The 57,217-nt window shown below is 70.0% G+C and carries 45 protein-coding genes (2 of these 45 running past the window's edge); 14 read left to right on the forward strand and 31 right to left on the reverse strand.

The window, feature by feature from the left end; all coding sequences use genetic code 11:
* Window positions 1-341 carry the 5' portion of a CAP domain-containing protein gene (locus AC07OY_RS10810; RefSeq protein WP_495042574.1) on the reverse strand. The gene continues 157 nt to the left of window position 1, outside the view, so the window shows 341 of its 498 coding nt (coding positions 1-341); the start codon lies at window positions 339-341; the stop codon falls past the left edge of the window.
* Between the two features lie 75 nt (window positions 342-416).
* Here AC07OY_RS10810 and AC07OY_RS10815 point away from each other — a divergent pair, with 75 nt between their 5' ends.
* A complete protein-coding gene (locus AC07OY_RS10815; protein ID WP_495042575.1) occupies window positions 417-839 on the forward strand; it encodes a hypothetical protein in 423 nt (140 codons plus the stop codon).
* A 92-nt stretch (window positions 840-931) separates the two neighbouring features.
* Here AC07OY_RS10815 and AC07OY_RS10820 read toward each other — a convergent pair whose 3' ends face one another.
* From AC07OY_RS10820 to AC07OY_RS10885, 14 genes are all read right to left on the reverse strand, one after another.
* Window positions 932-4,078 (reverse strand): S8 family serine peptidase, encoded by a 3,147-nt coding sequence (locus AC07OY_RS10820; RefSeq protein ID WP_495042576.1) that lies wholly within the window; start codon window positions 4,076-4,078, stop codon window positions 932-934.
* Between the two features lie 65 nt (window positions 4,079-4,143).
* A complete protein-coding gene (locus AC07OY_RS10825) occupies window positions 4,144-4,824 on the reverse strand; it encodes an NF038120 family PEP-CTERM protein (RefSeq protein ID WP_495042577.1) in 681 nt (226 codons plus the stop codon).
* Window positions 4,825-5,063: 239 nt separating this feature from the next.
* Entirely contained in the window at window positions 5,064-5,537 is a 474-nt protein-coding gene (locus AC07OY_RS10830) for a type II secretion system protein (protein WP_495042578.1), read from the reverse strand.
* A 60-nt stretch (window positions 5,538-5,597) separates the two neighbouring features.
* Window positions 5,598-5,999 (reverse strand): type II secretion system protein, encoded by a 402-nt coding sequence (locus tag AC07OY_RS10835; protein WP_495042579.1) that lies wholly within the window; start codon window positions 5,997-5,999, stop codon window positions 5,598-5,600.
* Between the two features lie 11 nt (window positions 6,000-6,010).
* On the reverse strand, window positions 6,011-6,484 hold the full coding sequence (locus AC07OY_RS10840) for a type II secretion system protein (protein ID WP_495042580.1): 474 nt from the start codon (window positions 6,482-6,484) through the stop codon (window positions 6,011-6,013).
* An 8-nt stretch (window positions 6,485-6,492) separates the two neighbouring features.
* Window positions 6,493-8,670, reverse strand: a complete 2,178-nt coding sequence (locus AC07OY_RS10845; RefSeq protein ID WP_495042581.1) for a secretin GspD/PilQ domain-containing protein — start codon at window positions 8,668-8,670, stop codon at window positions 6,493-6,495.
* The gene (locus AC07OY_RS10850; protein WP_495042582.1) at window positions 8,667-9,185 is read right to left on the reverse strand and encodes a hypothetical protein; all 519 of its coding nucleotides are present in this window, start codon (window positions 9,183-9,185) and stop codon (window positions 8,667-8,669) included. The genes AC07OY_RS10845 and AC07OY_RS10850 overlap by 4 nt, the downstream gene beginning before the upstream one ends.
* Window positions 9,182-9,691, reverse strand: coding sequence for a GspMb/PilO family protein (locus AC07OY_RS10855; RefSeq protein WP_495042583.1), 510 nt, complete (start codon window positions 9,689-9,691; stop codon window positions 9,182-9,184). The genes AC07OY_RS10850 and AC07OY_RS10855 overlap by 4 nt, the downstream gene beginning before the upstream one ends.
* A complete protein-coding gene (locus AC07OY_RS10860) occupies window positions 9,688-10,815 on the reverse strand; it encodes a hypothetical protein (RefSeq protein ID WP_495042584.1) in 1,128 nt (375 codons plus the stop codon). Before AC07OY_RS10860 ends, AC07OY_RS10855 begins: the two co-directional genes overlap by 4 nt.
* Window positions 10,808-12,319, reverse strand: coding sequence for a GspE/PulE family protein (locus AC07OY_RS10865; RefSeq protein ID WP_495042585.1), 1,512 nt, complete (start codon window positions 12,317-12,319; stop codon window positions 10,808-10,810). Before AC07OY_RS10865 ends, AC07OY_RS10860 begins: the two co-directional genes overlap by 8 nt.
* A complete protein-coding gene (locus AC07OY_RS10870) occupies window positions 12,316-13,509 on the reverse strand; it encodes a type II secretion system F family protein (protein ID WP_495042586.1) in 1,194 nt (397 codons plus the stop codon). The genes AC07OY_RS10865 and AC07OY_RS10870 overlap by 4 nt, the downstream gene beginning before the upstream one ends.
* A gap of 86 nt (window positions 13,510-13,595) precedes the next feature.
* Complete coding sequence (gene gspG, locus AC07OY_RS10875) at window positions 13,596-14,018, reverse strand: type II secretion system major pseudopilin GspG (RefSeq protein WP_495042587.1); 423 nt, start codon at window positions 14,016-14,018, stop codon at window positions 13,596-13,598.
* 125 nt (window positions 14,019-14,143) lie between these two features.
* Window positions 14,144-17,305, reverse strand: coding sequence for an NHL domain-containing protein (locus AC07OY_RS10880; RefSeq protein WP_495042588.1), 3,162 nt, complete (start codon window positions 17,303-17,305; stop codon window positions 14,144-14,146).
* A gap of 252 nt (window positions 17,306-17,557) precedes the next feature.
* Window positions 17,558-18,940, reverse strand: coding sequence for a TIGR03790 family protein (locus AC07OY_RS10885; RefSeq protein ID WP_495042589.1), 1,383 nt, complete (start codon window positions 18,938-18,940; stop codon window positions 17,558-17,560).
* Window positions 18,941-19,392: 452 nt separating this feature from the next.
* Here AC07OY_RS10885 and AC07OY_RS10890 point away from each other — a divergent pair, with 452 nt between their 5' ends.
* From AC07OY_RS10890 to AC07OY_RS10900, 3 genes are all read left to right on the forward strand, one after another.
* Entirely contained in the window at window positions 19,393-20,154 is a 762-nt protein-coding gene (locus AC07OY_RS10890) for a sulfite exporter TauE/SafE family protein (protein WP_495042590.1), read from the forward strand.
* Between the two features lie 37 nt (window positions 20,155-20,191).
* A complete protein-coding gene (locus AC07OY_RS10895) occupies window positions 20,192-21,010 on the forward strand; it encodes an HDOD domain-containing protein (RefSeq protein WP_495042591.1) in 819 nt (272 codons plus the stop codon).
* Window positions 21,011-21,077: 67 nt separating this feature from the next.
* Window positions 21,078-21,857 (forward strand): substrate-binding periplasmic protein, encoded by a 780-nt coding sequence (locus AC07OY_RS10900; RefSeq protein ID WP_495042592.1) that lies wholly within the window; start codon window positions 21,078-21,080, stop codon window positions 21,855-21,857.
* Here the strand turns inward: AC07OY_RS10900 and AC07OY_RS10905 are convergent, their stop codons facing one another.
* Together AC07OY_RS10905 and AC07OY_RS10910 are read right to left on the reverse strand one after the other, a co-directional pair.
* Complete coding sequence (locus AC07OY_RS10905) at window positions 21,858-22,850, reverse strand: GGDEF domain-containing protein (protein ID WP_495042593.1); 993 nt, start codon at window positions 22,848-22,850, stop codon at window positions 21,858-21,860.
* 177 nt (window positions 22,851-23,027) lie between these two features.
* Window positions 23,028-23,918, reverse strand: coding sequence for an amino acid ABC transporter substrate-binding protein (locus AC07OY_RS10910; RefSeq protein ID WP_495042594.1), 891 nt, complete (start codon window positions 23,916-23,918; stop codon window positions 23,028-23,030).
* A gap of 58 nt (window positions 23,919-23,976) precedes the next feature.
* On the opposite strand from AC07OY_RS10910, the gene AC07OY_RS10915 reads away from it, so the two are divergent.
* Entirely contained in the window at window positions 23,977-24,666 is a 690-nt protein-coding gene (locus AC07OY_RS10915; protein WP_495042595.1) for a hypothetical protein, read from the forward strand.
* On the opposite strand, the gene AC07OY_RS10920 is transcribed toward AC07OY_RS10915, so the two are convergent.
* From AC07OY_RS10920 to trhO, 5 genes are all read right to left on the reverse strand, one after another.
* Complete coding sequence (locus AC07OY_RS10920) at window positions 24,638-25,738, reverse strand: GGDEF domain-containing protein (protein WP_495042596.1); 1,101 nt, start codon at window positions 25,736-25,738, stop codon at window positions 24,638-24,640. The two genes, AC07OY_RS10915 and AC07OY_RS10920, sit on opposite strands and share 29 nt — an antisense overlap.
* Complete coding sequence (locus AC07OY_RS10925) at window positions 25,735-26,643, reverse strand: pseudouridine synthase (protein ID WP_495042597.1); 909 nt, start codon at window positions 26,641-26,643, stop codon at window positions 25,735-25,737. Before AC07OY_RS10925 ends, AC07OY_RS10920 begins: the two co-directional genes overlap by 4 nt.
* Window positions 26,643-27,548, reverse strand: coding sequence for a TIGR02285 family protein (locus AC07OY_RS10930; RefSeq protein ID WP_495042598.1), 906 nt, complete (start codon window positions 27,546-27,548; stop codon window positions 26,643-26,645). Before AC07OY_RS10930 ends, AC07OY_RS10925 begins: the two co-directional genes overlap by 1 nt.
* Window positions 27,548-28,849, reverse strand: coding sequence for a UDP-N-acetylglucosamine 1-carboxyvinyltransferase (locus tag AC07OY_RS10935; RefSeq protein ID WP_495042599.1), 1,302 nt, complete (start codon window positions 28,847-28,849; stop codon window positions 27,548-27,550). Before AC07OY_RS10935 ends, AC07OY_RS10930 begins: the two co-directional genes overlap by 1 nt.
* A 106-nt stretch (window positions 28,850-28,955) precedes the next feature.
* On the reverse strand, window positions 28,956-29,756 hold the full coding sequence (gene trhO, locus AC07OY_RS10940) for an oxygen-dependent tRNA uridine(34) hydroxylase TrhO (protein ID WP_495042600.1): 801 nt from the start codon (window positions 29,754-29,756) through the stop codon (window positions 28,956-28,958).
* Window positions 29,757-29,791: 35 nt separating this feature from the next.
* On the opposite strand from trhO, the gene asd reads away from it, so the two are divergent.
* Window positions 29,792-30,625: an archaetidylserine decarboxylase gene (gene asd / locus AC07OY_RS10945; protein WP_495042601.1), complete on the forward strand. Its 834-nt coding sequence runs from the start codon at window positions 29,792-29,794 to the stop codon at window positions 30,623-30,625.
* Here the strand turns inward: asd and AC07OY_RS10950 are convergent.
* The 9 genes from AC07OY_RS10950 to AC07OY_RS10990 form a co-directional block, all read right to left on the reverse strand.
* Complete coding sequence (locus AC07OY_RS10950) at window positions 30,593-32,875, reverse strand: putative bifunctional diguanylate cyclase/phosphodiesterase (RefSeq protein ID WP_495042602.1); 2,283 nt, start codon at window positions 32,873-32,875, stop codon at window positions 30,593-30,595. The two genes, asd and AC07OY_RS10950, sit on opposite strands and share 33 nt — an antisense overlap.
* A gap of 125 nt (window positions 32,876-33,000) precedes the next feature.
* The gene (locus AC07OY_RS10955) at window positions 33,001-34,386 is read right to left on the reverse strand and encodes a glycoside hydrolase family 30 protein (protein ID WP_495042603.1); all 1,386 of its coding nucleotides are present in this window, start codon (window positions 34,384-34,386) and stop codon (window positions 33,001-33,003) included.
* The gene (locus AC07OY_RS10960; RefSeq protein ID WP_495042604.1) at window positions 34,383-35,897 is read right to left on the reverse strand and encodes a tryptophan halogenase family protein; all 1,515 of its coding nucleotides are present in this window, start codon (window positions 35,895-35,897) and stop codon (window positions 34,383-34,385) included. Before AC07OY_RS10960 ends, AC07OY_RS10955 begins: the two co-directional genes overlap by 4 nt.
* Window positions 35,897-36,952 carry an ABC transporter ATP-binding protein gene (locus AC07OY_RS10965; protein ID WP_495042605.1) on the reverse strand — a complete coding sequence of 352 codons (1,056 nt, stop codon included), beginning with the start codon at window positions 36,950-36,952 and terminating at the stop codon, window positions 35,897-35,899. Before AC07OY_RS10965 ends, AC07OY_RS10960 begins: the two co-directional genes overlap by 1 nt.
* Entirely contained in the window at window positions 36,949-37,815 is an 867-nt protein-coding gene (locus AC07OY_RS10970; RefSeq protein ID WP_495042606.1) for a carbohydrate ABC transporter permease, read from the reverse strand. Before AC07OY_RS10970 ends, AC07OY_RS10965 begins: the two co-directional genes overlap by 4 nt.
* Complete coding sequence (locus AC07OY_RS10975; protein ID WP_495042607.1) at window positions 37,815-38,690, reverse strand: carbohydrate ABC transporter permease; 876 nt, start codon at window positions 38,688-38,690, stop codon at window positions 37,815-37,817. Before AC07OY_RS10975 ends, AC07OY_RS10970 begins: the two co-directional genes overlap by 1 nt.
* Window positions 38,690-39,928 carry an ABC transporter substrate-binding protein gene (locus AC07OY_RS10980; protein WP_495042608.1) on the reverse strand — a complete coding sequence of 413 codons (1,239 nt, stop codon included), beginning with the start codon at window positions 39,926-39,928 and terminating at the stop codon, window positions 38,690-38,692. The genes AC07OY_RS10975 and AC07OY_RS10980 overlap by 1 nt, the downstream gene beginning before the upstream one ends.
* A 132-nt stretch (window positions 39,929-40,060) precedes the next feature.
* Complete coding sequence (locus AC07OY_RS10985; RefSeq protein ID WP_495042609.1) at window positions 40,061-41,416, reverse strand: GH1 family beta-glucosidase; 1,356 nt, start codon at window positions 41,414-41,416, stop codon at window positions 40,061-40,063.
* A gap of 61 nt (window positions 41,417-41,477) precedes the next feature.
* Complete coding sequence (locus AC07OY_RS10990; protein ID WP_495042610.1) at window positions 41,478-44,240, reverse strand: TonB-dependent receptor; 2,763 nt, start codon at window positions 44,238-44,240, stop codon at window positions 41,478-41,480.
* A 216-nt stretch (window positions 44,241-44,456) separates the two neighbouring features.
* On the opposite strand from AC07OY_RS10990, the gene AC07OY_RS10995 reads away from it, so the two are divergent.
* The 8 genes from AC07OY_RS10995 to AC07OY_RS11030 form a co-directional block, all read left to right on the forward strand.
* Entirely contained in the window at window positions 44,457-46,391 is a 1,935-nt protein-coding gene (locus AC07OY_RS10995) for a glycoside hydrolase family 3 protein (protein WP_495042611.1), read from the forward strand.
* Window positions 46,392-46,421: 30 nt separating this feature from the next.
* Window positions 46,422-47,444: a LacI family DNA-binding transcriptional regulator gene (locus tag AC07OY_RS11000; protein ID WP_495042612.1), complete on the forward strand. Its 1,023-nt coding sequence runs from the start codon at window positions 46,422-46,424 to the stop codon at window positions 47,442-47,444.
* A gap of 36 nt (window positions 47,445-47,480) precedes the next feature.
* On the forward strand, window positions 47,481-48,770 hold the full coding sequence (locus AC07OY_RS11005) for a tryptophan--tRNA ligase (protein WP_495042613.1): 1,290 nt from the start codon (window positions 47,481-47,483) through the stop codon (window positions 48,768-48,770).
* A gap of 83 nt (window positions 48,771-48,853) precedes the next feature.
* Window positions 48,854-49,438 (forward strand): ECF-type sigma factor, encoded by a 585-nt coding sequence (locus AC07OY_RS11010; RefSeq protein WP_495042614.1) that lies wholly within the window; start codon window positions 48,854-48,856, stop codon window positions 49,436-49,438.
* Window positions 49,438-52,212 carry a serine/threonine-protein kinase gene (locus AC07OY_RS11015; RefSeq protein ID WP_495042615.1) on the forward strand — a complete coding sequence of 925 codons (2,775 nt, stop codon included), beginning with the start codon at window positions 49,438-49,440 and terminating at the stop codon, window positions 52,210-52,212. Before AC07OY_RS11010 ends, AC07OY_RS11015 begins: the two co-directional genes overlap by 1 nt.
* A 2-nt stretch (window positions 52,213-52,214) precedes the next feature.
* The gene (locus tag AC07OY_RS11020; RefSeq protein ID WP_495042616.1) at window positions 52,215-54,986 is read left to right on the forward strand and encodes a serine/threonine-protein kinase; all 2,772 of its coding nucleotides are present in this window, start codon (window positions 52,215-52,217) and stop codon (window positions 54,984-54,986) included.
* 122 nt (window positions 54,987-55,108) lie between these two features.
* On the forward strand, window positions 55,109-56,809 hold the full coding sequence (locus AC07OY_RS11025; protein WP_495042617.1) for an AMP-binding protein: 1,701 nt from the start codon (window positions 55,109-55,111) through the stop codon (window positions 56,807-56,809).
* On the forward strand, window positions 56,809-57,217 hold the 5' portion of the coding sequence (locus AC07OY_RS11030) for a DUF922 domain-containing protein (protein ID WP_495042618.1). 155 nt of this gene lie beyond the right edge of the window; 409 of the gene's 564 nt are visible here — the first part of the coding sequence; its start codon is at window positions 56,809-56,811; its stop codon lies beyond the right edge, outside the window. The genes AC07OY_RS11025 and AC07OY_RS11030 overlap by 1 nt, the downstream gene beginning before the upstream one ends.

Here is a 57,217-nt window from a genome sequence, read left to right on the forward strand (position 1 = left end):
TCCAGGGTCTCGGGGCCGCCGGCCAGGTTCTCGCCGGCCGAGCGCATCAGGTAGCCGGACTCGCGCAGCCGCGTGCGCAAGGAGGTGCCGGCGGCGCCGACGTGGTCGATGCGGTCGCGGACGGCCAGTTCGCGGGCATAGCGAAGCGCTGAATCGGCCAGCACGGGGTTGGCGCGCAGCGGTGCCACCGCGGGCCAGAGGCGCTCGCCGCAGGCCTGGGGCTGGGCGCGCAGGCTGTTGAGCCGCGCCAGCACCGCTTCACTGGCAGGTTGGCAGCCCTCCTGGGCCACGGCGGGCGGCGGTCCCGCAAGGGCGAGCAACAGAGGCAACAAGGCGCGCATGGCTGCATCCTAGTTGTTGCCAGACGCAGCGGCCGCGCCTTGCCATCCGCAGGCCGAGCGCCCAAGATGCGGCGCATGCGCACCCCATCGCTCCCCCATCGATTCCTCGCCGCCGGCCTGCTGTCCCTGGTGGGCCTGTGCAGTTGCGCGGCCGAGCCGGCCGACAAGGCGGCCACCGCCGCCCAGCTGTCCCAGAAGATCGACGCCCTGGTCGGCGACGCCGCCTGCGACAGCGCCGCGCAATGCCGCAGCATCGCCGTCGGCGCCAAGCCCTGCGGCGGGCCGGAGCGCTATCTGGCCTGGTCCACCGCGCGGACCGACGAGAAGCAGCTCAAGGAGGCCGTGGCCCGGCATGCCCAGCGCCGCCAGGCGGACAACCAGGCCGGCCGCATGTCGTCCAACTGCATGATGGTCACCGACCCCGGCGCCAGCTGCCGCGCCCAGCGTTGCAGCCTGAACGAGCCGGGCTTCGGCCCGGCCGCATCCAGCCCCTACTGAAATCGCGGCGCCAATAAAGAAGGGCCGCGGCGCTTTCGCGCTGCAGCCCTCGGGCTGGCACACCTGGGCAGGCGTGCCTGGTCTCGCGACGATCAGTCGGCCGTCGGGTTGGCCGGCTTGGAGTTGACCGCGACCGGGATGGGGTCGTTGGTCTTGACTTCCAGCAGCGTCATGCCCTGCGGCGTGCCGCCGACCTTGAAGCTCGCGGCACCCAGGTAGCGGGCGCCAGCGGCCAGGCCCGACCAGCTCATGCCGGCCGAGGCGGTGCCACCGACATAGGCGTTCGCGGGTGCCAGCACCTTGAAGTTGCCACCGGTGTCGGTCTTGGTCACGACCCAGCTCGACATCGTGTAGGTCGTCGAGGGACGGCCTTGGGTGTCGTAGGAGATCGCGCAGACACGATAGGTGTCAGCAGCCGGGGCGAGCATGGTGACAGTCTCGTTCGAGCCGCCGTTCAGGCTGCCACCGACGGCCACGCCGGCGGAGTTGAGCACCAGCAGGTCGATGTCGTCCTGCTTGCCAGGCAGCTGGCCGCCAGTGGTTTCGGCATCGAACAGCTGGAAGCGGGCGACCAGCGTGTCCGCCGGAACGACCACGGTGCGCACCTTGACGGCCGGCGAATTGTTGGCCGCGCAGATGGTGGCCGCCGTGCCGGTGTTGTTGCCGGTCAGCGTGTCCGTGTTACGCGTCGCCGCCTTCAGGCCGCCCTTGTCGACGGCCATCGGGCCAGCGAAACCGGTGCCGATCGTGAAGGCCTTGCTGGCGCCGGCAGCTTCGCTGGTGATGACGCTGGGCACGGCCAGGGCCGTGCCGCGCGCCGTCAGCGGGCTGCGCACGTTGTGCACGCCGTCCGACCACAGCAGCGAGCCATAGGCCCAGGTGTCCAGCGGGGCCGTCGTGCGGGTCAGCTTGACGGTGAAGCTGGCCGAGGCACCCGGAGCCAGCGTCAGCTGGGCCGGCGTCACGAGGACGTCGAAGCCATTCATCGCGGCCGACGCGTTGTAGGTGCTGGTGGAGGCACCGACGTTGGTCACCGTGCGGGTCAGCGTCTGCACGCCGAGCACGCTGGCGGCCGTCAGCGAGGGCAGGTTCAGGTTCTGCGGCGTGATGGAGCCGATGGCGGCGCAGGTGGCTGCCGAGTACAGGCCCAGGTTCAGGCCGCAGCTGAAGCGTGCGTAGTCGATGGCACCGGCGTCGTAGACGAGGCCCGGATCGGCGGCCTTCATCGGCACGATCTGGCCCGCGCCCTGGGCCCAGGGCAGGCGGCCGTTGGCGTTGGCGGTGGCGCTCCAGGCCAGCGGCAGGTTGACACCGTCGTCATAGGTGTCGCCGGCGGTTGTCATCAGCGCGGACTTGATGGCGGCGGGCGACCAGGTCGGGTGCAGCTGCTTCAGCAGCAGGCCCAGGCCGGCGATGTGCGGGCTGGCCATGGACGTGCCGGAGATCATGCTGACACCGGTCTTGGTCGTCGTGCCGCCGGCCTTCAGGGCCGTCACTTCGGCAGCGTTCATCGAGGCGCCATAAGCGGCGACGATGTCCACGCCGGGCGCGGCCAGGTCGGGCTTCAGGATGTTGTTGTCGGCCACGTTGGGACCGCGCGACGAGAAGCCGGCGATCTTGGGGGCCAGCACATCGCCGAAGCGGGCCTGGGCGATGCCCAGCGAGGCGGTGGCGGCGGGATTGCCGTTGGCATAGGCCTTGACCGCGGCACCATTGGCCGCATCGATGTGGATGGTCGGCACCGAGTGCACTTCAGCCACCAGACCCACGCCGTTGTCGGCCAGGATCATGCCGATGCCGCCGGCTTGCTGCACGGCCAGGCTCTTGTTGATACGGGCCGACACGCCGCGCGTGCAGACCACGATCTTGCCGGTGACCTTGGCGGGATCCAGCGTCACGGCACCGTCGGCGGCGCCGTAGCAGAGGTCGGCCAGGCTCAGGTCGGCACCGGCCGCGGCGGCATCCGTCGACGTGATCAGCGAGGTGCTGGCAACCGGCGTCTGGTTCACCGAGGCACCGACGTAGTCAGCGCCGGCACCCGTGTGGGCCACGGCACCGACGGTGCGGTCATGGGTGGACGCGGCAACCGTCGCGTTCCAGGGGCCGAGGTTGGCCGTCGGGTAGGTGTTCGGGCCGGAGTTGCCGGCCGATGCGGCGACGAAGACGCCGGCATTGGTCGCATTCAGGAAGGCGACCGCGGTGGCATCGGTGAAGGTGCCGCCGCCGGTGTTCGGGCCGATGGAGTAGTTGAGGGCGTCGACGCCGTCCTTGACGGCCTGGTTGATGGCCGAGACGCTGTTGCTGTTCGGGCAGCTGCTCGAACCGGGAGCGATGGCCCAGCAGACCTTGTAGGCGGCGATGCGGGCACGCGGTGCGACGCCGGACATATTGCCCATACCGATGCCATTGATGGCGGCGGGAACGCCGGCATTGCCACCCACCGTCGAGGCGGTGTGCGAGCCGTGGCCGCCACCGGCCTGCTGCACGCCGTCACGGCCGGAGTTGAATTCCAGCGCGTTGGGAGCGGCGATCTGCGTGTAGGAGCGGATGCCGATCAGCTTGTTGTTGCAGTTGGAGGCCAGGATGCCGGGCTTGATCTGGCAGCCGATGCCCTTCCACTTGGCGGGCGCCGGGCCGTAGACCAGCGTGCCGGCCGGGTCATGCGTCGGCACGCCATTGGCATCGACCTTGTCGGCGAAGCTGAGGTCTTCCGGCCAGACGCCGCTGTCGATCATGCCGATGATCATGTTCTCGCCGGCGGCACCCATGCCGCCGAGCTGGCTCCACAGGCCGCCAGGCGCGTCCAGGCCGATGAAGTGGGGCGTGTAGCCGGTGTGCAGGACCTGCACGGCGTCAGCCTCGATGTTCAGCACGCCGCTGTTCTTCTTCAGCGAACGCACTTCGGCGTCGGTCAGGTTGGCGGCGAAGCCGTTCAGGACGACGTCATAGCGGGCCGTGATGTTGGCCGGGTCGATGCCGACCAGGGCGTCGGACTGCTTCTTGTCCAGGTAGCTCAGATAGGCCTGGACATGCTGGGCGTTGATGTCCAGACGCTGGCCCTGGGCGGGCTTGGTGGCCGCGTAGCCGGAGACCTCGCCACCGTAGGCGGCGGCCGGCGCGTTGACGAGCTGGACGATGTAGGGGCGGCGGACTTCCTGCGCGCTGGCGGCGGTAGCCATGCCAGCCAACAGCATCATGGCGGCCAGCGATGCGGGCCGAAGCGTTCTCTTGGACTTCATTGGGGGGTTCCTCTGACTTGCTTGTGGCAATAGGACGGATGGAAGAAAAAGGCGGCGGCGACGAATCAGGCCGCGCGGCGACGCTTGGCGGCCAGCATGCCGGCCAGGCTCAGGCCGACGAGGGCCAGCGTGGCGGGCTCGGGCACATAGCCGATGTTGTCGACGGCGAACTGGGCCTGGTTTTCGGCCGGGTTCACGCAGTTGTTGTTGCCGTCATAGAGGCAGCTGGAGATCGTGACCGACTTGAACCAGGTGCTGGCGAAGCCGGCGTCGAAATCCCAGTGGCTGAAGTTGAAGTTGCCCTGGGGATCCTGCAGGGAGAAGTCCTGCGAGATGATCGTCTCGACGCCCAGGCCGTCGATGCCGGTCACGACCAGCTTGCCGACGCTGAAGTTCAGCGCCATGCCCACCGGCAGCATGAAGCCGAAATCCAGGCCGGTCATGCTGAGGCCGCCGCCGCCGGCGAGGGTGACGTTCAGGCCGCCATCGTTGAAGGCGGAGTAGAACTGCGAGCCGTTGCCACCGGGGCAGACGGCGATGAAGCAGCTGTTGTAGTCGCCGATGGAGCCGTCGAAACCGCCCTGGCCCAGGGTGGTGATCACGCCGGCGTCATCCGTCGTCACATCACCGTTGGTCATGATGTTCGGGATGGCCGAATTGAAGGTGATGGTGCCAGCGCCGGCCATGGCGACCGAACATGCCAGGCTTGCTGCGAGGCCCAACGCCGAATGGAAGATCTTTTTCATGGTGTGCTGCTCGTGTTCCAAGGGTTTTCGGATCAATACGCCGAAGCGATTCGGGCGCTATGCGGTGACGGAACAGGCCTTGCGATGCGGAAAAAGACCGATATCCAGCGCCGAGATAGCGTGAGCGATCGATTCTCGTGATGGCACCCTTGACGAACATCCACAGTTGCCCGCCCTCTAGGCATGGGGGGACAGGGTTTGTCCGGCTTTTCGCGATTGCCGTCGGCGCTCTTGACGTGCTAGTGCACAGCGCTGGCGGGCTGGGGTGCGGACGCGGGCGCGGCCGGCACCGCGCCATCGGCATAGGCGCTCGCCGCGAAGATGCGCTCCGAGGCCTTGCGGGCGGTGCTGCCGTCCTGCTGGATTTCCCGCAGCAAGGCCTGCTCGGCACGGCTGCGCACCGCGTTGAAGCGGCCCGGCTGTGAGGGCTCGGGGATCAGGACCCAGTCGGCCTGCAGGGTGAAGGGGTCGACATAGGCGCGCCGCAGGTGGTGGCGGGGGTTGACGCTGCGGCGATCGACCAGCAGGTCGTCCAGGCTGCGCGGGTACTGGCTGGCCGGCGTCGAGCCGACCTTGGCATAGCTCGCGATCGCGCGGGCGATCTCGGCGCCGCGCCACTCCAGTTCACGCTCCTTCTCGCGCTGGGCGGCGGTGGCCCAGGCCTGGCCCAGGGCCGCCAGGGCGGCGGCGGTCAGGGCCACGAAGAAGAGCATGCCGAGATAGGTGAAACCCCGTCCCTGGTTCTGACGTGCTCTCCTGCCTGCGCGCATGGCTCACCAGTCCGCGTAGAGCCGGCCGTCGCTGGCGCGGCCGGCCGCGCCGCTGCGGACATCCCACACCTGCCCGGTCGCCAGGGCATCCGAGGGCGGCGCGACCGTCACCCAGGCGTCGCGGCTGCCGCTGATGGGGTCCTCCGGAATCTCGCGGATGTAGCGGGCGGCCGCCAGGTCCCCCAGCGCATCCGGATAGCGGCCCTTGTCGGCGGCGTACTGGTCGATGGCGTCGCGCATGACGGTCAGGGAGGCGCGCAGCGCCGTCTCGCGCGATTTCTGCAGGCTGTTGAAATAGCGCGGCGCCGCGATGGAGGCCAGCAGGCCCACGATGGCCATCACGACGATCAGCTCGATCAGCGTGAAGCCTCGCGGCCTGCGGGGGGCGGGGCGGGCATGCATCATCGTGCCGCTCCTCACCAGTCGCCCAGCTTCGATCCGTCGAGGGCGCGGCGTTCGGAGCGCGAATACACGTCGAACACGTCGCGCCCCGAGCGAGGCTCATCGGGCGGGCTGTCGGCCGAGCGCAGACCCCAGGTCAGCTCTGGCGGCTGCGCCGGATCGGCAAACGGGTCGCGCGGCAGGCGGCGCAGGAAATAGAGCTTGCGCCCCTCCACCGACTTGGCGTCGCGCACGCCGTCGACCAGCGCGCGCAGATGGGGCGGATAGCCGCTGTCATCGGGGGCGCGGGCGATGCTGCCGGATTCGGCCGCGCGCTTGTAGGCATCGATGGCCGTGCGCAGGCTGCGCAGCGCGGACCGAAGCTCATGCTCGCGGGCGCGCTGGACCGAGACCTCCAGCAGCGGACGCGCCGCCGCCGCCAGCACGCCCATCATGGCCAGCACCACCAGCATCTCGATGAGGGTGAAGCCCCGCATGCGCATCGTCATGACGTCGCTCAGCGCGCCGCCTCCACGCTGACCAGGCCGCTGCCTTCCAGGCGCACGGCCGGGGATTCACCGTTGAGGCCGCTGGCGCTCAGGCCGGACACCGACACCGACGTCACCTGCCCACTGGCGGTGGGCAGGGCGCGGAAGACCACGATGCGCTCGCCGCGCGGCACCAGCTCCATCGGCACGCGGCCGGGCGTCGCCCCGGGCTGGTTCTGCGCCAGCTGCAGGCGGCTGGCGTCGTACTCCAGTTCGCCCTTGACGGAGAAACCGCTCTCGTTCTTCATGGCCACCGACACCGTACCGCCGGCGGGAATCTGCGGCGTGACGTCCAGCTTCAGCAAGGCCTCGGCGGGGGCGGCCGCGGGCTGGGTCGGGGCGGCGGGCGCGGGCCCTGCACCGCCACCGCTGCTCGGCCCCACGCCCACCCTGGCCTCGCGGCGCAGCAGGCTGGAGAAGGCGCCGGGGCTGGCGTCGGTGCCGCTGGCCAGGCGCGTGAGGGACGCATCGGGCACGGCCAGGTTGCGCACCACGCGCGGCGTGATCAGCAGCACCACCTCGGTCTTGTTGCGCGTGTCCGTCGTCGTGCCGAACAGGCGGCCCAGCACGGGAATGCTGGACAGGCCCGGGATGCCGGTCGCGGCCTTGCGGTCCTCGTCGTTGATGAGGCCGGCCAGCACCTGGGTCTCGCCGTCGGCCAGGCGCAGCACGGTGGAGGTGTTGCGCGTGCCGATCTCGTAGGCCGTCGTGCCGCCGGGGCCGGTGACCTGGCGGATCAGGTTGCTGACCTCCAGGCCGACCTTGATGACGACGTCGTTGTCGAGCTGGATGGTGGGCTCGACGTCGAGCTTGAGGCCGATGTCCAGGTAGCTGACCGAGGCGGCCACCGAGGTCGAGCCGGTGAAGTTGGTCGTCGTCGTGAACACCGGCAGCTTCTGGCCGATGTGGACCTTGGCCTTGTCACGGTTGCGCACGCGGATCTTGGGATTGGCCAGGATGTTGGAGTTGCCGGCCGTGCCGCGCAGCGTGGCGACGACGACGGGATTGGCGATGCTGGCGCGGAAGTTGATCGGGTTCTTGCCGCCGACGAAGACCGTCGGCGGGATGTTGCCCAGCGCATCGCTGATGCCCAGCTGGGCCTGCTCGGGCCACTTCAGCCCCAGCTCGTCGACGCGGTCGGTCGCCAGCTCCATGACCTCGACTTCGAGCATGACCTCGGGCTCGGGCAGGTCGACGGAGGCGATGAGCTTCTCGACCAGGCGCAGCACCTCGGGCGTGTCGCGCACGATGAGCAGGTTCAGGCGCTCGTCGATATGGATGTCGCGCACCTTGGCGATGGTGCGCACCATGGCCTGGACCTGCTTCACGTCGGCATTGGTCAGGTAGAGGGTGCGGGTGATCAGCTCCTGATGCTCGCGCTGCTTGGCGGCGGTGTTGGGGAAGATCAGCACCGAGGTCTCGTTCAGCAGCTTGCGGTCCAGCTGCTGGGTGCCGAGGATGACGCGCATGGCCTCGTCCATGGTGACGCTGCGCAGGAAGACCGTCACGCGGGCATCGGCGCGCACGTCCTTGTCGAAGACGAAGTTGACGCCGCTGCTGCGCGACAGGGCCTCGAAGACCTGGCGCAGCGGCGCCTCGCGGAACTCCAGCGTGACCGGCTTCTGGAAGGCCGCGCCCAGCTCGCCGACCGCCGTCTCCAGCGGCCGCGCCTGCGCGATCTGGCTGGCCAGCAGGCGGGCGCCCGGATGCTGGGGCGACTCGGCCAGGATCTCGCGGGCCACCGCTTCGGCACGCTCCAGGCGGCCTTCCTTCAACGCGACGCGGCCCGTCGCCAGCTGGGCGTCCTGGCGGCGGCTGCGCTCGACCTCGGTCGTCAGCGCGGCCAGGCGCGGGTGCTTGCTGTCTGCCAGGGCCAGTTGGCTCAGCAGGGCCGAAGCCTCGTCCCAGCGGCCGGCACCGCGCAGGGCCTCGATCTGCAGGATGAGGCGGGCCGAGGCCTGCTCGCGGGCGCGCACCTGGGCGGCGCGCAGCTGCGGGTTGGTGGGGTCCTTGGCGAGGGCGTCGTCCAGCACGCGCAGGGCCGCCGGCCACTGGTTGCCGCGGCCGAGGTCTTCGGCCTGGCGCAGCGCGGGGTTGGCGCAGGCCGCAAGCAGGACGACGCTGAAAAGAATGAGGAGCTGCTTCATGGGACTGGCCTGAAGACGATGTTCTGGGGAAGCTGGCCGGGCAGCCAGGTCAGGCGCACGCCGCTGTCGGAGACCTGCTCGACGCGCCACTGGCCGTCGATGACGTCGCCGCGCCTGGCGCTCAGGGCCTTGTTCGGGCCGCTCAGCAGCGCCACCTCGACGGGCTTGCCAGCCTCGGTTTCGACGACGCGGCCGATCATCTGGTAGGGCGCCGGCGGTGCGACGGGCGGCGGAGGCGGTGGCGCCGCAACGGGCGGCGGCGCGGGGGGTGGAGGCGGTGGCGGCGGGGGCTGCCAGGCCGACAGCTGGGCGTCGGGCGCCTCGGCCCAGGGCTGGCGGCCGGCCACGGTCGGCGCGGATGCGGCGGCCACGGCCGATGCCGCCGAGGCGGGCCGACGCGCCGGCGCCGCCACGGCGGTCACGGCCTCGTCCTCGGGACGCGTAGCCACCCAGGCGGTCGCGGCCAGCGTCGCCACCAGGGCACCACCGAGCAGGAGCTGGCGCCGTTGGATCATGGCGCGGACCTCCCGTGCAGCGACCACTGCAGCTCGGCATCGACCTCAGCGCTCATCGGGCTGGTGCGGCGCAGCTTGACGGCATCCAGGCTCAGGGCCGGGTCATGCGCCAGCGCCGCCGAAATGAAGCGGCGCAGCTGGGCATAGCTGCCCGTCACCGGCATGGTCACGCGCAGCCGCTCCAGGCCCTCGCTGCTGGACAGGCGATGCTCGGTGCGCGCGCCGTTGAGGTCGAGGCGGATGCTGAGTTCCAGCAGGTCGGCCAGGCGCTGCTGGCGGCTGCTGGCTGCGGGCAGCGTGGCCTGCCATTGCTGCACATTGAGCGGTGCGGCGGCGGCCACGGCCGGCCGCGCCTTGCTGCGCAGCTCGCGGGCCTCGGCCTGCAGCTTCGCGGCCTGCGCGTCCCAGCGCTGGCTCAGCACGACGGCACCGACGGCCAGCGCCAGCGCGGCGAGGCCGGCCAGGCCGGGCCAGCCCAGGGACCTGATCAGGGCGGCGCGGTTCAAGAGCCGCCTCCGGTCGCCACGCGGGCATTGATCTCGAAGCGCTGGCCGGTGAGGCCGGTCTCGGCCGCCGAGAAGCGCGACAGCACGACCTGGCGCCAGCCCGGCGTCGTGCCGAGCTGCTCGGCCAGCTGCAAGGCCAGCAGCTTGTCGGGTGTCAGGCCTTCGAGGCGCAGCTCGCCGCGGCCGGCGCTGGCGTCCAGGCCCAGCCAGGCAATGCTCTTGGCCTCGGCGCCGCTGGTTTCGACGCGGGTCAGCAGCGGCTCCCAGGGCATGGCCAGCAGCGCGCGGGCTTCAAGGGCCGAGCGGTTCTCGGCCGGCTCTGCGCGGGCGCTGCGCGCGGCAGGCTTGGCCACAGGCGCCGGGCGCAGCGTCGTCACGCGGTCACGCGCGGCCTGGGCGATGCCGAGGGCGCGATGGCTGTCGACAGCGCTCCAGGCGGCCGTGGCCAGCACCAGGGCGCCGGTGGCAGCCAGCGGCCAGGCCAGGGGCGAGCGCCCGCTGCGCGGCAGGAAGTCGGGCTGCGGCGTGGCGGGGCCGGCCTGGGGCAGCAGATCGCTGTCGGGTGTGCCGACGGCCAGCGGCGCATCGCCGCCGAGGTCGGCGAGCTGCTGCACGCGGCGCGACTGCAGGCCGACGACGCGGCCGCGGTCGAGCTGGATGACGACGGCGACTTCGCCCTCATGCCAGACCACGCGGCCCGTGCCGGCGCGCGTGGCCGCAGGCAGGGAGGCCAGCCAGGCGGCCCAGGCGGGACGCACGGCGGCGAGACGCACATTGGCCGCATCGGCCTGGCTGCGCAGCGCCGCCAGGTCCAGCCCATGCAGGGCCGAGGCGCCGGCCGCGTCGCCGAGCTTCCACGGCGCGATGGCATAGCGCTGCGCGGCGGCGCCGAAGTAATGGGCGAACTGCTGCTGGGCATAGGCCTGCACGGCGTCCAGGTCGGCCAGAGGCAGGCCAGGTTCGACGACCAGCTCGTGCAGCGCGCGGGCGCTGACCACCAGCTCGACGGCCGTGCCGGGCATGTCGCGGCACCAGGCCACGAACTCGTCGCCGCCGGGCGTGACGAAGACGCGCCGCGGCTTGGCGAGGCGTGCGCTCAATTGCTGGCGAAGGCGCTCACTCATCGAGGGTGACACGTTCCAGCTCCTCGAAGGTGGTCTCGCCGCGGCAGACGGCGCCCAAGGCCATCTCGCGCAGCGACTTCATGCCGCGCGCCTTGGCCGCGGCCTTGATCTCGGACATGGGCGCGCGCGCCGCGATCAGGTCGCGCAGGCCGTCGTCGAGCTTGAGCAGCTCGGCCACGGCGCGCCGGCCCTTGTAGCCGGTGCCGCGGCAGTGGCCGCAGCCCTCGCCCTTCAGGAAGTTGCCGTTGATGACGCCGTGCCTTGCGAGCGTGGCGGCATCGGGCGTGAAAGGCCGGGCGCAGTGCTTGCACGTCAGCCGCACCAGGCGCTGGGCCAGCACGGCGTTCAGGGCCGAGACGACGTTGTAGAGGTCCAGGCCCATGTGCATGAAGCGGCCGATGACATCAAACGCGTTGTTCGCGTGCACGGTGCTGAAGACCAGGTGGCCGGTCAGCGCGGCCTGCACGGCGATCTGGGCGGTCTCGGCGTCGCGGATCTCGCCGACCATGACGCGGTCGGGGTCGTGACGCAGGATGGAGCGCAGGCCGCGCGAGAAGGTCAGGCCCTTCTTCTCGTTGACGGGGATCTGCACGACGCCGCTGAGCTGGTACTCGACCGGGTCTTCGATGGTGATGATCTTGTCGGCGCCGGTGTGGATCTCGGCCAGCGTCGCGTACAGCGTGGTCGTCTTGCCGGAGCCGGTCGGGCCGGTCACCAGCAGCATGCCGTGGGGCTGGCGGGCCTGGTGGCGGATGGCGGCCCGCTCGTCGTCGTCGAAGCCGAGGGAGTCCAGCGTCAGCGAACCGGCACGCGCGATGGCCGCGCGGTCCAGGATGCGGATGACGGCGTCCTCGCCGAAGACGCTGGGCATGACGGAGAGGCGGAAGTCGATCTCGCGGCCCTGCACGCGCAGCTTGAAGCGGCCGTCCTGGGGCAGGCGGCGCTCGCCGATGTCCAGCTCGGCCATGACCTTGAGGCGCGACACCAGCTGCTCGGCCACCTGCGGGCTCTCGACCTGGCGCACCACGGCCATGACGCCGTCGACGCGGAAGCGGATCACCGCGCCGCGCGCCGTGCATTCGATGTGGATGTCGGACGCGGTGTCCTGCAGCGCGTCGTAGATGGTGGCGTTGAGCAGGCGCACCACCGGGCTGGCCTGTTCGCTCAGGGCCAGGGCCGACAGCTCCTCGGTGTGATCCTCGACCGCGGTCAGTGCATCCTCGACGTCAGACAGGGCACGGAAGTCCGCCTCGCCGGCGCCCAGGAAATGCGTCACCGCCTCGGCCGAGGCACGCTGCCAGCCCACCGGCGCGTTCAGGCGCACCTCGACGCTCTGCAGCAGCATGGCGTCTTCGTCGCGCTCGGCGAGCAGCACGCGCCTGTCGTTGGCGCCCACGGCCAGCACGGCGCGCCAGCGCTGGGCCTGGGCCTGGGGCCACTGCTCGAAGTCGAGGTGCCAGGGGCCCTGCTCGGCCGGCAGCCAGTCCGCCAGGGTGGTCGTCATTGGACCTGCTCCACCAGCTGAAAAATGGGCAGATACATCAGCACGATGATCCCGCCGATCAACACCCCCATGATCAGCATCAGCGCCGGGTTGACCAGGCGCGACAGCAGGTCGGTCAGGCGCGCGGCTTCTTCATCATGGAAGGCGGCGGCGCGCTCCAACATGGCCGCGACCTCGCCGCTGCGCTCGCCCACGCGCAGCATGCGGCGCGCGACCGGCGTGGCCAGGTCCTGGGCATCGAAGGCGGCGGAGAGGCGCTCGCCACGCTCGATCTGGGCGGCGGCGGCCTGCACGGCGGCCCGCCAGGGCGCGGCCACGACGTCGACGACGATCTTCAAGGCCGACAGGGCCGGCACGCCCGAGGCCAGCAGCATGGCGAGCGAGCGGTAGAGCCGCGCCAGGGCCAGCACGCGCAGCCGCGGGCCCAGGCCCGGCAGGGTCCACATGGCCGCCTGGGCGCGCTGGCGCACGACGGGCTGACGCAGCAACGCGTAGACCGCAAAGCCGACGCCCGCGATGCCGGCGATGACCAGGCCCGGATGGGCGCCGGCCGTCTGGCCGAATTCGATCAGCACGCGGGAGGCCCAGGGCAGGTCGGCGCTGGTGGCCTCCAGGATGCCGGCGAAACGCGGCAGCACATAGAGCAGCAGGAAGAGGATGACGGCGCCGCCGACGCCCAGCAGCATCAGCGGATAGACCAGGGCGGCGACCAGGCGCGAGCGCAGCGCGTCGACCCAGGCCAGATAGCGCGCATGCTGGGCCAGGGCCGTGGACAGCTGGCCGGTCTTCTCGTTGGCGGCGACGATGGCGCAGATCAGTTCATCGAAAGCCTGGGGCTGCTGGCGCAGCGCGACCGAGAGCGGCTGGCCCTGCTCGATCTGGCCGATGACGGCGTCCAGGGCCGCGCGCACGCCGGGCTGGCCTTCCTTCTCGCGCAGCGTATTCAGGGCTTCCAGCAGGGCGATGCCGGCGTCCAGCAGCACGGCCAGCTCCTGGCTGAACAGCTGCAGCGGGAACTTGCTGCTGCGCCGCCAGGGGCGCGGGCTCTCGGTGTTCGCGATCTCGCGCACTTCCAGCACATGCTGGGGCGCGACGCCCAGCACGGCGGCCACGGCGGCACGGTCGGGCGCCTCGACCCGCTCGGTGCTGACGGCACCCGCGCGCAAAACGCGAGTCTGGAACTGGGGCATGGTCGTCAGTCCCGCCCGGCCGTGCGAAGGGACTGACACGCCCCCGCGGGGGGCAGGGCGCGAAGCGAACGTGGGGGCTTCATCGCTTACCAGGATGTGAGGTCGGCGTCCTCACCCTCGCCGCCGGGGCGGCCGTCCTTGCCCAGGCTCAGCAGGTCGTACTCGCCATGCTCGCCGGGGCTGCGGTACTGGTAGTCGTTGCCCCAGGGATCCTTGGGCACGGCCTTGCTCAGGTAGGGGCCGGCCCACTTGGGCTCGTCGGCCGGCTTGGTGACCAGCACGGCCAGGCCCTGCTCGGTGCCGGGGTAGCGGCCGACGTCCAGGCGGTATTGGTCCAGGGACTTGGCCAGCGCATCGATCTGGGCGCGGGCCGCCTTGACCTCGCTCTTGCCGATCTGGCCGAAGAACTTCGGGCCGACATAGCCGGCCAGCAGGCCGATGATGACCATGACGACCAGCAGTTCAAGCAGGGTGAAGCCGCGCGGGCGGGCGAGACGGGGTCGGAACATGGGCAGGGAGGGTACAGCGGGAGGGCGACTGTTCAACGGCGGACGCCGTCGGGCAATCGGGATTTGACCGACCCGCATTCTCAGGGGAGGCATGTAAAGCCCTCCCCCCGCAGCACTTCCCGGCCTCAGTCCCCGACGATGGCGCCCTCGCTGAGGAAGACCAGCCGGCCGGCCTTGGTGACGGCGATGGCGGTGGGCTCGTTGATGCGCCCTCCCGGGCCGGGCTGCAGCGCGGACACCGGGCCTCCGGCGCCGATGACGGTGCTGACCTGGCCGCCGGGCGTGATGCGCCGGATGGCGTTGTTGCCACTGTCGGCGACATAGAGGTTGCCGCGCGCATCCAGGGCCAGGCCGGCCGGGTTGTTGAAGCGGGCGAAAGCGCCCAGGTCGTCGATGAAGCCGTTGGCATAGGGCGCGCCCGCCACCGTGCTGACCTCGCCATTGGCGGCCAGCTTGCGGATGGACTGGCTGTAGTCGGTGAAATAGACGTTGTCGGCGGCGTCGATGACCAGATACCTGACCGTCCCCAGGCGAGCCTCGGCGCCCACGCCGTTCACATAGCCGGACTGGCCGACCTTGCCGGCAAGGGTGGTCACCGTGCCGTCGGGTGCGACCCGGCGGAACACATAGTTGTACATGTCGGCGACGATGAGGTTGCCCTTGCTGTCGACCACGATGCCGCCGAGCTGGTTGAAGCGCGCGGCGCCGCCAAAGCCATCGGTGCTGCCGTTCTCGTTGTATTTGCCGGCCACCGTGCTGACCACGCCGCCGCTGCTGACGCGGCGAACGGTGTAGCCGTCGCCAACAAAGAGGTTGCCGGCCGCGTCGTAGGCCAGGCCGACGGGACTGGCAAAACTGGCCGCGGCCGCCATGCCGTCATCATTGCCATAGTTGCCCGTGCCGGCCAGGGTGTCCATCAGATTGCTGCCCAGCGCCAGGCGGCGCAGGCGACGATTCTGGGTGTCCGCCAGACTCACGGAGCCCGTCGGCGACACGACCAGGGTGGACTGGTAGCCGGTGGAGACGGAGAACCGGGCCGCCGAGCCGACGCCATCGGCAAAGCCGCCGCTGCGGCCGCCGCCGGCCAGGGTGGCCACCGTCGCGGCGGGCGTCAAGGTCCGCACCGTGTAGGCCGAACTGTCGAAATAGGCGATGCCGCCGTCGGGCAGGCTGGTCAGCGCCCCGGGGCTGCCGGCCGAGGCCGTACCCGCCGGACCGTCCAGACTGACCCAGCCGCTGTCGGCATAGACGGAGGACACGGCCGCCACGACCGTGCCGATGGTCGAGATGCGCGCGATGCGCTGGTAGTCGCCCACGAAGAGATTGCCGCGGCCGTCGAAGGCAAGGCCGTTGATGTAGCCGAAGCGGGCCGCCGTGCGGTAGCCCTCGGCCTGGCCCCAGGTTTCCGGGATGCCGGCATACAGGCTGACCTCGCCCGCCGGCGTCACCTGGCGGATGGCGGTGCCATCGGCGACGAAGATGTTCCTGCTGGCATCGATGGCCAGCTTGCCGATGTTGGAGAAGCGCGCGGCACTGCCGCTGCCATCGGCCTTGCCCGTCTCGGTGAGGCTGCCCGCCAGCGTGCTGACCACGCCGGCCGGTGTGACCTTGCGCAGCTGCTGGCCATTGCCGCTGGTGCGCTCGGTGAAGTAGAGGCTGCCGTCTGTGTCGACGACCGCGCCCGCGATGGAGCCGAAGCCCGCCTGCTCGCCCGTGCCATCGCGGGTCTGGCAGCTGGCGTCGCCGGCGAAGGTGGACACCATGCCGCCGGCGATGCGGCGCAGCACGCAGCCCTCGAACACATAGACGGCCCCGCTGGCGCGATCGACCGCCAGCTCGGTCGGGTTGGTGAAGCGCGCTTCGGCCAGCGTGCCGTTGACACGGCCGTAGGCCTTGGGCTGGCCGGCGAACAGCTCGACGTTGCCGTCCGGGCTGATGCGCCGGATCACGCTGTTGTAGTTGTCGGCCACATAGACATTGCCGGCCGCATCGGCGCCCAGGCTCCAGGCGTAGACGAAGCGGGCCGCCTTGCCCTTGCCATCGGCATAGCCGAAGCCACCGGTGGTGCCGGCCAGGATGCGCACATTGGCCTGCACCTTCAGCAGCGCGGCGTTGCTGGTCAGGCTCGCGGTCGCGTTGCTGACGACCACGCGCAGCCGCGTGTTGGCATCGGCCAGCGTGGCATTGCTGATGGCATGGCTGGCCGCCGTAGCGCCAGCGATATTCGTCCAGTTCAGGCCCTCGTCCTGGCTCTGCTGCCATTGGTAGCGCAGCGGCGCCGTGCCGGATGCATTGGCCGCGAACGTGACCGAGCCGCCTGTCGCGATGGTGGCGTCGGCGGGATGCTGGCTGATGGACGGGGCGGCGGCATTGACCGTCGCCACGGCCACGTCGCTGAGCACCTGGCCGGAGGCATTGCTGACCTGCACCGTGAAGCGGTCGCCGCTGCCGGCATAGGCCAGCGTGGTGGTGTAGCTGGTGCCGGTGGCGCCGCTGATGGGGCTGCCGTTGCGCAGCCACTGGTAGGCCAGCGGCGCGCTGCCGGCGGCCGTGACCTTGAAGGTGACCGTGCTGCCGTCGCTGGTGGTGACCGACTCGGGCGCCGTGATGATGCGCGGCGCGGCGGCGGTCACGGTCAGCTTGGCCTCCTGGCTGGTGACGGTGCCGGCCGGGTTGGTCATGACGACCTTGAAGACGGCGGCGTTGTCGGCCAAGGCCAGGGCCGAAGTCGTGTAGCTGGCCTTGTCGGCGCCGGCAATGGCGACGCCATTGCGCTGCCACTGGTACTGGATGGGCTCGCTGCCGGTGGCCGTCACATCGAAGGTGACGACCTCGCCATCCTTGGCCGTCTGGGCCTGGGGCTGGGCGGTGAGGTTGAGGGCGATGGGGCTGACCGTCAGCGTGACGGCATTGCTCGTCACCGAGGCATTGGGGCCGCTGACGACGACCAGGTACTTGGCCGCGTTGTCGGCCATGTGCAGCACCGGCGTCGTGTAGCTGGCGCCGGTGGCGCCGGTGATGGCCTTGCCGTCACGCTGCCACTGGTAGCTCAGGCTGGAGCCGCTGGCCGTGACGCTGAAGGTCGCGGTGGCGCCGTCAGTGACCTTGGCGTCCAGCGGCTGGCTGCCGATGCTGGGCGCGACGATGGCCGGGGTGACGGGAGGAGGCGGGGTGGTGTCGCCACCCCCGCCACCGCCGCCGCAGGCGGTCAGCGCCAGGCTGGCACCCAGTCCCAGGATCAGGCCCGCGGCCCGCAGCCGTTGCACCACGCCATCGATTCTTGTCATCACACTCCCCCGCTCTTGCATCCAGCCGGGGGCATGCGTTCAGGCAGCGGGCAGCGTCGGGCCGTCCGTCCTCCTGTTGCGCGCCTCCCCAGCGCCAGCCCACCTTGGGGCCCTGTCGCGATGGCGCTGAAAGACCAGCTGCCTCGCGGGGCGCGACGATAGACGCACCGACCCGCGAGTGTCCACGGCAGAAATCCCCTCCCCGGCCCGAACGCCCCCGCATTCGGGCGAGCGCGAGACCCGGTGCAAACCCTAGGAGGAGGCCGCCAGCGTGCAGCGGGTGGCCGTGCTGTCGGGGCAGGGCCCGACCCAGCGGATGTGGGTCGCGGCCGCCGGCGGCAGGGGCGCGCGGCCGTCCAGCGCCTGGCCGCGCACGCCGGCGAACTCGGCCAGCGAGGTCCAGGCCCCCGTGGCGCCGATGCGGTACTCGAGGGTGTAGCGGGTGCCGGGCCGCAGGCTGCGGCTCTTGATCTGGTACTCGCCGCCGACGATGGCGAAGCTGTTGCTGTCCGGGAAGGGCCGCGCCAGCGGCTCGCCGACGAACAGGCCCTGCCCCGGCCATTGCACGGCCTTCCAGTAGGCCTCGATGGCCGTCGCGCCGCGCCAGTACTGGTCGATGAGGACGGAGGCGCGCGAGAACTTCTGCTGCAGATTACAGGGCTCCTCGACGGTGCCGTAGCTGGCCGTGGCGCCCGCATCCAGCCAGGCGGTGATGGGCATCTGGCCGGCACCCGAGGGCAGCAGGCCGCCGCTGGACGTCAGCGTGTCGGCCAGGGCGCCGGGGCGGAACTGCAGCGTCGACAGGTTGGCGACGCTGCTCAGGCCGGTCAGGTAGAAGAGCACGCCGTTCTTGCCGGACAGCGAATTGGCGCTGGCCGGGCCGGCGCTGTTGTCCACATAGTTCAGCGCCAGCGCCCCGCTCCAGGCCGCCGGCAGACCGTTGAAGTCATTCCAGCGCACGCTGCGCTCTTCATCGGTCGTGCGCACCAGCCAGCCCTCGCCGGCCGGGCGGCTGGCGTCGGCCGCGACACCCCGGGCGATCAGGGCCTGGGCGGCGCTCAGCGTGCGCGCGCCCAGCAGCATCGACGGACGCACGCGCAGCTCCGTCTGGGGCCGGCGCGTCTCGTTGTCGTAGAGCGGCGAGGCGGCGGTGCTGGCGCAGGCGTCGACCGTGGGGGTGGGATTGCAATAGCGGGTGTCGAAGCCCAGGGCCATGGCGCTGGTGATGCCCATGTTGCAGGCCCCCCGGACCCGGCTGGGCGCGGCCCAGGTCAGCAGCGTGGCCTGGACGCCGGCCGGCAATCGGGCGTCGATGTCGGATTTCAGCAACGTGAAGTCGGCGGCGGAGATCGCGTCCTGGCCCGTGTTGACCCGGACCCGGATCAGGTTGGCGGCCGGCACCCCGCGCGCCGCGACATAGGCCGCGCCGACGGCCTCGCTGAGGGCGTCGCCCTCGGCGACGATGACGGCCAGGTCGGCCGCCGCCAGGCCATTGCCGGGCAAGGTCAGCGTCAAGGTCTGCCCCATGCCGCCGCCCCCGTCTCCACCGCCCCCGGTGCTGCCCCCTCCGCCGCCGCCACAGGCGCTCAGCAGGGTCAGCAACAGCGGCAGCAGCAGGCGCAGGGCAGGGCTCATGGGGACATTCTTGCAGCCCTGGCGGTTGGCGGGGAATGCACAGTTTTGGTGCCGGCTCGCACCTTTCGCGGCCAACCAACCCGGGCTAACCCCAGTGCCATGCACCGTCGCGGGGCAATACATTTTCGCCACTCGACGCGGTTCCGGGCTTTGTCCAGGGCCGCCGGGCGGGTTGTGAGGAGACAAATCAAGCGCCAAGCGCACAAGGTTGCTTCGTAACCCCGAAGACAATCCCACCGGCCACCAAGGCACCCCTTGGTGGCCGTTTTCTTTATGCCCCTCGCCCGGTCTGCCATGCTGGACGCGGGCAGCCCAGTCGGTCCCCCGAGGGGACGGCGATTGACCGGGCATCGAGCCCGGTCAACATCGCCAGAGCGGGCCGGCCAGGGAGCGGCCCGGCGCTCGGCCCGCCTCAAGACACGACGGCCATGTCGCTCTGTTGAAATCCATACATGCTCGAACTCGCTACCGTCGCCCTCGCTTCCCTGCTCGCCGGCTTCATCGACGCGGTCGCGGGCGGTGGCGGGCTGGTGCTGGTGCCGGCACTGTTCAGCACCTTCCCGAACGCCTCGCCGGCCACGCTGATGGGCACGAACAAGGGCGCGGCCATCTGGGGCACGGGATGGGCCACGCTGCAGTACGTGAAGCGCGTGGACCTGCCGTGGAAGCGCTTGATGCCGGCCGCCGTGGTGACCGGCATCGGCAGCTTTGCCGGTGCCTGGGTGCTGACGCTCGTCAGCCCGGACTATCTGCGCAAGGCCTTGCCGCTGATCCTGCTGGCCGTGCTGGTCTACACCCTGGCCAAGAAGGACCTGGGGCGAGAGCACAAGCCGCGCTTCACCGGCCGCACCGAAACCCTCGTGGCCTGCGGCATCGCGCTCGCCGTCGGCTTCTACGACGGCTTCTTCGGCCCGGGCACGGGCAGCTTCTTCGTCTTCCTGTTCGTGCGCCTGCTGGGCTACGACTTCCTGCACGCGTCGGCCACGGCCAAGCTGATGAACCTGCTGACGAACGCGTTCGCGATCGCCTTCTTCGTCAGCAAGGGCCATATCTGGTGGCATGTGGCCGCCGTGATGGCGGTGACCAATGTCGCCGGGAGCCTGCTGGGCACCCGTCTGGCCCTCAAGCACGGCGCCGGCTTCGTGCGCGGCGTCTTTGTCATCGTGGTCGGCGCCCTCATCCTCAAAACAGCCTGGGACGCCTTCTTCCGCTGATCTACGATCGGGCATTCCCCAGAAGAACCCACTCACCATGCCCGTCGATCCTCAACTGCGCAATCTGGACATCGAGATCCCGACCCAGCCCGAGGTCCTGGTCAAGCTCTCGCTGCTGATGGCAGCCGAGGACATCGACCTGCAGGCCATGTCCTCCCTGGTCGAGACCGACATGGCCCTGGCCGCCGCCGTCATGAAGGCGGTCAACTCCTCGCTGTACGGCCTGCGCGGCCGCGTGCAGACCGTGCACCAGGCCCTGACCTACCTGGGCATGCGCGAGGTGGCGGCCATCACCTTCGAGATGGGCCTGCGCGCCGCCTTCCCGGCCGCCGCCGAGCTGGAGTCGGTGTGGACGCGCGCCTCGCAGCGCGGCCTGCTGATGGGCCGCATGGGCCAGATGCTGGGCGTGGACCCCTGGGCCGCCCACTCGGCCGGCCTGTTCGAGGAATGCGGCAAGGCGGTGCTCTACCGCCATGCGCCCACCCACTACCCGGCCATGCTGCGCGCCGCGACGCGCGACGCCGAGCTCATCGAACTGGAAAAGACCGCCTTCGGCGTCAGCCATGACGCCCTCGGCGCCGCCCTGTGCGAAAGCTGGGGCCTGGCGCCGGCGGCGGTCGCCAGCGTGCGCTACCACGTCGAGATCCAGGCCTCGCTGACGATGCCGGAAAGCCTGGCCCGCCGCAGCGTCGCCGCCATCTCGACGGTGGCCTGGGCCTTGCTGAACCACCCCGACCAGCTCGACGACATCGCCAGCCAGATCGCCCCGCAGGCGCAGCTGGACGAGACCCTGGTGCTGCGTGCCGCGCGCCGCGTCAACGAGCAGCTGCTGGCTGCCCAGGAACACGGGCGCTGAAGCCGCTTCCCGGCGAGCCGCCGGGCCCTTAGCATCGACGCATCAGCCAGAACAACGAGGAGGCTGCATGCGGAACGCTCGGATGCTGTGCGCGGCAGCCTGTGTCGTGACGGCCGGCGGCCTCGCGGCCCAGCCCCTCCCCGCGGCGTCGGATGCCGCCCAGCCGGTGCAGTGGTTGAGCGAGCCCTTCCCGCCCTTCAGCTTCGTCGGCCCCAGCGGCCCGGCGGGCGTGGCGGTGGACCTGATGAAGGCCGCCCAGGCCCAGGCCAACCTGCCTGAGGTGACACCCCTCTTCATGCCCTGGCCCCGTGTGCTGCAGGCGCTGGCCGCTCCGGCCCCCGCCTGCGTGACTGCCATGACGCGCACGGCAGCGCGCGAGAAGCAGTACCAATGGACAGGCCCCTTCCTGCCCGCCGACCACGCCGTGGCGCGCAAGAATTCGGCGCCGCCCTGGCCGGTGGGCGACAAGCCGCTCGCCGGGCTGGACGTGGTGGTCGTGCGTGGCGACGTGGCCGAGGAAACGGCCCGCAGCCTGGGAGCCGACGAGGCGCGCATCCACCGCGTCGCCGACCCCACCATCGCGGCGCGCATGATGCTCGCCGGCCGGGTGGACGGCTGGGTCTATGGCGAAGCCGTCATGCGCTGGACGCTGGCGAGCCTGGAGATCCCGCCGGAGAGCTACCGCTTCGATGGCCGGATCAAGGGCGGCGACAACTACTTCGCCTGCAACAGCGCCGTCGGCGCCGACTACCTGAAGCGCCTGCAGCAGGGGCTGGACGCGGCCAAGAAACCCAGGAACGGCGTCAGCGAGTACGACCGCATCCTGTCGCGCTATCTGCGCAAGTGATCAGGCCGCCAGGCTGAGCCGGTCGCGGCCGGCGTGCTTGGCGATATACAGGGCCTCGTCGGCCGCCTGCAACAGGGCCTGGGCGCTCAGGTAGGGATGCGCCGGGCTGGCCGCCGCCAGGCCCACGCTCAGCGTCAGGCTGCCCTGGCCATCGGGCAGGCGCAGCGCCCTCAGCTCGTCGCGCAAGGACTCCAGCACGCCCTGGGCCTCGGCCATGCCGAAGCCGGGCAGCAGGGCCACGAACTCCTCGCCGCCGAGGCGGGCGACGATGTCGGTGTCGCGCTTGAAGCGATCGCTCAGCAGGGCGGCGACGCGCTGCAAGGCCGCGTCGCCCACGGCATTGCCATGGGTCAGGTTGAACTGCTTGAACTGGTCCAGGTCCAGCACGGCCACGGCCAGCAGGCCGCGCAGGCGCTGGGCCCGCTTGAACTCGCGGCGCAGGGCCTCGTCGAAGGCACGCTGGTTGGCAATGCCCGTCAGCGCGTCGACACGCGCCAGGCTGGCCAGCTCGCGCTGGTTGGCTTCCAGGGCCGCATGGGCTTCCTGGAGCAGATGGCGCTGCTGGGTCAGCTCGCGCCTGAGCTCGCGGGCATCCTGGTCCTGCTGCCACAGCGAACCGCGCGCGCGCCGCATGGCGTGGCCGATGCGGTCCAGCTCGGCGGTCAGGCGGGGCGTCGGCACGACGGGATCGGGCGTCAGCGGCACGGGCGCCGATTCCATGGCCTCGCAGCCGGCGGCCAGCTGGCGCAGGGGGCGCAGCAGCAAGGCCTCGATGAGCAGCAACTGGGCGGCGCTGAGCAGGACCACCAGCCAGGCGGCGCGGGCCAGGCCCTCGCCCGGCGCCTCAAAGCTGCCCAGGCTCCATTCGAAGACCAGCACGATGAGGGCCGTCAGCAGCGGCACCCCCAGGCTCAGCCGCAACCGCAGCGACCCCAGACGCCGCGGGCTGACGCTGAGGCGGTCCAGGGTTTCGGCGGGGGAATCGGTACTCATGGGTCGGCGCTGACGGCACACAAATTGTCACGGCCGCATCCCGGAGCGCCGCTCGGGGTTTGTCTGCAGGGAGTGCTGCATGCCAGCGTCACGCCGGCGACTCATGCCGCGTCGCTGGCAGGCGCCGGGGCCTTCGTCAGGCGTCGGCAAGCCGCAGGGCTTGTCCTCGGGCCGAACTCAGTAGGGGACCTGGTCCGACGGGTACTTCCAGAAGTCCTTGAGCAGATAGTTCATCGGCAGGTTCATCGCCGTGTTCTTGGGCGGGATGGGCTTCATGAACCAGCGCTCGTAGATCGCATGCGCCTCGTGGCTGGTGATGAGGCGCGCCATCTCCTCGTCGACGATGGCCTTGAGCTCGGGATCGTTCTTGGGCAGCACGATGGACAGGGGCTCGATGGTCAGGAATTTGCCGACCACGCGGAACTTGGCTGCATCGGGCCGCGCCGAGGCGAGGCCATAGAGCAGCACGTCATCCATGACGAAGCCGTCGGCCTGGCCCGCGGCCAGCATCTCCATGGCCTTGGCATGGTCAGGCGCCTCGATGATGTTGATGTGCAGGGCGCGCTCGTTGTTGGCCTGGGTGATGGACTTCAGCGGTGTGGTGCCCTTGGTGGACACCATGGTCTTGCCGTCGAACTGGGCCAGCTCGTTGATGCCGCTGTCGGCCCTGACGAGGTAGCGCGCACCGGTGATGTAGTGAGGCACGGTGAAGGCGACCTTCTCGCGCCTTTCGGCGTTGTTGGTCGTCGAGCCGCATTCCATGTCGGCCTTGCCGTCGACCACCATCTGGATGCGGTTGGCCGGCGTCACCAGCAGGAACTGCGGGTTCAGCGCATTCATCTTCAGCTTCTTGCGCACCGCCTCGGCGACCTTCAGGCACAGGTCCACCGCGTAGCCGACGGGCCGGCCGTCGGGCAGCAGATAGCTGAAGGGCACCGACGATTCGCGGTGGGCCAGCACGATGCGGCCGCTGGACTGGATGCGCTGGAGCGCCGGGCCGGCTTCGGCGGTGGCGGCAGGGCCGAGACCAAGGGCAGCAGCGAGGAGGAGCGGCGACAGGGTTTTCATGGCCGGGCCATTGTGATGCAGCCCCTAGAGTCCGCGCATGCGAAGTTGCTGTTGGCTCATGCTTGCAACGCTGGCCAGCCCGGCGGCGGCCGACCCAGGCTACTACGTCGTCACCCCCTATGACCAGGCCGGCCGCCTCGGCGCCGAGCTGCGCTACTGGACCGTCAAGGCGCCCGACGACAAGGCGGTGCTGTGGCCCGAGCTGGGCCTGAGCTGGGGCGTCAACACGCGCTGGACGACGCGGCTGCTGGCCAGCTGGGAGGGCGAGACCCTGGGTGGCGCCCGGCTGGAGACCTGGAACTGGATCAACGACATCCTGCTGACCCAGGGCGAGAAGCCCTATGACCTGGCCCTGCACACCCAGTTGGTGCACAACCGCGAGGATGGCAGCCACGCGTTCGAGCTGGGCCCGGCCTGGCAGACCGACCTCGGCCGGCTCAAGCTCAACGCTGGTGCGTTCTGGGAATACGACAGCAGCCGGCGCGAGACGCGGCTCAAGCTGCAATGGCGGGGCGTCTACCGCCTGGCGCCGGGCTGGCGGGCCGGCGTGCAGGGCTTCAGCGAGGTCGGCCAGTGGAACGACTGGGCGCCCCAGGCCCGCCAATCGCACCGTGCCGGGCCGGTCCTGCTGGCCACGCTGTGGGACGAAGGCCGCGACACCGTGACGCTGAACGCAGCCTTCCTGTTCGGCAAGACCTACGGCCGCCGAGGCGACATGTTCACGATGCAACTCCAATGGCTGCGCTAGGGTCCTCGGAGGCCACCGTGCGATTGCGCCCGGCGCCCTTGGCTTCGTAGAGCGCACGGTCGGCGGCGGACAGCAGGTCGGCAAAGCTCGTCGCACTGGTGCTGAGCATGGCCAGGCCGGCCGACAGCGTCGCGCTGACCGTGCCGCCCTCGGGCGTCACGAAGGGCGCCTCCTGCACCATCAGGCGGATGCGCTCCGCCACCTCGCGGGCGCCGGCCAGGTCGGTGCGCGGCAGCAGCACGACGAATTCCTCGCCGCCATAGCGGGCGGCCAGGTCGCCGGTGCGCAGGGAACGCAGGATCAGCCCGCCGACCTGGCGCAGCACCTCGTCACCCACCGGGTGGCCGTGGCGGTCGTTGATGGCCTTGAAGTGGTCGATGTCCAGGAACAGGCAGGCCAGCGGGTAGCGGTGGCGCACGGCCTGGCTGAACTCGATGAGGCTGCGGTGGTCGAAGTAGCGGCGGTTGTGCACGCCAGTGAGGCCGTCCGTCATGCCGGCGCGGCGCAGGCGCTCGCGGTTGAGCATGCTCTCGATGGCGATGGCCGCGATGGCCGACAGCCGGTCGAGGAACTTGGTGCCCGAGGCGGCGTCGTAGCGCTCGGGGTCGCGCGCGCCCAGGTGCAGGCTGCCGATCAGCAGGCCCTGGCGGATCAGCGGCAGCAGGGCGGCCGAGCGCACGCCGGCCTCGGGCGCGAAGGCCTTGGCCAGCAGGGCCTCGTCGGGCCCGGGACTGATGAGGCGGGTCGTGCGCGCGGCGCCGAACAGATCCTTCAGCGGGCCATGGCTGTCCAGCAGCCGGGGCGCCTTGATCATGGGCAGGGCCGGCAGGGCGCGGCGCAACTCCTCGTCGGGGTCGAGCAGCCAGAGCTCGGCGGCGTCCAGGCCGAAGTCGTCGCGGCAGTCGACGAGCAGCAGGTTGACCAGTTCCTCCATGGAACTGACGGCGATGAGGCGGCGCTCCAGCGCGTCGAAGCGGTCCAGCTTGCGCTCATTGGCCTTGGCGGCGTCGAGCAGGGACTGCAGCTGGCGGCGCAGTTCCTGGACCTGGGCTTGAGGGTTGGGCGCGTTCATGGCGCCGCGATTGTCAGGGCGTCGCGGCTGAAGCTGCGTTGCTGGCCCGTGACGGGATCCATGAAAGCGATCGCACGCGCAACCAATTGCAGCGGCGCGTCCACGCGCGGCGGGTTCTCGTGGGGCTGCAGCACCGGGTAGATGCGGTCGCCCACCAGGGGCAGGCCCAGGGCATTCATCTGGGCGCGCAGCTGGTGGCGCAGGCCCGTCTTGGGCCTCAGCTCGTAGCGCGCCAACCCGTCCGACAGCATCTCGACGAGGTTGATCCAGGTTTCGGCGTTCGGTTCACCGTCGACGACCTGCATCTGCATGAAGTTGTCGCCGGGCGGCTCGGCCAGGCGGTGCCTCACGACGCGCGGCCAGGGGCCGGCACCCACCGGCGCAATGGCTTCGTAGACCTTGTCGACGACGCGCTCGCGGAACAGGTGGTGATAGGCGCCACGCTCCTCGCGCCGGATATTGAAGACGACCAGGCCGGCCGTCTCGCGGTCCAGCCGGTGCACGGGGTTGAGGTCGACCAGGCCGGTGGCCTGGCGCAGCCGCGCCATCAGCGTCTGGCGGGCATAGAGGCCACTGGGCGTGACGGGCAGGAAATGGGGCTTGTCGGCGACGAGCAGATGTTCGTCCTGGAAGACGATGCGCTCGCGGAACGGGATGTCGGGCTCAACGTCGAGGTGGCGCCAGTAGTAGAGGCGGCGATTGCCGAGATAGGGCGCATCGGGCACCGGCCGGCCGTCGTCGTCCACCACGTCGCCACGTCGCACGCGCTCGAGCCAGTCGTCCACGCGAGGCAGGCGCTCTATGAGGAAGGCCGTCGTCGTCGCCCAGGGGCCCGGCGGGCAGAACACGGCGCTGGCCGCGACGCCCTCGCGCAGCGGCAGCGCGGGCTTGGGCGGCCGACTCACTATTCGATGCGCGGCCCGCCGCGGGCGCGCTCGTCCATGTAGGCGTTCAGCCGCTTCATGTCCTGGGGGCTGGCGCGGTCACCGCGCCATTCGCGCACCCAAGCGTCGCGGTTGGGCTCGCGGGCCAGGGCGCGCACGGCCGCGTCGATGGCCTCGATATGGTGCCGGCCCTGGGGCGTGCGGGTGCAGGAGACGGTAGCCAGCGGCGTGCTCAGGCCCTCGGCCACGGGCAGGGCGATGAGGGCCTCCGGATCGCCGACACGCTTCAGATAGTCCTGTACGACGGCCGGGTACTCCAGCGTGTAGTCCATGCGGCCGGCCCGCAGCATGTCCAGCAGCTGGCTGCTGAGCTGGGCGCCGACGGCCAGGCGGGGCACGGGCTGCTGCTCGAGCTGCTTGTCGATATGCGTGCCGAAGGCGCGGTCGCGCGCCAGCAACAGGCGCAGCTCGGGGCGCTTCAGCAGCTCGGCCAGCACCAGGCGGCCCTCCGCCGGCCGGCCCTGGTTCACCTTGTCCATGGCATCGCGCCTGACGATGACGTGGATCTCGCGCGAGATCAGCGGCGGGTACAGATGCGAGAAATAGAGCCACTCCGAGCGTGCCGGCGTGCGCACATGCATGGTGGAGCACAGCGTCTGGCCGCGGCGGCTCTCGGTTTCATAGCGGGCCGTGCTGGCCTCGACGAACTCGTGCCGGTAGCTGGGCATGCGCGTCAGCAGCACGCGCATGAAGCCGTCCACCTCGCCATGGCCCAGCTCCGCCACGGAGCGCGGCGGCCGGCCCTGCACGAAGCTGAAATGAGGCGGCACGTCCTGGGCCACCCAGCGAATGGTTTCAGCGGGCGGCGGTGCCGCCTGGGCGGCCGAAGCCGCCAGGCATGCGGCTGCGAACAGCCCGCGCAACATCAATCCCCTTCAACCCATTCAATTCGGGCGCCGAGCTCGCAGATGTGCTCGACGAAATTGGGATGGGCGCGGCGGATGGGCGTCGCGTTCCGGATCACGCTCTTGCCCGGGATGCTGGCCGCCACCATCAGCAGCGCGATGGCGACGCGGATGATGTAGGGGCTCTCGACCTCGGTCGGGCTCAGCGGCTTGCCGCCGAAGGTGATCATGCGGTGCGGGTCGCTGAGGAAGGCATGGGCGCCGAACTTGGCCAGCTCCGACGTCCAGCCCATGGCGCCGTCATAGATCTTGTTCCAGAACATCACGCTGCCCTCGGCCTTGACGCCCAGGGCGACGAAGATGGGCAGCAGGTCCACCGGCACATAGGGCCAGGGCGCGGCCTCGACCTTTTGCAGGATGTTGCGGGTGAAGGGCTCCTTGACCTTGAGCGGGCCGTTGGTGACGCAGCGGCTCCAGCCGTCTTCATGGACGATCTGCACGCCGAACTTGGCGAAGGTGCGGTCCAGCAGCGGGAACATCTCCGGCGCGCCGTTCTTGACCTGCACATTGCCGCCGGTGATGGCGCCCAGGGCCAGGAACGTGACGATCTCGTGGAAGTCCTCGGTGAAGGTGTAGTCGGCGCCACCGAGCTCCTTGACACCGCTGATCTTCAGCTTGGAGGTGCCGTGGCCTTCGATCCTGGCGCCCAGCAGGGACATGAAGTTGCAGAACTCCTGCACATGGGGCTCGCTGGCGGCATTGGTCAGCGTGGACACGCCATCGGCCAGGGCCGCGCACAGCACGAAGTTCTCGGTCGTCGTGACCGAGGCGTAGTCGGTCCAGTGGGCGTTGGCGGTGAGGGGCCGGTTGACGCGCAGCACCAGGCCGTCGGGCAGGCGCTCGACGTCGGCGCCGAAGCGCTGGAACACCTCGACGTGGGGGTCGATCTCGCGCGCACCCAGGGTGCAGCCCTTGACGTCGTCCTCGATGCGGGCGGCGCCGAAGCGGGCCATCAGGCCGGGCACCAGCATGATGGAGGAGCGCATCTCCTCGGGCAGGCGGTCGGTGGCCGGATCGAAATGGGTGTCGCGGTGGTGGACGTCGAGGATGCCGGTCTTGAAGTCCAGCTCGACCTGGGAGCCCAGCTTGCGGAAGACCTCGACGATCTTCTTCACGTCGGTGATCTCGGGCACGCCGCGCAGGCGCACCGGCTGCCTGGTCAGCAGCGTCGCGCACAGGATGGGCAGGACGGCGTTCTTGTTGGCCGAGGGGGTGATGCGGCCCGAGAGGGGCGTGCCGCCGTGGACGATCAGGTGAGACATCGAATGACAGTTTGCGGTGCGCGCAAGCGGCGCGCGGGGGGATTGTCTGCGTTTGTGGCGCGGCGCATCGGCCGCGGCCCGGAAGCTTTGTTCCGAGCTGTGGGAATCAATCCTCCGCCGCCGGGTCCAGGCGACGGGCCCGCGCCAACCGCCAGGCATCGGCCGGGTCGGTGAAGACCTCTTCTGCCGTGGTGCCGGTTTCCCGTGCCGCGGCATCGATGGCGATGCGCTTGTCGAAGACATAGCACTCGCCCTGCCAGTGGGCCGAATCCTGCGGAAACGTTTCGAGATAGTTCAGGATGCCGCCGTCGAGCTGGGCCACCTGGAGGCCCTGGGCCTGCATCCAGGCCGCCGTCTTCTCGCAGCGGATGCCGCCGGTGCAGTACATCGCGACCGTCCTGCCCTGCCATTCGTCGCGATGCGCCTCGACATAGGCCGGGAAATCGCGGAAATGGGCCACGCCGGGGTCGATGGCACCGCGGAAACGCCCGAGCTTGAACTCGAAGCTGTTGCGGTTGTCCAGCACCACGGTGGCCGGGTCGTCCAGCAGGGCGCGGAACTGCTGCGGGCTGACATGGGTGTCGGTGGCGTCGCCGCCGCTGACGCCGGGGATGCCGAAAGCGACGATCTCGCGCTTGACCGAGACCTTGAGGCGGCTGAAGGGCCGGCGCTCGCAGGCGTTGTGCTTGAAGTGCAGGCCGGCGAGGCCGGGCTGCAGCTGCAGTTCGGCCTCGAAGGCCTGCACGGCCTCCGCCTCGCCGGCGATGGCGGCGCTGATGCCCTCTTGCGCCAGCAACACGACACCGCCCAGGGCCAGTTCCGCGCCTCGTGCGCGCAATTGCTCGGCGAAGCCGGTGGGGTCCGGCATCGGGGTAAAACGGTAGAAGGAGCTGTGGACCAGGGGCATGGCGCCGAATTGTCGGCTCGTACACTGCTTCAGCTATGTCCCGCCTCAAAGTCCTTCCTCAATACCTGATGCCCAAAGGCGCGATGACCCGGTTGGCCGGGCGCATCGCGAGCAAGCCGCGCGGCGGCATGACGACATCGACCATCCGCCGTTTCGTCGCACGCTACGGCGTCAACATGGCCGAGGCGGCCGAACCCAACATCACGGCCTACGCGACCTTCAACGACTTCTTCACCCGCGCGCTGAAGCCCGGCGCCCGCCCTCTCGCCGAGGCGCCGCTGATCTGCCCCGTGGATGGCGCCATCAGCCAGGTGGGCCGCATCCAGGGCGACCAGGTCTACCAGGCCAAGGGCCAGGCCTTCTCGACGACGGCCCTGGTCGGTGGCGACGCCGAACTGGCCGCGCGCTTCCAGGACGGCCTGTTCGCCAACCTCTACCTCAGCCCCAAGGACTACCACCGCATCCACATGCCGGCCGATGGCCGCCTGGTGCGCATGGTGCATGTGCCGGGCGCGCTGTTCTCGGTGAACCCGACGACGGCGCGCGGCGTGCCGGGGCTGTTCGCGCGCAATGAGCGCGTGGTCTGCGTGTTCGACAGCGACACGCTGGGCCGCTGGGTGCTGGTCCTCGTCGGCGCCACCATCGTGGGCAGCATGGCCACCGTCTGGCATGGCGGCATCAGTCGCAAGGGCCCGGTGCGTGAGTGGGACTACACCCCCGGCCAGGTCACGCTGGCCCAGGGCGACGAGATGGGCCGCTTCCTGCTCGGCTCCACCGTCGTCATGCTGTTCGAGAAGAGCGGCCTGCAGTTCAACCCGGCGTGGCAGCCAGGCGGCTCAATCCGGATGGGCGAGCTCATGGCCCGATGAAGGCTCGCTGAGGAGCTTCGCGGCTGCATCAGGCAGCACAGGCCTGGACAGCAGCCAGCCCTGCAGATGCGTGCAGCCCAGGCGCTCGACCTCGGCGGCCTGCACCTCGGTCTCCACCCCTTCCGCGACGATGGCCAGGCCCAGGGCCTCGGCCAGCACGCAGGCCGCGCGCACGACGGCGCCGGCCGACGGCTCGGGCAAGGGGTCGATCATGCTGCGGTCGAGCTTGAGCGTCGTGATGGGCAGGCGGCGCAGCAGCGTCAGCGAGCTCTGGCCGGTGCCGAAGTCGTCGAAAGCCACGCCGACGCCGGCCTCGCGCAGCCGCGCCAACTGGGGCAGCACGCGGTCCATATGCGTCATCGCGGCCGTCTCGGTGATCTCGACCTCGATCAGCGACGGGTCCACGCCATGGGCGCGCACCAGGTCCAGCACCCAGTCGGCAAAGCCGGTGTCCTCGAACTGCAGCGGCGACACATTGACCGCCACCGGCAGCACGGCCAGGCCCTGCTGCTTCCAGGCGCGCAGCTGCTGGGCGGCCTGGCGCAGGATCAGCGCACCCAGGGGCACGATCTGGCCGGTGCGCTCGGCCGCCGGGATGAAGTCCGCCGGGCTGACGCGGCCGCGGCCCGGCCGCTGCCAGCGCACCAGGGCCTCGAAACCCGCCAGGCGGCGGTTGCCGGCATCGAACTTGGGCTGGTAGTCGAGCTGGAACTCCTCGCGCTCGATGGCCGACGCCAGGGCCTGCTCGATCTCCAGCAGGCCGCCGGCCGCCGCCGCCATGCCGGGCCGGAACACCACGACGGCCGCGCCGGCATGCTGCTTGGCCTGGTGCATGGCGATGTCGGCCGCGCGCAGCAGGGCCGCGCCGTCCTGGCCGTGGGCCGGGAAGCGTGCAATGCCGACCGACAGATGCACATAGAGGGCGCGATGGGCGACGGCCAGGGGCAGGTTCATCTGCGCCAGCAGGCGCTGGCCAGCCAGCAGGGCGGCCGCGTCGTCGGCGATGCCGGGCTGCAGCAGCAGGAACTGGTCTTCGCCCAGGCGGGCCAGCAGGGCGTCGGGCGGCAGGGCCTCGCGCAGACGGGCTGCGATGGCCTGCAGCAGGGCGTCGCCGGTCTCATGGCCCAGGCTTTCGTTGACGAGCTGGAAGCGGTCCAGGTCGGCCGACAGCAGTGCGAAGCCGGGGCCGCCGGGCGCGGTCAACTCGGCCAGGCGGTCCAGGGCGGCGTGGCGGTTGGGCAGGTCGGTCAGCTCGTCGTGCAGGGCCTGGCGGCGCAGGGCCTCGATGGCGCGCTGCCTCTCGGTGTCGTCCAGCATCAGCGCCAGCATGGCGGGCTCGCCCTCCCATTCGATATAGCTGGAGCTGCCGCGCAGATAGAGGGGGCTGCCGTCGCGGCGGTAGCGTTGGCCTTCCCAGTTGAGATGACCCGCGCGCTGCTGGATGAGCTGGGCATAGCGGGCCCGCGAGGCCTCGAGCTCGCCGGGCGCAATCAGCAGCTCCAGCGGCAGCACGCCCTCCACGCGATCGAAGCCGAACATCTCCAGCGCCGCCGGGTTGGCATAGACAACGCGGCCGTCGCGCAGCACGGCCAGGCCCTGCATGGACTGCTCGTAGAGCTGGCGCAGCCTGGCGTTGACCTGCTGGGTCTCGTGATGGGCGCGGCGCACCGACAGCAGGATGAGGGCCATGGCCAGCACCGCCTGCACATAGGTGCCGAGGATGTGGGTGATGGACGAGCGGGCCAGCGGGTCCAGCAGCGGGCCGCTGAGATGCACCAGGCCCGAGGCGGCAAAGCAGGCGGCGACAAAGCGCTCGCCCGCCGCCCCGTCACGCCACAGCCAGGCCGCCGCCAGCCAGGCACCGGCGGTCAGGATCAGGGCCGCGGCCACGACGGCGTAGCGCTGCTGCACCAGGGCCAGCGCCAGGATGGTGCCCAGCAAGGCCATGAAGAGCGGCGCGTTCAGCCGCCAGCGCCAGGGCCGGCCGCGGTAGCGCGCGGCGCCGGCCAGCTGCAGGGCCAGCGACGCGATGATGGCGCTGGTCGCCACGGTCGCCTGGAGCTTGTAGTGCAGGGACAGCGAGTCCGGCGGCACCAGGGCGACGCCCAGCGTCAGGCCCGCGGCCAGCAGCACATGGCTCCAGCCCCAGTCGCTGATGTGGGGATGGCCGGGCTCCAGCCGGGCCAGCACCAGCAGCGCCACGCCAAGCAGGGCGATCAAGCTGGTGCTGATCAGCAGGGAACCCGTCATCGGCCCATCCTAGCGAGGAAGGGCCCGGCGGCGTGGATCGGGCCACGCTTCAAGTCGTTAGAACTCGGGACGGAGTTCACAAGCCGCCGGCCCCGGGCCGACGGCTTGCCGACAGCTTGATTCCCTCACCAGGTGAAGGTCACGACACCGCTGGCCGGCAATTCGTAGGCAAAGGCCTGGCCACCCGAGCGCACCGTGAAGCGGCGCGCCTCGGCGGCGGAGTTGCAGACGATGAGGACGCTGCTGCCGTCGGGGTTGGTGAAGGCGACGTGATCGAGGCCCTTGGCTCCACCCTCGGAGTCCACGCGCCGCGCGCCCTGGTGCACGAAGCGGCTGGCATGGCCGAAGGCGTAGTACTCGATGTTGCGCGTGACCTTGCCGTCCTTGGGGTCGATGGTGACGACGCCGCGGCAGTCCTTGCAGCCGCCCAGGTGCGGGCCGTACTTGGGGTCCAGGGCCAGGTTCCACATCAGCACGCCCCGTGCGCCGTGGCGGGTGCTGCCGATGATGAGGTTGCGCGTGATCCAAGGCAGGGTCTCGTTCCACTGCGGCTTCCATTCGCCGCCCGAGCATTCGGTGAACCAGACGTCCAGCTCGGGGAACTGCCGGGCCACCTGGGACTGGGCCGACACATCGCCCGCATAGCAATGCCAGGCCACGCCCGAGACATATTTGCGAGCGGTCTCGTCGGACAGCATGGACAGCGGGCTCCAGGGCTCATCCCAGTTGTGGTCCCACTCCAGGATCTGCGTCTTCATGCCCCTGGCCTTGAGCAGCGGGCCGAGATGCTGGCCGACGACGGCGGCGCGCGCACGCGGCGTCATGCGCATGCCGGGGTAGTCCGGCGGCTCGAAGTGGGGCTCGTTCTGCAGCGTCAGGGCAAAGATGGGGATGCCCTCGGCCTTCATCTCGTCGACATAGCGCACCATGTACTTCGCGAAGGCGGCGTAATGCTCAGGCAGCAGCTGGCCCTGCACCAGGCTGTCGGTCGTCTTCATCCAGCCCGGCGCGCTCCAGGGCGAGGCCATCACCTGCAGCCTGGGGTTGAGCGCCAGCGCCTGCTTGGTTGCCGGGATGACGTCCTCGCGCTCAGGCGCCAGCGAGAAGTGCTTCAGCTCCGGGTCGGTCTGGCCCGGCGGCATGTCGTTGAGGCTGTAGTGGCGGCGCGAGAAGTCGGAAGCGCCGATGGTCAGGCGCGTCAGCTCGAAACCGACGCCACCGTTTTCCCTCGTGAACAGCTCGCGCATCAGCGCGTCGCGCTGGGGCTGGCTCATGCCGTGGCGGATCAGCCAGGCCGAGCCCTCTGTGATGGCAGCGCCGAAACCGGCGATGCGCTGGTGCTGGCGCTGGGGATCGACGCGGATGACGTCGCCCGCCTTGGCCGAGGCCTTGTCGACGGCGCTCGGCGCGAGCAGCTGCTGCTGGTCGGTCGTGGTCAGGAAAGCCCGTACAGGTGCTGCGTTAGCAATGCCGGCGAGCGCAGCCGTCAGCGTCAAAAGCAGTGTCTTCATGTCTCGTGTGGTGATGAGTGCCGCTGGTTCACGGCGTTGATGTCGGCGAGGAAATCGGCGTGCGCGGGCATCACGTCCACGCAGCGGCGAACGACGCGGTGGACGTCGTCGACGAATTGCTGGGCTTGTTCAACAGGACGCACGCCGGCGAGCGGGTGGTGGCCGCGCGGCATCAGGCCCTGCCCGATCAGCACCTGCAGCCAGCTCGGCTCGGAGAACAGCTCCTGGCCGTGGCGGAACAGCCGGCCATGGCTGGCGAAGAGGTCCATGCGGGCCTGCAGCGACTCGGGCACGGCCATGGCGCGGCAATGGCGCCAGAACGGCGAATCGTCGCGGCGCGTCAGCTTGTAGTGCAGGATGATGAAGTCGCGCACCGACGCCATCTCGGCGGCCGTCTGGCGGTTGTACTCGGCGATGTCGGCCGCGGCCAGGCCGTCGCTCGGGAAGAGCTCGATCAAGCGCAGCACGGCGCTCTGGATCAGGTGCAGGCTGGTGGATTCCAGCGGCTCCAGGAAGCCGCTGGCGAGGCCGATGGCGACGCAGTTGCCGACCCAGGCCTGCTGGCGTCGGCCGGTGCGGAACTTGATGAGACGGGGCTCGGCGAGAGGCTCGCAGTCCAGATTGCGCATCAGCGTGTCGCGCGCCATGCCCTCGTCGGTGAAGGCGCTGGCAAAGACATGGCCATTGCCCACGCGGTGCTGCAGCGGAATGCGCCATTGCCAGCCGGCGTCATGCGCCGTCGCCCGCGTGTAGGGCAGCAGCGGGCCACGCGAGGCCGTCGGCACGGCCCAGGCGCGGTCGCAGGGCAGCCAGTTGGACCAGTCCTCGAAGGCGACGCCCAGCGTCTTGCCGATCAGCAGCGCATGCAGTCCGGAGCAGTCGAGGAAGAAGTCGCCTTCGACCTTGCGATCACCGCTCAGATGCAGGGCGCGGATGGCGCCACCCTCGCAATCGACGCGATCGATGCGGCCCTCGATGCGCTGCACGCCAAGCTTCTCGGCATGGCGGCGCAGCAGCGCCGCATAGCGCGAGGCATCGAAGTGGAAGGCGTAGGCAATCTCGGCCAGCGGCGACCCGGCCATATCGGGCCGCGGCCGCATGAAACGGCCGGCCAGCGCGGCCTGGTTGGCAATGGAAAACTCCGCCAGCGGCAGCTGCGCTCCGAGGCGCAGCCAGTGCTGGTGAAAAGGCAGCTCATCCAGCGGCCGGCCGATGTCGCCGAAGGCGTGCATATAGCGCTCGCCCACTGCGCCCCAGTTGACGAACTCGATGCCGAGCTTGAAGGTCCCGCCGGTCTCGCGCAGGAACTCGTCTTCATCCAGGCCGATGCGCGCATTGAAGCCGCGGATGGGCGGGATGGTGGCCTCGCCGACGCCGACGATGCCGATCTCGTCGGACTCGATCAGCGTGATCTGCCAAGGCCCGGGGCCCAGCCGCGCCGCCAGCGCCGCCGCGCTCATCCAGCCGGCGCTGCCGCCGCCCACGATGACGATGCGGCGCAGCGCTTCCATCAAGCGATGCGCTGCTCGCTGCCGGCGTCGAAGACGTTCAGGGCCGTCTCTTCGATGTCAAAGGCCAGTTCCTCGCCGGCCGTGACGCGGCGGCCATCGTGCACGACGACGGAGAAGCCCTGGGCGCCCAGCTTCATCCAGACCACCTGGTGGTTGCCCATGGGCTCGACCAGCTCGACCGTGGCACGCCAGCGGCCATCGGACTGCAGGCGCACATGCTCGGGACGGATGCCGAGCACGAGCTTCTGGCCCGCCTTCACACGGCCTTCGGCCAGCTGCAGCGGCAGTACGCCCTGCAGCGAGCGGCCGTCGGCGCCGACCGTGGCCGGCACGAAGTTGATGGCTGGCGCGCCGAGGAAGCCGGCGACGAAGAGATTGGCCGGCGTCTCGTAGACCTCGGCCGGCGTGCCGATCTGCTGGATGACGCCGCTCTTCATGACGACGATGCGCGAGGCCAGGGTCATGGCCTCGACCTGGTCGTGCGTCACATAGATCATGGTGTTGCCCAGGTTCTGGTGCAGCAGCTTGAGTTCGCGGCGCAGCTCGGCGCGCAGCTTGGCGTCGAGGTTGGACAGCGGTTCGTCGAACAGGAAGACGCCAGCCTCGCGCACGAGGGCGCGGCCGATGGCGACGCGCTGGCGCTGGCCGCCCGAGAGCTGGGCCGGCTTGCGGCTCAGCAGCGGGGTCAGCTGCAGCATCTCGGCCGCGCGCGTCACGCGCTTCTCGATCTCGGCCTTGGGCACGCCGGCCACGCGCGGGCCGAAGGACATGTTGCGCTCCACCGTCATGGTCGGGTACAGCGCATAGCTCTGGAAGACCATGCCGATGCCGCGCTCCGACGGCTCGGCATCCGTCATGTCGCTGCCGCCGATGTGGATGCTGCCGCCACTGACGTCGATGAGGCCGGCGATGCTGTGCAGCAGCGTCGACTTGCCGCAGCCCGAGGGGCCGAGCAGCACGAGGAACTCGCCTTCATGGACCTTGAGGTCCAGGCCCTTGATGACTTCGTTGGTGCCGAACTTGATGCTCAAGGCTTGGATGTTGACGCCACTCATTTGACGGCTCCCGCTGCAATGCCGCGGACGAACCAGCGGCCGGAAATCAGATAGACCAACAGGGGCACGGCAGACGTCAGGATCGTCGCGGCCATGTTGAGGTTGTAGAGGCGCTCGCCCGTCGTCGTGTTGATGACGTTGTTGAGCTGTACCGTCATCGGCTGGTTCTCGCGGCCGGCGAAGGTCAGGCCCAGGATGTAGTCGTTCCACACGCCGGTGATCTGCATGATGGCCGCGACGATGAGCATGGGCGTGGACATCGGCAGCACCAGCTGGATGAAGATGCGCCAGAAGCCGCCGCCATCCACGCGTGCCGCCTTGAACAGCTCGGTCGGCAGGCTGGCGTAGTAGTTGCGGAACAGCAGCGTCATGATGGGCATGGCGAACACCAGGTGCACGGCGACGATGCCGGGCAGGCTGCTGTAGATGCCGATGGCCGCTTCCAGCTTGACGAGCGGATAGATCATCACCTGGATGGGGATGAAGGCGCCCATCATCAGGACGGCGAACAGCCACTCGCCGCCCTTGGGCTTCCACCAGGACAGCGCATAGCCGTTGATGGCGCCCAGCAGGATGGGCAGGATGACCGAGGGCACGGTGATGGCCACCGAGCTCCAGAAGCCGCCGCGTATGCCTTCGCAGCTGACGCCCGTGCAGGCCTCGCTCCAGGCGGCGCGCCAGGCGTCCAGCGACGGTGCCGACGGCAGCGCGAAGATCTGGCCGAGGCGGATCTCGTCCATGCTCTTGAACGAGGTCGTCAGCATCACGTACAGCGGCAGCAGGAAGAACACCGCCGCGAAGATCAGGAAGGCGTAGACGCCGGCCCGCGCCCACAGAGCCGTTGCTTTGTTGCGCTTGCTCATCAATGGCCTCCCTGCGTCTTCTGGCGGCTGCGCACATAGGCCAGCGGCGCAACCAAGGCCAGCACGGTCAGCAGCAGCATCACGGCGCCGGCCGAAGCCAGCGCGAGATTCGCGCGCCCGAACAGGTGGTCCATGATGAACTTGGCCGGCACATCGCTGGCCGTGCCGGGGCCGCCTTGCGTCATGGCGACGACGGTGTCGAAGACCTTGACGACGCTGACGGCCAGCAGCGTGAAGACGGTGGCCAGCGTGGGGCCCATCATGGGCAGCACGACGGACAGATAGACGCGCCAGGTCGGGATGCCGTCCAGCTTGGTGGCCTTCCAGATCTCCTCGTCGATGCCGCGCAGGCCGGCCAGCATCAGCGCCATCACCAGCCCTGCCCCTTGCCAGGTGCCGGCGATGACGACGGTGTAGATGACCATGTCCTGGTCGACGATCCAGTCGAAGGTGAAGTCCTTCCAGCCCAGCTGCTGCATCGCGTTCTGCAGGCCGCTGTCGGGGTTGAGCACCCATTGCCAGACCAGGCCGGTGGCGACGAAGGACATCGCATATGGGTAGAGGAATGCGGTGCGCAGCACGCCCTCGCCGCGCACCTTCTGGTCGATGAAGACGGCAAGCAGGAAGCCGATGACCATGGCCGCGACGATGTAGAGCACGCCATACACGGCGAGGTTGTGGATGGCGTGCTGCCAGCGGTCGTTCTCGAGCAGGCGCTCGAACTGCTGCAGGCCGACGAAGTCGCTGTTCGGGAAGGTGCGCGAGCTGGACACCGAGGTGCGCACGGTCCACAGGACCGTGCCGATGTAGCCCACGCAGACGATGAGGGCCAGGGGCAGCAGCGCGCCCCAGGCCGCGAGGGAGCGGCGCTTCATCAGTTCCTCAGCGCGGAGACGATGTCCTTCTGGACCTTCTCGACCGGGATGTTGCGGTTCCAGTAGGACGTCAGCACATCCTGCAGCGCGCCGTTCTGGTCGGGCGTGATGTAGATCTCGCCGTTGGCGAGATGGCGCGACTTGTCCTTCATCGCCGCCACGCCCATCTGGCCGCAGATGTCCATCTTGCTGACGTCGACGTCGGTGCGGATGGGGATGGAGCCCTTCTTGATGCTGAAGGCGACCTGGGTGGCGGGCTGGGTGATGACGCTGGCCAGCAGCTGCTGGGCCTTGATCTGGTCGGGCTTGTTCGTCTTGGGGAAGACCATCACGTCGCCCTGGATAATGTAGGGCGCCTTCTCGCCGAAGCCGGGCACGCAGCCGTAGTCCTTGCCGGCCTCCTGCTTGGCCTGGGCGAACTCGCCCTTGGCCCAGTCGCCCATGATCTGCACGCCGGCACGGCCGCTGATCAGCATGGCGGTGGCGTCGTTCCAGTTGCGGCCGGGCGAGCCCTTGTCGGTGTAGCTCTGCAGCTTCTTGAAGGCCAGCAGCACCTTCTTGAACTCCTCGCCCTGGATGGCCTTGGGATCGCGGTCGCGGAAGATCTTCAGGTAGAGGTCGCGGCCGCCGAAATGGGCCAGCGTGGCGGTGAAGACGATGCCGTCCTGCCAGGGCTGGCCGCCATGGGCCAGGGGCACGAGGCCGGCCGCCTTGAGCTTGTCCAGCGCGGCGAAGAGTTCGTCGAAGTTCCTGGGCTCCTCCGCGATGCCGGCCTTCTTGAAGGCGGCCTTGGAGAACCAGAACCAGCTCATGTTGTGGATGTTGACCGGCGCGGCGTAGTAATGGCCGTTGACGCGGATGGCCTGCAGCACGGCATCGGGCAGGAACTTGTCCCAGCCGTCGCGCTTGGCGACTTCGTCGACATTGTTCAGATAGCCCTGGTCGACGATGTCGCGGAACTGCTGGGTGGTGTTGAACTGCGCGGCCGTCGGCGGGTTGCCGCCGGCGATGCGGTTGATGGCGACGGAGCGGGCCTGCTCGCCCAGGGCGACGGCGGTATCCACCCACAGCCCACCCTGGGCTTTGTAGGCCTCGGCCAGGGTCTTGGCGGCGGCGGACTCGCCACCCGAGGTCCACCAGTGGATGACCTCGGCCTTCAGGGGCTGTTGGGCGATGGCGTTGGAACCGGTTGCAACCAGCAGCGCAACCGTGGCCAGGGCATGGCGGGGGAACTTCATCTTGTCTCCGGATCTTTGTGGGCAGCGAGCGCAGTTTGCCCCGGCGCCGCTGAACGCGCCTGAGTGTTGACCCTGTAATATTTCATTTAGAAACCGCCCGTACCCTTGAACGAACGGCCTCTTTGGCGTTAATTATTCGTTCAGAAACTGGCCGTACCAGAGGCCGCTGTCCTTCAGGATGCGCTGCTGGGAGGCGTAGTCCACATAGGCAATGCCGAAGCGGCGCAGATAGCCTTCGGCCCATTCGAAGTTGTCCAGCAGGCTCCAGGCGAAATAGCCCTTGACCGGCACGCCGGCGTCCATGGCGCGCTTCAGCGCCGCCAGATGGCGCTGCAGATAGGACAGGCGTTCCTTGTCGTGCACGCGGCCTTCGGGCGTCAGCACGTCCTCGAAAGTGGAACCGTTCTCGGTCAGCTGGATGACGGCCGGGTTGTAGTCGCGCTGGACGCGGGTCAGCAGGTCCACCAGGCCCTGGGGCGAGACCTCCCAGCCGAAGCCGGTGCGCTCGACGCCATGTTTCTCGACCAGGCTGGCGCGCATCGGGCCGCCCGTCTTCGGATCAGGGTCGTCCTTGACCATCTCGGGGAAGTAGTAGTTCACGCCCAGGAAGTCGGTCGCGGTGGCGATGGCCGCCAGGTCGCCTTCGACGATCTTGGGTGCGGCCTCGCCCAGCAGTTCCAGCGTGTCGGCGGGATAGCCGCGGCCGAACAGCGGGTCGAGGAACCAGCGGTTGCGCAGGCCGTCATGGCGCTTCACGGCGGCCTGGTCCGCGGCGCTGTCCGACGCCGCCGTGATGGGGTGCAGGCTCAGCGTGATGCCGATGTCGGCATTGACGGAATTCCTGCGGATGACCGGGATGGCCTGGCCATGGGACAGCAGCACATGGTGGCAGGCTTGCATGGCGTCGGCCAGGCTCGAACCACCCGGCGCGTGGATGTTCTCCCAGTAGCCCATCATGCAGGAGCACCAGGGTTCGTTGTGGGTGATCCAGTGCTTGACGCGGTCGCCCAGGCGGCGGGTGACGATGTCGGCGTACTCGAGGAAGGCGGCCACCGTGTTGCGCGAGGTCCAGCCGCCCTCGTCCTGCAGGGCCTGGGGCAGGTCCCAGTGGTAGAGCGTGCACCAGGGGTCGAGGCTGCGCTCCAGCATGCCGTCCACCAGCCGGTCATAGAAGGCCAGGCCGGCCTCGTTCACGGCGCCACGGCCCTGGGGAAGGATGCGCGGCCAGGCGATGGAGAAGCGGTAGGCATTGACGCCCAGGCCCTTGGCCATGTCCAGGTCTTGCGGCCAGAGGTGGTAGTGGTCGCAGGCGACGAGGCCGTTGCTGCCGTCACGGATGCGGCCGGGCTGCTGGCAGAAACGGTCCCAGATGGACTCGCCCTTGCCATCGGCCTGGCCGGCGCCTTCGATCTGGAAGGAGGAGGTGGAAACGCCCCAACGGAAGTCGGCGGGGAAGTCTTTGCGGGTCGGGGCGTTGTGGGAGCTCATGCTTCGGATGTGAGGGCGCCGGCAATGAAGCCGGCGCGGTTTCAGGGAACGTGGAGATCAGTCAGAACTTGTAGCTTCCACCCACCAGGAACTGGCGTCCATAGGAGGTGTAGCGCTCGGGCAGGGTGGCGGTGGGATCGGCGGAACCGGTGGAGATGCCGACGCGGGTGCGATAGGGCTCATCGGTCAGATTGTTGACCTGCAGCGTCAGCGACAGGCCTTTCAGCGGGCCGGACTCGAAGGAATAGCCGATCTGGGCGTCGACCACGGTCTCGCTGGAGATCATGCTCGGCACGTTCTCGCCGAAGGTGCCCCGCACCGTTGTCACGAAGGGCGAGCGATGGCGGCTGCCGACGCGGGCCGAGAAGCTGTCGCGCTCGTAGTAGACGGTGAAGTTGCTGACGATGCCCGACATGCCGTCCAGGGGCTTGGTCAGGTCATTGCCCTCATGCAGGGAACTGCGCGTCTTGGAGAAGCCCAGCTGCACGCCGATGCCGTCCAGCGACTTGGCTATCAGCGAGCCGTCGAGCACGCCGCTGACCTCGGTGCCGGCAATCATGCCGCCCTTGCCGTTGGACTGGGTGCTCAGCGTGCCGATGTTGCTGTAGGGCGTGAAGGCCGTCGGGTTGGGGAAGCCGGTGAAATCGAAGTCGATGGACTGCGAGTAGACGAAGTTCTTGATGTTGCGATGGAAGGCCGCGAAAGCCACATAGCTGCGCTTGTCGATGTAATGCTCCAGCGACAGATCGGTCGCGTCGGCGCGCCAGGGTTCCAGCTTGGGATTGCCGCCATTGGCCGACCACAGATGCGGCTCGGTCGTGCTGACGTTGATGCCCGCGAAGCCGGCGCGCATGTCCTCCATGTTGGGGCGGGCCATGACCTTGGCGAAGCCGAAGCGCAGCTTGGTCTTGGACGTCAGGTCGACCGCGAGGTTCAGGTTGGGCAGCACGTCGGTGTAGCTGGTGCCGCCGCTGGCCGGCTCGGTGCTGCTGGTCTTGCTGTTCCACAGCAGGCCGTTGCTCCACTGCTTGGCATGCACGGCGCGCAGGCCCAGGTTGCCCTGCACAGGCAGGCCCCAGTCGAAATCGAAGCCCAGCTTGGCATAGGCCGTCGTGACCTTCTCGTGCACCTGCCAGATGCGGCCCGGCGCCTGGTCGGCCGACGTCGGCAGGACGTCGTACAGGCTGAGGGCGCTCGGCAGGTCGAAGTTCACCATGCGGATGGGGCTGCCGGCAAAGCTGAGGTCGGTCGGCTCGCGCAGCAGATTGGCCGGGATCAGCATGGGCGCCCGGCCGTTCTTGAGGTTGTAGTTGACCTCGGTGCGGTTCATGTCCTTGTCGCGCTCGGAATAGAGCACCCCGGCCTCGACACTGGACAGCCAGCTCTCGAAGCTGCGCCCGGCGCTGAGCTTGACGGCCTTGGCCTCGTCGCTGACCTTGGGGAACTGGCTGCGGCCTTCGCGGCCCCAGTTGGCGGGGTCGCGCAGGTAGACGTTCTTGGCGTCGGAGAAATCGAAGCCCGGGTTGAAGGTCGAGCGGCCGTCGCCGGTCACGATATTGACAGGCCCCAAGCTGACGCGGTTCAGCGATCCCGCCTGCAGCTCGGCGTTCTGTTCCTTGCGATTGGCCTTGGACCAGCTCAGGTCGCCGACCAGCTTCCAGCCGGCCAGCTTGAGCTCGTTGTTCCAGCCCAGGGCGCGCACATCGTCATTGCGCTTGTTGAAGGTCGTCAGCGCCACCGGCGTGGTGTTGTTGACGATGCCGCTCGTGACGATCTTGTCGCCATTCACATTGGTGGTCTGCGCATTGGCCCAGGTCGCACCCGACCAGGTCGACATGTCGGACATCACCGTGCGGCGCGCCTCCGTCTGCTCGAACTTGGAGTAGTAGAGGTCCAGCGTGCTCTGGAAGTCGGCATTGGGCTTGTACTGCAGCACGCCCATCAGGCCGTTGCGCTGCTGGCGCGAGGAGGCGGCGCCGAGCTCGAAGCCCTGCAGTGCGACCGCATCCGTCGGCACGCCGGGCAGCGGCGCGCCCCAGTTGTTGGTGTTGGCCCACCACCAGCTCTTGTAGTGCTGCTCCTGGCTGGGCGAATCCAGATGGGCGAAGCCGATGGAAGCGCCCCAGGTGCGGTCGGCCCATTGCGTCACATAGGAGGCGCTCAGGCGCTTGCCGTTGCCCGAGATCTCGGGATTCAGCGAGCCATTCGAGTTGCGCTCCGCGCGCCCGCTGACGACGATCTGCGTCTGGGTCAGGTCCAGCGGCCGCAGCGTCTTCATGTTGATGGTGCCGGACAGGCCCTGCACGGCCAGGCTGGGCTCCGGCGTCTTCAGGATGTCGGCGCCGTTGATCAGCTCGGAAGGGAACTGGTCGAACTCCACCGAGCGGTTGTCGCCGGTGGAGACGATCTCGCGGCCGTTCAGCAGCGTCACGCCATAGCGCGGCGCCATGCCGCGGATGCTGATGACCGAGGCGCGGCCGCCCACGCGCTGGGCCGTCAGACCCGGCAGGCGCGAGATGGCGTCGGCGATGGACACGTCGGGCAGCTTGCCGATGTCCTCGGCCGAGACCGACTCGACGATGGAATCGGCGTTGCGCTTGGTGTTGATCGAGTTCTCGAGGCTGGCGCGGAAACCGCTGACGGTGACCGTCTCGAGCTTCTTCTCATCGCCGGCCGGGGCGGCCTGGGCCTGGACCAGGACGGGCAGGCCCAGCAGGCCCACGCACAGGGCGACGGGCGTCAGGCGGTTGCGCCGCTGGGGCGTGTGTTGAGGCAAAGAGAGGGCGAGGGCGCGCGCGGCCGCGCGCTGGGCTTGCTTGGGCATTTGTTTCGTCTCCTGGTTCGTCTTGTTCGCTGCTCGGCCGGCCTTTTCGTGGTGATGCCCTCCCGCTCTTCGGCAGTGTGGCCATCAAATTTGGAACCGGTTCCAAACGCGGCGCAAATCTAATGCGGCACAGTCCGGGCTGTCAATCTCGTCGGCCCGGGGGTTGACGTTTTTTTGCTTCACCCACTACCGTCGCGGCCCCAACCGAACATGACGATGACGCGCAAACCCCTCCCGTTCTTCCTCGCCGCGGCCCTGATGGCGGCCACCGCCGCGAGCGCCAGTGATACCGATTCCATCGTGCAGGCCTGGCCGGCACGCAAGCCCGTGCGGGACGCGGCGCTGGAGGCCAGGGTGGAGGCGGCGCTGAAGGGCTTGAGCCTGCGCCAGAAGCTCGGCCAGATCGTGCAGCCCGAGATCCGCGCCATCACGCCCGACCAGGTACGTGAGTACGCCATCGGCACCATCCTGAACGGCGGCGGCGCCTGGCCGGGCGAGGACCGCGCGGCCACGCCGGCGCAATGGCGCGAGCTGTCGGACAAGTTCCAGGCCGCGGCCCTGCAGGCCACGCCCGGCATCCCGCTGATCTGGGGCACCGACGCCGTCCACGGCCACAACAATGTGCGCGGCGCCACCCTCTTCCCGCACAACATCGCGCTGGGCGCGACGCGCAACGCCGAGCTGGTGCGCGACATCGGCCGCGCCACCGCCCGCGCCGTGCGCGCCTCGGGCCTGCACTGGGCCTTTGCGCCGACGCTGGCCGTCGTGCAGGACGTGCGCTGGGGCCGCACCTACGAGAGCTTCGGCGTCGATCCGGCCCTGGTGAGGAAGCTGGGCCAGGCCTCGGTCGAGGGCCTGCAGGAGGGCATGAAGGAAGGCCGCGGCGTGCTGGCGACGGCCAAGCACTACATCGGCGACGGCGGCACACGCCGCGGCATCGACCAGGGCGTGACCCAGGCCTCGCCGGCTGACCTCGCCAACGTCCACGGCGCCGGCTATATCGGCGCGCTGGATGCCGGCGTGCTGACCGTCATGACGTCCTTCAGCAGCTGGACCGACAGCGCCGGCTACGTCGAGCACGGCAAGATGCACGGCAACGCCACGCTGATGAACGGCGTGCTGAAAGAGCGCCTGGCCTTCGACGGCCTCATCGTCAGCGACTGGGACGGCGTCGGCCAGGTGGCCGGCTGCACGCCCGAGCATTGCCCGGCGGCCATCAATGCCGGCATCGACGTCGTCATGGTGCCCTTCAAGTGGAAGGCCTTTTACGACAACACGCTGCGCGACATCGAGCAGGGCCGCATCCCCATGGCCCGCGTCGATGACGCGGTGCGCCGCATCCTGCGCGTGAAGTTCAGCATCGCGATGGCCCCGGCCGTGCCCGCCAGCGTGGAAGCCCTGCAGGCGCCCGAACTGGCCCGCCGGGCGGTGCGTGAATCGCTGGTGCTGCTGAAGCACAAGCCCGGCCTGCTGCCGCTGAAGGCCCATGCGCGCATCCTCGTCGTCGGCGCCGCCGCCGACAGCCTGGCCCACCAGAGCGGCGGCTGGAGCGTGACCTGGCAGGGCCGCGACTCGAGCAATGTCGACTACCCGCAAGGCACCTCGCTGCTGACGGCGCTGCGCCAGCGCCTCGGTGCGGCCAACGTCAGCTTCGATGCCGACGGCAGCAAGAGCGACCCGAAGCAATTCGACGCCGTCATCGCCGTGCTGGCCGAGACGCCGTACGCCGAGGGCGAGGGCGATGTGCGCATCACCGAGAACCTGCGCCACAGCCGCCGCCATCCCAAGGACGCGGAAGTGCTGCAGCGCGTTGCCGGCCGCGGTGCGCCCGTCGTCACGCTGCTCTATTCGGGCCGGCCGCTCTATGTGAACGACCTCGCCAACAAGAGCGATGCCTTCGTCGCCGCCTGGCAGCCCGGCACCGAAGGCGCAGGCCTGACAGACGTGCTCATCGCCCCCGCCGACGGCAAGCCCTGGGCGGGCTTCACCGGCCGCCTGTCCTTCCCCTGGCCGGCCGCCCCCTGCCAGTTCAGCGCCCACGAGAGCAAACCCTGGTGGCCGGTCGGTGGCGGCTTGAGCGGCAGGGAGACCCAGGCAAACACCAGGGCACTCCCGGAGCCTGCCGACCCTCAGCCCATCTGCCCGCTGTGATCCAATCCGCGCCGCAGACCTAGAGGGCGAATGGCAACGATCAAGGACGTGGCAAGACTGGCCGGCGTGGGCGTGGGCACCGCGTCGCGCGTCATCAGCGGAAACGGTTCCGTCGCACCGGCCACGGCCGAGCGCGTGCGCAAGGTCATCGCCCAGCTGAAGTTCCGTCCGTCGCAGACGGCGCGGTCGCTCGGCGCCGGCACCTCCAAGCTGATCGGCGTCTACATCCCCTTCCTGCGCGGCACCTACTACACGCCCATCCTGCGCGTCATCGACACCGTGCTGCGCACCCAGGGCCTGCACATGGTGGTGGCCTTCGGCGAGGGCATCGAGGACGAGCGCGTCGAGACCAACGACGGCATGCGCTTCCTGCTGGACCGCGACTGCGACGGCCTCATCGTGCTGTCCAACGCCATGCAGGACGAGGACATCAAGGCCCTCGGCCCGGCGGCCCGCCAGGTCGTCGTGCTGAACCGCCACTTCGACCGCATCAAGGACCAGTGCTTCACGGCCGACCATGTGCAGGGCGGCGTGCAGGCGGCCCGCGCCCTGCTGCAGCACAAGCACAAGGACATCGCCGTGGTGTCCGGCCCTACCACCTCGCCCGACAACGTCGCGCGCCTGGCCGGCTTCATGGGCGAGCTGGCCCTGCGCGGACTGGACACGTCCAAGATCACCACCGTACCCGGCGACTTCTCCAACCAGGCCGGCTGGGACGCGGCCGACACCCTGCTCAAGCTCAAGCGCCTGCCCAGCGCCGTCTTCTGCGCCAACGACGAGATGGCCATCGGCCTGCTGGCCCACTTCCAGGAGCGCGGCGTGTCGGTGCCGCACGAGGTTTCGGTGCTGGGCTATGACGACTCGCCCAGCGCCGAATTCGCCGCGCCCCGCCTCACCTCGGTGCACATCCCCAGCCACGAGGTGACGCTGGCGGGCCTGAACTGGCTGCTCAACCGCTGCTATGGCCAGGAGCTGCCCGTAGCACGGCAGTTCGACATCTCCGTGACCTGGCGCGCCTCCGTGGCGGCCCCACCTTCGCGCAAGCGCAGCTGAGGCCACAATCCGGGCTGGTAATTTTTCACCCAGCCCATGTCCGCCCATCGCGTCCTGACCGGCATCACCACCACCGGCACCCTGCATCTCGGCAATTACGTCGGCGCCATCCGCCCGGCGGTCGAAGCCAGCCGCGCCCCCGGCGTGGAGAGCTTCTTCTTCATGGCCGACTTCCACGCGCTGATCAAGTGCGACGACCCGGACCGCGTCGCCCATTCCAGCCGCGCCATCGCCGCCACCTGGGTCGCCGCCGGCCTGGACACCGAGCGCGTCACCCTCTACCGCCAGAGCGACATCCCGGAGATCCCGGAGCTGACCTGGCTGCTGAACTGCGTGACGGCCAAGGGCCAGATGAACCGCGCCCACGCCTACAAGGCCTCAGTGGACGCTGCCGTGGCAGCCGGCGAGGAGCCGGACGCCAACGTGACCATGGGCCTGTTCAGCTACCCGGTGCTGATGGCGGCCGACATCCTGATGTTCAACGCCCACCGCGTGCCGGTCGGCAAGGACCAGGTCCAGCACATCGAGATGACGCGCGACATCGCCCAGCGCTTCAACCACCTGTTCGGCCGCGGCCAGGAGCTGTTCACGCTGCCCGAGGCCCAGGTGGATGCCGAGATGGAGCTGCTGCCCGGCCTGGACGGCCGCAAGATGAGCAAGAGCTATGACAACGTCATCCCGCTCTTCGAAGGCGGCGCCCAGGCGCTGAAGGACGCGGTCGCGCGCATCGTCACCGACAGCAAGCTGCCGGGCGAACCCAAGGACCCGCAGGGCCAGGCCATCGTCACCATCTACGACGCCTTCGCGACGACCGAGCAGCGTGCGGCCTTCCGGGCCGCCCTGCGTGGCGGCCTGGGCTGGGGCGAGGCCAAGCAGCAGCTGGTGGCGCTGATCGACGGCCAGATCGGCCCCATGCGCGATCACTATGCCGAGCTGATGGCCCACCCCGAGAAACTCGAGGCCATCCTGCAGGCCGGTGCCGCCAAGGCCCGTGCCATCGCCGTGCCTTTCCTGAAGCAGCTGCGCGCTGCCGTCGGCCTGCGCCCCTACACGGACACCGCCACGACTGCCAAGTCGGCAAAGGTCGACAAGGCGGCCCTGCCCGTCTTCAAGCAATACCGCGAGGCCGACGGCAAGTTCTATTTCAAGCTGCTGTCCGCCGGTGGCGAGCTGCTGCTGCAGAGCAGCGCCTTCGAGCAGGGCCGCGACGCCGGCCAGTGGGTGGCGCGGCTGAAGCGCGAGGGCTGGGTGGCGGATGCGCCCGTGCAGCGTGAAGCGGCCGATGCCGACATCGCCGCCGCCCTGGCCGCCTTCCAGGAAGACTGAAATGAAGCGACCCCCAAGCCCGCTTCGCGTGCTGCCCCCCGAGGGGGCGCGCCAGTGCCTTCGGGCGGCCGGGCGGCACTGACATGTCCGACGTCACCGAACTCCTCATCGGCACGTCCAAGGGCGACCCCGCGGCGCTGCAGCAGCTCTACGCCCTGCTCTACCCGGAGATCAAGCGGGTGGCGCGCATCCGCCTGGCGCAATGCGGCCCCAACGGCCGCGCGGCCGGCCTGGACACGACGGCCCTGGTGCACGAGGGCTTTCTGCGCATGGCCGACCAGCAGGGCCTGCAGGGCGACACGCGCGGGCAGTTCTTCGCCTACATCGGCCGCGTGCTGCGCTCCGTCGTCATCGACCATCTGCGCACCGAGGGCCGCGACAAGCGCGGTGGCGACGCCCTCATGGTCACGCTGTCCGCCGCCGGCGACGTGGCCGCCGTGCAGAGCCAGGCCGTCGACCTGATCGGCCTGGACCAGGCCCTGGCCCGCATGCAGGAGCTCGACAAGGGCCTCTACGAACTCATCGAGATGGTCGGCTTCGCCGGCCTGTCCATCGCCGAAGTGGCGACGCTGCGCAACCTGTCCACGCGCAGCATCAACCGCGAGCTGCTGAAGGCCCGGGCCCTGCTGCAGGAGCTGCTCGGCGACAAACCCGACACCACTTACTGATGCAGTCTGGGCTGCAGGCCGACGACTGGCAGCGCCTGTCCGCGCTGTTCGACGAACTCGCCGAGCTGCCCGCCTCCGAGCGCCTGAGCCGCCTGGCCGCCCTGGAACCGCGAGAGCTGGCCGAACGCCTGGCGCGCATGCTGGCCTCCCTGCCGCCCGACGATGACGCCACGGTGCTGGTCTCCCAGCCCGGCTTCGACGCCCATCTGGCACGCGCCCTGGCCGAGCCCGTCACCCTGCCGCCGGCCCAGCCCGGCGACCGTCTCGGCGCCTGGTGCCTGGCCGAGCTGCTCGGCGAGGGCGGCATGGGCCAGGTCTGGCGGGCCGAGCGCGCCGACGGCCTCTACCAGGGCGAGGCCGCCATCAAGCTGCTGCGCGACGACCTCGCCAGCCCCGGCCTGGCGGCCCGCTTCGCCCGTGAGCGCGCCCTGCTCGGGCGCCTGACGCACCCCCATATCGCCCGCCTGCTCGATGCCGGCGAGCAGGACGGCCGGGCCTATCTGGTGCTGGAGCATGTGGCCGGCCAGACCCTGTCCCGCCATGTGCGCGAGCGGGAGCTGCCGCTGGCGGCGCGCGTCAGGCTGCTTGTCGAGGTGGCCCGCGCCGTCGAGCATGCCCATGCCCAGCTCATCGTGCACCGCGACCTCAAGCCCAGCAACGTCATGCTGGACGAGAGCGGCTCGGCCAAGCTGCTGGACTTCGGCATCGCCGGCCTGCTCGACGATTCCGGCCAGCAGGCCGACCACCAGCTGACCCAGATCACCGGCCGGCGCCTGACCCCCGCCTATGCCGCGCCCGAGCAGATCACCGGCGAGACGGTCGGCGTCGCCAGCGACATCTACTCGCTGGGCGTGATGCTCTACGAGCTCGCCAGCGGCGAGCTGCCCTTCGGCAAGCGCGGCCTCAGCCGCACGGCGCTGGAGCATGCCGTGCTGCATGGCCAGACGCCCAGGCGCATCGCCCGCACGACCGCGACGACGACGACAGGCAGCAGCGGTGGCGGCGACCATGACGCCGGCCCCGGCCGCCCCCTGGACGCCGAGCGCGCCTCGGGCGACCTCGAGGCCGTCGCCGCCAAGGCCATGCGGCGCAACCCGGCCGAGCGCTACGCCAGCGTCGGCAGCTTCATCGACGACCTCGAGCACTGGCTGGCCCAGCGCCCGGTCAGCGTGCGCGCCGAGGACTGGCGCCACCGCGCCCATCTGTGGCTGCGGCGCAATGCGGCCCTGGCCGTCGGCGCGACGCTGGTGTTCGCGGCCCTCAGCGCCGGACTGGCCGTCAGCCTGTGGCAGCGCCGCGAGGCCCAGGCCGCGGCGCGCCAGAGCGAGGCCGTCACGCGCTTCCTGACCGAGCTGCTGGGCAGCGCCAACCCCGACAAGCACGGCGGCCACATCCCCAATGTGCTGGAGCTGCTGGAGAAGAGCCGCGCCGAGCTGCCCAGGCGCTTTGCCGACGACCCCGTCACGCACGCCCGCGTGCTCGAGGTCATGGGCGACACCTATGCGGACATGAACCGCTTCGACATCGCCATCCCCCTCGCTGACGAGCTGGTCGAGCGGACCCGGCGGCTGTGGGGCGAAGACCATCCCGCCAGCCTGCGGGCGCTGCGGCTGCGGCTGCGGCTGGACACCTCGCTGAGCTCGCCGCTGGGCGTCATCGCGCGCGGCGAGCCGCTGCTGGCCGCGCTGGAGCGCCAGGACGCCGGCTCCGACGACCGCCTGGAGCTGCTCTACCAGCTCATGGTCGCCTATGCCCAGGCGGCCCGCACCGACGACGCCGAGCGCCTGCGCGCCGAGGCCTGGCCGCTGGTGCTCAAGCGCTTCAAGCCCACGGACTTCGACGCGCTCTATTTCAACGTCTACGTCTACCACCTGCGCCTGGCCCAGGGCCGGCTGCGCGATGCCGAACAGCTGATGCTGGAGCTGCGCCCCGCCATCGCCAATCCGCCGGCCCACCGTGTGCGCTTCGCGCTGCAGCTGCGCCGCCACCTGTGGACGGCCCAGGCCCGCCTCGGCCGCCCCGAGGCCACCGTGGAGGCTGCCCAGCAGCTCATCGCCGACTGCGATGCCCTGCTCGGCCCGGGCAACGTCAGCACCCAGCGCATGCGCACCGAGCTGGCCCGCCAGCTCGGCGAACGCGGCCAATGGACCGAGGCCTTGCCCGTGCACGCAGCCCTGGCCGCCAGCGTGCGCGAAGCTGACCACCCGACGCTGCGCCTGCCGCTGGATGCCGCCGCCCTGCTGGCCCGCGCGATGGCCGGCCAGACGCAGGGTGCCGTCGCCGAGGTGCAGCGCCTGACCGAGGCCCTCAAGCCCTCGCCGGTGCTGACCGGACCCAACTGGGTGGAGGCGAGCGGCCAGGTCGTGCGCGCCGCCCTGGCCCTGCGCCGCCCCGACCTCGCCGCCCAGGCCCTGCAACCGCTGCTGGACCGCGAAGCCCAGCCCTGGCTGCAAGGGCACGCCCCGCTGCGCACCCGCATCGCCCAATGGGAAGCCGGGCTGGACCGTGCCCGCGGCGCCCTGCCGGCCAGCATCGCGGCCCTGCGCCAACGCGTCGTCCATCTCGACAGTCAGCCCCAGCCCGAGCCGCTGCCGCACTGGAAGGCCCAGCTCGACCTCGCCCTCAGCCTGGCACGGGCCGGCCAACCCGTCACCGAGGCCCTGGCCCGTGCCGATGCGCTGCGCCCGGCCTGGCTGGCCAGCCACCCCCTCGACCACTTGCGCCGCGACCTCGAAGCCGGCAAGCTCACCGGCCATTGGGAGGGCCAGTTCTGACCATGGACGCCACCGACTGGCCCCGCGTCTCGGCCCTCTTCGACGAGCTGGCCGAACTGCCGCTGGCCGCGCGCCAGGCCCGCCTGGCCGAGTTGCAGCCGCCCGAGCTGGCCGCGCGCCTGGCACGCATGCTGGCCTCCATGCCCGAGGACCCCGACGCGACGGTGCTGGTCGGCGGCACCGCCTTCAACGCCCAGCTGGCCGAGGCCCTGGTCGAGCGCCCCAGCAACAAGAAGCCCGAACCTGGCGACCGCCTGGGCTCCTGGTGCCTGGCCCAGCTGCTGGGCGAAGGCGGCATGGGCCAGGTCTGGCGGGCCGAGCGGGCCGACGGCCTCTACCAAGGCGAGGCCGCCATCAAGCTGCTGCGTGACGACCTCGCCAGCCCCGGCCTGGCCGCCCGCTTCGCCCGCGAGCGCGCTGTGCTCGGCCGCCTGACCCACCCCGGCATCGCACGCCTGCTGGATGCCGGCGAGCAGGACGGCCGCGCCTACCTGGTGCTGGAGTACGTGTCCGGCAAGACCTTGAGCGCCCACGCCCGCGACAACGCCCTGCCGCTGGCGGCGCGCGTCCGGCTGCTCGTCGAGGTGGCCCGCGCCGTCGAGCATGCCCATGCCCAGCTCATCGTGCACCGCGACCTCAAGCCCAGCAATGTCATGCTGGACGAGAGCGGCTGCGCCAAGCTGCTGGACTTCGGCATCGCCGGCCTGCTCAACGATTCGGGCATGCAGGCCGACAGCCAGCTGACGCTGATCTCGGGCCGGCGCCTGACGCCCGCCTATGCGGCGCCCGAACAGATCACCGGCGGCGCCGTCGGCGTCGCGGCCGACATCTACTCCCTGGGCGTCATGCTCTACGAGCTGGCCAGCGGCCAGCTGCCCTTCGGCGGCAAGGGGCGCAGCCGCACGGAGCTGGAGCATGCCGTGCTGCACACCGAGGCCGTGCGGCTCACGCGCACGGGCAGCGACGGCGAAGAACGCGAGCAGGGCCCCGGCCGGCCGCCCGATGCGGCGCGCGCCCGCGGCGACCTCGAGGCCGTCGCTGCCAAGGCCCTGCGCAAGGAACCGAGCGAGCGCTATGCCAGCGTCGGCGCCTTCATCGACGACCTGCAGCGCTGGCTGGAGCAGCGCCCGGTCAGCGTGCGCGCCGAGGAATGGCGCCACCGCGCCCACCTCTGGGCGCGGCGCAACGCGGCCGTCGCCATCGGCGGCACCCTGGTCATCGCCGCCCTCAGCGTGGGCCTGGCCGTCAGCCTGTGGCAGCGTGGCCAGGCGCAGTCCTCGGCCCGCGAGTCCGATCAGCTGACGGGCTATCTGACCGAAATGCTGAGCGCCGCCAGCCCCGACCAGAACGGCGGGCGCCAGCCCACCGTCATCGAGCTGCTGGACCGCAAGCGCGAGGAGCTGGCGACGCGCTTCAACGACCAGCCCGAGGTCAAGGACCGCGTCTTCGGCACGCTGGTGAAGACCTATTTCGCGCTGCAGCGCTTCGACGTCGCAGCGCCGCTGGCCGAGACCCGCCTGGCCCATGCCCGCCAGGCCTTCGGCGAGGACGATCCCCGCGCCGAGGACGCCGCCGTGTCGCTGGCCGGCATCCACACCGCGGTGGCGGGCGGCCAGCCCGTCATCGACCTGCTGGAGCCGCTGCTGCCGCGCTGGGACAAGCGCTACGGGCCGCTGAGCGAGAAGTCGCACAACCTGCGCCTGCATCTGCTGACGGCCTATGGGCGCCTCGGCCGCTTCGCCGACGCCGAGCGCGAGCTGGCGCTGGCCCGGCGCTCCAACGACGCGATCTACAAGGACAACCCCTTCGAGCACGCGCGCTTCGCGACCTACGAGAACGTCCTCTATGTTCAGGAAGGCCGGCTGCGCGAGGCCGAGCGCACGCTGGAAGCCGCCAGGCCCTACTGGAATCCCAAGGAGGCCGAGCGCATCCGCCCGGCCCTGGTGCTGGAGCGCAACCTGGCCTTCCTGCGCTGGCGGCTGGCGCGCGAGAGCGTGGCCGAGGCCACTGCACGCAGCGACGACCTGATCCGCCGCTGGGACGGCGTGGCCCGCCCCGGCAACCACGCCAGCACGCTGATGCGCCAGCAGCTGGCCGTCTATCTGCAGCAGCTTGGGCATTTCGACGCCGCCCTGGCAGAGCTCGAGAAGGCCCAGGCCGAGACCGAGGCCGCCGGCGCCGACGACGCCGTGACCGGCCTGCTGCGCCGCACCCAGCTGCTGGAAGCACGCGTGCTGGCCGCCGGCCGGGCCGACGCGCCCACGCTGGAGGCCGCCGTCCAGGCCCTGGCCAGGCTGGATGCCGCGCCGCTGATCGGCGACGTGCGCCGCGCCGAAGGCCTGCTGACGCTGAGCCACATCGCCACCGCCCCAAGCGCCGGCGCGGCCGGCCAGGCGCTGGCACGCGACATCGAGCACCGCCTGAACACGCTGCGGCCGCTGCTGGCGCAATCGCGCAGCATCGCCAGCCGCATCGACCTCTTCAAGGGGCGCCTGGCCGGCACGCCGGCCGCCTGGCTGGCCGCCGCACGCATCCGGGTGGCCTATCTCGACGGCTTGCCCGAACCGCAGGGCCTGCCGGACTGGACGGCCCGGCTGCAGCTGGCCTGCGCCCTGCGGGCCGCCGGCGAGCCCTGGCAGGAGGCGCTGACGCGCGCCGAGGCGGCCCGCCCGCCCAATCTGGCCGAGCTGACGCCCCAGGCCCATCCGCTGACCGAGGTCGCGGCGAAGCTGGCCGCCGGCACCGCGACGGGCGATTGCGACTGGCGTTTCTAGAGCTTTGCGTCTAGGCCCTCTGGGCAGACCGTCACGCTGCAGGGTGTTTACCCGGGGGGGGCCGGCGTTTACACGCGGTTAACTTTGCGCTTCCCGAAAAGAATGTCCGAGGAGACGCACCCATGGCCACCATTGCCACCGACACGCTCGCCCTGCAACGTCTCTACCACTGGGAGCGCACGACCGCTTCCAGCATCGCCCTGACCCAGCCCATGGGCGGCCCCGAGGTCAAGGACTTCACCTGGGCCCAGGTGGGCGACCAGGTGCGCCGCATGGCCGCCTTCATCAAGGCCAGGGGCGCCGCCGAGGGCTGGCCGGCCGACGCCAAGGTGGCCCTGCTGTCCAAGAACTGCGCCTGGTGGCTGATGACCGACCTCGCCATCTGGATGGCCGGTTATGTCTCGGTGCCGCTGTACCCCACGCTGGCCGCCGACACCATCACGCAGATCCTGACGCACAGCGAGGCGAAGTTCATCTTCATCGGCAAGCTCGACGGCTGGGAAGGCATGAAGCCCGGCGTGCCGCCCAGCCTGCCCGGTGCCAGCTATGCGCTGTCGCCCGACGACGTGAAGAAGAACTACGAGAGCTGGGACGCCATCTGCGCCCGCACCGAGCCGCTGAAGGGCGAGGTCACGCGCGGCGCCGACGAGCTCTGCACGCTGATCTACACCTCGGGCACGACGGGCAACCCCAAGGGCGTCATGCACAACTTCGGCGGCTTCGCCTGGGCCGTGGCCGAGGGCCTGGCGCGCTTCCCCATGACGGCGCAGGACCGCATGCTGTCGTACCTGCCGCTGGCCCACGTCGCCGAGCGCGTCCTCGTCGAGCATGGCTGGCTGAAGACCGGCATGCGGCTGTGGTTCGCCGAATCGCTGGACACCTTCACGGCCGACCTGCAGCGCGCCCGACCGACCGTCTTCTTCAGCGTGCCGCGGCTGTGGGTCAAGTTCCAGCAGGGCGTGCAGGCCAAGATGCCGCCGCAGAAGATGAACAAGCTGCTGCGCCTGCCCATCATCGGCGGCCTGGTGCGCAAGAAGGTGCTCAAGGCCTTGGGCCTGGACCAGTGCCGCATCGCCGTCGGTGGCGCCGCGCCCATGCCGCTGGCCCTGCTGGAGTGGTACGACACGCTGGGCCTGCCCATCAACGAGGGCTACGGCATGACCGAGAACCTGGCGCTGTCGCACATGACGCTGCCGGGCAAGAACCAGCGCGGCACCGTCGGCCCGGCCTATGCCGGCATCCAGACCCGCATCGACCCCGCCAACGGCGAGCTGCAGATGCGCAGCCCCGCGCTGATGCTGGGCTACTACAAGGAGCCCGGCCTGACCGCTGACGCGCTGACGTCCGACGGCTGGCTGCACACCGGCGACAAGGTGACCCAGGACAAGGACGGCTGCGTGCGCATCACCGGCCGCGTCAAGGACCTGTTCAAGACCAGCAAGGGCAAGTACGTCGCCCCCGCGCCGATTGAAGACAAGCTGGGCATGAACCCCAACATCGAGGCCTGCTGCGTGGCCGGCGCCAACATGGGCCAGCCGCTGGGCATCGCCATGCTGTCGCCCCAGGGCATCCAGCGCGCCACCAGCGACGCCGACAAGGCCGCGCTGATGGCCGAGCTCTCCAAGCACCTGGACGACGTCAACGCCCGCCTGGACCCGCATGAGCAGCTCGACACCCTGGTGCTGATCAAGACGCCCTGGACCGTCGACAACGGCTTCATCACGCCGACCTTCAAGGTCAAGCGCAACCGCATCGAAGAGGTCTATGCGGCCAAGTTCGACGCCTGGGCCGGCAAGCGCGCCAAGGTGCAGCTCGGCGATTGATGCGGCGCGGCTGGCTGATCGCCCTGCTGGCCGCCGCACACGCGGCCAGCAGCGCCCATGTCGCCGAAACCAGCCAGCAGCGCAGCTACGAGGTCAGGCAGGCACCCGGCATGGGCCTGCTGCAGGCCCTGAGCCAGGCCACGCCCATCCGCAGCAACGGCAAGCCCTACTTCGGCTACACCGACTGGCGGGTCAACTGGCAATACCGCTATGACAGGCAGGCTGACGGCCGCTGCGGCATCACGTCCGTGACCGTCAAGCTCGTCGTCACCATGACGCTGCCGACGCTGAAGGAAAGCACGCCCGAGGTCGCGGCGCAGTTCGCGAGCTATCTGCCGGCCCTGGTCGAGCACGAGGAAGGGCACCGGCGCGTCGGCCAGGCCGCGGCCCAGCAGGTGGACGCCGCCA

The organism is Roseateles sp. GW821-FHT09H10 (assembly GCF_059415865.1).

Coding starts and splice junctions, on each gene's coding strand:
- AC07OY_RS10965 (WP_495042605.1), bottom strand. CDS start 36,952: ATGAGTGGCGTCAACATCCAAGCCTTGAGCATCAAGTTCGGCACCAAC.
- AC07OY_RS10920 (WP_495042596.1), bottom strand. CDS start 25,738: ATGAACGCGCCCAACCCTCAAGCCCAGGTCCAGGAACTGCGCCGCCAG.
- AC07OY_RS11005 (WP_495042613.1), top strand. CDS start 47,481: ATGTCCGCCCATCGCGTCCTGACCGGCATCACCACCACCGGCACCCTG.
- asd (WP_495042601.1), top strand. CDS start 29,792: ATGTCCCGCCTCAAAGTCCTTCCTCAATACCTGATGCCCAAAGGCGCG.
- AC07OY_RS10960 (WP_495042604.1), bottom strand. CDS start 35,897: ATGGAAGCGCTGCGCCGCATCGTCATCGTGGGCGGCGGCAGCGCCGGC.
- AC07OY_RS11025 (WP_495042617.1), top strand. CDS start 55,109: ATGGCCACCATTGCCACCGACACGCTCGCCCTGCAACGTCTCTACCAC.
- AC07OY_RS11020 (WP_495042616.1), top strand. CDS start 52,215: ATGGACGCCACCGACTGGCCCCGCGTCTCGGCCCTCTTCGACGAGCTG.
- AC07OY_RS10860 (WP_495042584.1), bottom strand. CDS start 10,815: ATGAGTGAGCGCCTTCGCCAGCAATTGAGCGCACGCCTCGCCAAGCCG.
- AC07OY_RS10930 (WP_495042598.1), bottom strand. CDS start 27,548: ATGTTGCGCGGGCTGTTCGCAGCCGCATGCCTGGCGGCTTCGGCCGCC.
- AC07OY_RS10910 (WP_495042594.1), bottom strand. CDS start 23,918: ATGAAAACCCTGTCGCCGCTCCTCCTCGCTGCTGCCCTTGGTCTCGGC.
- AC07OY_RS10955 (WP_495042603.1), bottom strand. CDS start 34,386: ATGAAGACACTGCTTTTGACGCTGACGGCTGCGCTCGCCGGCATTGCT.
- AC07OY_RS11000 (WP_495042612.1), top strand. CDS start 46,422: ATGGCAACGATCAAGGACGTGGCAAGACTGGCCGGCGTGGGCGTGGGC.
- AC07OY_RS10950 (WP_495042602.1), bottom strand. CDS start 32,875: ATGACGGGTTCCCTGCTGATCAGCACCAGCTTGATCGCCCTGCTTGGC.
- AC07OY_RS10895 (WP_495042591.1), top strand. CDS start 20,192: ATGCCCGTCGATCCTCAACTGCGCAATCTGGACATCGAGATCCCGACC.
- AC07OY_RS10900 (WP_495042592.1), top strand. CDS start 21,078: ATGCGGAACGCTCGGATGCTGTGCGCGGCAGCCTGTGTCGTGACGGCC.
- AC07OY_RS10830 (WP_495042578.1), bottom strand. CDS start 5,537: ATGCTCTTCTTCGTGGCCCTGACCGCCGCCGCCCTGGCGGCCCTGGGC.
- AC07OY_RS10820 (WP_495042576.1), bottom strand. CDS start 4,078: ATGAAGTCCAAGAGAACGCTTCGGCCCGCATCGCTGGCCGCCATGATG.
- AC07OY_RS10880 (WP_495042588.1), bottom strand. CDS start 17,305: ATGACAAGAATCGATGGCGTGGTGCAACGGCTGCGGGCCGCGGGCCTG.
- AC07OY_RS10980 (WP_495042608.1), bottom strand. CDS start 39,928: ATGAAGTTCCCCCGCCATGCCCTGGCCACGGTTGCGCTGCTGGTTGCA.
- AC07OY_RS11010 (WP_495042614.1), top strand. CDS start 48,854: ATGTCCGACGTCACCGAACTCCTCATCGGCACGTCCAAGGGCGACCCC.
- AC07OY_RS10845 (WP_495042581.1), bottom strand. CDS start 8,670: ATGAAGCAGCTCCTCATTCTTTTCAGCGTCGTCCTGCTTGCGGCCTGC.
- AC07OY_RS11015 (WP_495042615.1), top strand. CDS start 49,438: ATGCAGTCTGGGCTGCAGGCCGACGACTGGCAGCGCCTGTCCGCGCTG.
- gspG (WP_495042587.1), bottom strand. CDS start 14,018: ATGTTCCGACCCCGTCTCGCCCGCCCGCGCGGCTTCACCCTGCTTGAA.
- AC07OY_RS10935 (WP_495042599.1), bottom strand. CDS start 28,849: ATGTCTCACCTGATCGTCCACGGCGGCACGCCCCTCTCGGGCCGCATC.
- AC07OY_RS10885 (WP_495042589.1), bottom strand. CDS start 18,940: ATGAGCCCTGCCCTGCGCCTGCTGCTGCCGCTGTTGCTGACCCTGCTG.
- AC07OY_RS10995 (WP_495042611.1), top strand. CDS start 44,457: ATGACGCGCAAACCCCTCCCGTTCTTCCTCGCCGCGGCCCTGATGGCG.
- AC07OY_RS10825 (WP_495042577.1), bottom strand. CDS start 4,824: ATGAAAAAGATCTTCCATTCGGCGTTGGGCCTCGCAGCAAGCCTGGCA.
- AC07OY_RS10985 (WP_495042609.1), bottom strand. CDS start 41,416: ATGAGCTCCCACAACGCCCCGACCCGCAAAGACTTCCCCGCCGACTTC.
- trhO (WP_495042600.1), bottom strand. CDS start 29,756: ATGCCCCTGGTCCACAGCTCCTTCTACCGTTTTACCCCGATGCCGGAC.
- AC07OY_RS10905 (WP_495042593.1), bottom strand. CDS start 22,850: ATGAGTACCGATTCCCCCGCCGAAACCCTGGACCGCCTCAGCGTCAGC.
- AC07OY_RS10840 (WP_495042580.1), bottom strand. CDS start 6,484: ATGACGATGCGCATGCGGGGCTTCACCCTCATCGAGATGCTGGTGGTG.
- AC07OY_RS10850 (WP_495042582.1), bottom strand. CDS start 9,185: ATGATCCAACGGCGCCAGCTCCTGCTCGGTGGTGCCCTGGTGGCGACG.
- AC07OY_RS10870 (WP_495042586.1), bottom strand. CDS start 13,509: ATGCCCCAGTTCCAGACTCGCGTTTTGCGCGCGGGTGCCGTCAGCACC.
- AC07OY_RS10890 (WP_495042590.1), top strand. CDS start 19,393: ATGCTCGAACTCGCTACCGTCGCCCTCGCTTCCCTGCTCGCCGGCTTC.
- AC07OY_RS10970 (WP_495042606.1), bottom strand. CDS start 37,815: ATGAGCAAGCGCAACAAAGCAACGGCTCTGTGGGCGCGGGCCGGCGTC.
- AC07OY_RS10815 (WP_495042575.1), top strand. CDS start 417: ATGCGCACCCCATCGCTCCCCCATCGATTCCTCGCCGCCGGCCTGCTG.
- AC07OY_RS10975 (WP_495042607.1), bottom strand. CDS start 38,690: ATGAAGCGCCGCTCCCTCGCGGCCTGGGGCGCGCTGCTGCCCCTGGCC.
- AC07OY_RS10915 (WP_495042595.1), top strand. CDS start 23,977: ATGCTTGCAACGCTGGCCAGCCCGGCGGCGGCCGACCCAGGCTACTAC.
- AC07OY_RS10990 (WP_495042610.1), bottom strand. CDS start 44,240: ATGCCCAAGCAAGCCCAGCGCGCGGCCGCGCGCGCCCTCGCCCTCTCT.
- AC07OY_RS10835 (WP_495042579.1), bottom strand. CDS start 5,999: ATGATGCATGCCCGCCCCGCCCCCCGCAGGCCGCGAGGCTTCACGCTG.
- AC07OY_RS10865 (WP_495042585.1), bottom strand. CDS start 12,319: ATGACGACCACCCTGGCGGACTGGCTGCCGGCCGAGCAGGGCCCCTGG.